This window comes from Oceanospirillum sediminis (assembly GCF_014164585.1).
Taxonomy (GTDB): domain Bacteria; phylum Pseudomonadota; class Gammaproteobacteria; order Pseudomonadales; family Halomonadaceae; genus Oceanospirillum; species Oceanospirillum sediminis.
The window spans coordinates 1-57,671 of record NZ_JACJFM010000016.1 but is presented as its reverse complement, the minus strand read 5'-3'; the positions used below and the strand labels follow the sequence as shown (position 1 = coordinate 57,671).

50 protein-coding genes (1 of these 50 running past the window's edge) are annotated in these 57,671 nt (G+C 47.3%); 29 read left to right on the top strand and 21 right to left on the bottom strand.

Annotation, left to right across the window (positions count from 1 at the left end):
- The 8 genes from H4O21_RS13230 to H4O21_RS13195 all read left to right on the top strand — a co-directional run.
- A protein-coding gene (locus tag H4O21_RS13230; RefSeq protein WP_182809351.1) for a V-type ATP synthase subunit I crosses the window boundary here: on the top strand, positions 1–715 show its end. The gene continues 1,082 nt to the left of window position 1, outside the view; only the last 715 of its 1,797 coding nucleotides appear in the window; its start codon lies beyond the left edge, outside the window; the stop codon is at positions 713–715.
- Entirely contained in the window at positions 703–1,149 is a 447-nt protein-coding gene (locus H4O21_RS13225; RefSeq protein ID WP_182809350.1) for an ATP synthase subunit C, read from the top strand. The genes H4O21_RS13230 and H4O21_RS13225 overlap by 13 nt, the downstream gene beginning before the upstream one ends.
- Before the next feature lie 9 nt (positions 1,150–1,158).
- Entirely contained in the window at positions 1,159–1,842 is a 684-nt protein-coding gene (locus H4O21_RS13220) for an ATPase (RefSeq protein ID WP_182809349.1), read from the top strand.
- Positions 1,842–2,537, top strand: a complete 696-nt coding sequence (locus H4O21_RS13215; RefSeq protein WP_182809348.1) for a hypothetical protein — start codon at positions 1,842–1,844, stop codon at positions 2,535–2,537. Before H4O21_RS13220 ends, H4O21_RS13215 begins: the two co-directional genes overlap by 1 nt.
- A complete protein-coding gene (locus H4O21_RS13210) occupies positions 2,537–4,381 on the top strand; it encodes a V-type ATP synthase subunit A (RefSeq protein WP_182809347.1) in 1,845 nt (614 codons plus the stop codon). Before H4O21_RS13215 ends, H4O21_RS13210 begins: the two co-directional genes overlap by 1 nt.
- 314 nt (positions 4,382–4,695) lie before the next feature.
- On the top strand, positions 4,696–5,361 hold the full coding sequence (locus tag H4O21_RS13205; RefSeq protein WP_182809346.1) for a cupredoxin domain-containing protein: 666 nt from the start codon (positions 4,696–4,698) through the stop codon (positions 5,359–5,361).
- Positions 5,362–5,449: 88 nt separating this feature from the next.
- The gene (locus tag H4O21_RS13200) at positions 5,450–7,717 is read left to right on the top strand and encodes an EAL domain-containing protein (protein ID WP_182809345.1); all 2,268 of its coding nucleotides are present in this window, start codon (positions 5,450–5,452) and stop codon (positions 7,715–7,717) included.
- Positions 7,710–8,939, top strand: coding sequence for a hypothetical protein (locus tag H4O21_RS13195; protein WP_182809344.1), 1,230 nt, complete (start codon positions 7,710–7,712; stop codon positions 8,937–8,939). Before H4O21_RS13200 ends, H4O21_RS13195 begins: the two co-directional genes overlap by 8 nt.
- A gap of 124 nt (positions 8,940–9,063) precedes the next feature.
- Here H4O21_RS13195 and H4O21_RS13190 read toward each other — a convergent pair whose 3' ends face one another.
- From H4O21_RS13190 to H4O21_RS13180, 3 genes are all read right to left on the bottom strand, one after another.
- Complete coding sequence (locus H4O21_RS13190; protein WP_182809343.1) at positions 9,064–9,648, bottom strand: hypothetical protein; 585 nt, start codon at positions 9,646–9,648, stop codon at positions 9,064–9,066.
- 231 nt (positions 9,649–9,879) lie between these two features.
- Positions 9,880–12,531, bottom strand: coding sequence for an ATP-binding protein (locus H4O21_RS13185; protein WP_182809342.1), 2,652 nt, complete (start codon positions 12,529–12,531; stop codon positions 9,880–9,882).
- A gap of 6 nt (positions 12,532–12,537) precedes the next feature.
- A complete protein-coding gene (locus tag H4O21_RS13180; RefSeq protein WP_182809341.1) occupies positions 12,538–13,320 on the bottom strand; it encodes a substrate-binding domain-containing protein in 783 nt (260 codons plus the stop codon).
- 342 nt (positions 13,321–13,662) lie between these two features.
- Between H4O21_RS13180 and H4O21_RS13175 the strand changes: the two genes are divergently transcribed.
- Positions 13,663–13,833, top strand: a complete 171-nt coding sequence (locus H4O21_RS13175) for a hypothetical protein (protein WP_182809340.1) — start codon at positions 13,663–13,665, stop codon at positions 13,831–13,833.
- Between the two features lie 103 nt (positions 13,834–13,936).
- On the top strand, positions 13,937–15,193 hold the full coding sequence (locus H4O21_RS13170) for a DEAD/DEAH box helicase (protein WP_182809339.1): 1,257 nt from the start codon (positions 13,937–13,939) through the stop codon (positions 15,191–15,193).
- Positions 15,194–15,455: 262 nt separating this feature from the next.
- Here H4O21_RS13170 and H4O21_RS13165 read toward each other — a convergent pair whose 3' ends face one another.
- Both H4O21_RS13165 and H4O21_RS13160 read right to left on the bottom strand, forming a co-directional pair.
- Positions 15,456–16,823: a DUF1329 domain-containing protein gene (locus H4O21_RS13165; protein WP_255487302.1), complete on the bottom strand. Its 1,368-nt coding sequence runs from the start codon at positions 16,821–16,823 to the stop codon at positions 15,456–15,458.
- Between the two features lie 22 nt (positions 16,824–16,845).
- Complete coding sequence (locus H4O21_RS13160; protein WP_182809338.1) at positions 16,846–18,660, bottom strand: DUF1302 domain-containing protein; 1,815 nt, start codon at positions 18,658–18,660, stop codon at positions 16,846–16,848.
- A 423-nt stretch (positions 18,661–19,083) separates the two neighbouring features.
- On the opposite strand from H4O21_RS13160, the gene H4O21_RS13155 reads away from it, so the two are divergent.
- From H4O21_RS13155 to H4O21_RS13140, 4 genes are all read left to right on the top strand, one after another.
- Positions 19,084–20,439, top strand: a complete 1,356-nt coding sequence (locus H4O21_RS13155) for a WD40/YVTN/BNR-like repeat-containing protein (RefSeq protein ID WP_182809337.1) — start codon at positions 19,084–19,086, stop codon at positions 20,437–20,439.
- A 15-nt stretch (positions 20,440–20,454) separates the two neighbouring features.
- Positions 20,455–22,857 (top strand): efflux RND transporter permease subunit, encoded by a 2,403-nt coding sequence (locus H4O21_RS13150; protein WP_182809336.1) that lies wholly within the window; start codon positions 20,455–20,457, stop codon positions 22,855–22,857.
- A 308-nt stretch (positions 22,858–23,165) separates the two neighbouring features.
- Complete coding sequence (locus tag H4O21_RS13145; protein ID WP_182809335.1) at positions 23,166–24,251, top strand: AraC family transcriptional regulator; 1,086 nt, start codon at positions 23,166–23,168, stop codon at positions 24,249–24,251.
- 363 nt (positions 24,252–24,614) lie between these two features.
- Positions 24,615–25,136 carry a hypothetical protein gene (locus H4O21_RS13140; RefSeq protein ID WP_182809334.1) on the top strand — a complete coding sequence of 174 codons (522 nt, stop codon included), beginning with the start codon at positions 24,615–24,617 and terminating at the stop codon, positions 25,134–25,136.
- Between the two features lie 117 nt (positions 25,137–25,253).
- On the opposite strand, the gene H4O21_RS13135 is transcribed toward H4O21_RS13140, so the two are convergent.
- From H4O21_RS13135 to H4O21_RS13105, 7 genes are all read right to left on the bottom strand, one after another.
- Positions 25,254–25,610, bottom strand: coding sequence for a hypothetical protein (locus H4O21_RS13135; RefSeq protein ID WP_182809333.1), 357 nt, complete (start codon positions 25,608–25,610; stop codon positions 25,254–25,256).
- 201 nt (positions 25,611–25,811) lie between these two features.
- Positions 25,812–26,555, bottom strand: coding sequence for an S-methyl-5'-thioinosine phosphorylase (locus H4O21_RS13130; RefSeq protein ID WP_182809332.1), 744 nt, complete (start codon positions 26,553–26,555; stop codon positions 25,812–25,814).
- 111 nt (positions 26,556–26,666) lie between these two features.
- On the bottom strand, positions 26,667–27,230 hold the full coding sequence (locus tag H4O21_RS13125) for a hypoxanthine-guanine phosphoribosyltransferase (RefSeq protein WP_182809331.1): 564 nt from the start codon (positions 27,228–27,230) through the stop codon (positions 26,667–26,669).
- 118 nt (positions 27,231–27,348) lie between these two features.
- Positions 27,349–28,365 carry a beta-N-acetylhexosaminidase gene (gene nagZ / locus H4O21_RS13120; RefSeq protein ID WP_255487301.1) on the bottom strand — a complete coding sequence of 339 codons (1,017 nt, stop codon included), beginning with the start codon at positions 28,363–28,365 and terminating at the stop codon, positions 27,349–27,351.
- Between the two features lie 327 nt (positions 28,366–28,692).
- Positions 28,693–29,217: a L,D-transpeptidase family protein gene (locus tag H4O21_RS13115; RefSeq protein ID WP_182809330.1), complete on the bottom strand. Its 525-nt coding sequence runs from the start codon at positions 29,215–29,217 to the stop codon at positions 28,693–28,695.
- A gap of 84 nt (positions 29,218–29,301) precedes the next feature.
- Positions 29,302–29,970 carry a TetR/AcrR family transcriptional regulator gene (locus H4O21_RS13110; RefSeq protein ID WP_182809329.1) on the bottom strand — a complete coding sequence of 223 codons (669 nt, stop codon included), beginning with the start codon at positions 29,968–29,970 and terminating at the stop codon, positions 29,302–29,304.
- A 250-nt stretch (positions 29,971–30,220) separates the two neighbouring features.
- Complete coding sequence (locus tag H4O21_RS13105; RefSeq protein ID WP_182809328.1) at positions 30,221–31,450, bottom strand: MFS transporter; 1,230 nt, start codon at positions 31,448–31,450, stop codon at positions 30,221–30,223.
- Positions 31,451–31,580: 130 nt separating this feature from the next.
- Between H4O21_RS13105 and soxR the strand changes: the two genes are divergently transcribed.
- Positions 31,581–32,063 (top strand): redox-sensitive transcriptional activator SoxR, encoded by a 483-nt coding sequence (gene soxR / locus H4O21_RS13100; protein WP_182809327.1) that lies wholly within the window; start codon positions 31,581–31,583, stop codon positions 32,061–32,063.
- Here the strand turns inward: soxR and H4O21_RS13095 are convergent.
- The 4 genes from H4O21_RS13095 to H4O21_RS13080 form a co-directional block, all read right to left on the bottom strand.
- Positions 32,006–32,848, bottom strand: a complete 843-nt coding sequence (locus tag H4O21_RS13095) for a class I SAM-dependent methyltransferase (RefSeq protein WP_182809379.1) — start codon at positions 32,846–32,848, stop codon at positions 32,006–32,008. The genes soxR and H4O21_RS13095 overlap by 58 nt on opposite strands.
- Before the next feature lie 39 nt (positions 32,849–32,887).
- The gene (locus H4O21_RS13090) at positions 32,888–33,244 is read right to left on the bottom strand and encodes a hypothetical protein (protein WP_182809326.1); all 357 of its coding nucleotides are present in this window, start codon (positions 33,242–33,244) and stop codon (positions 32,888–32,890) included.
- A gap of 98 nt (positions 33,245–33,342) precedes the next feature.
- On the bottom strand, positions 33,343–35,622 hold the full coding sequence (locus H4O21_RS13085) for a calcium-binding protein (RefSeq protein WP_182809325.1): 2,280 nt from the start codon (positions 35,620–35,622) through the stop codon (positions 33,343–33,345).
- A gap of 38 nt (positions 35,623–35,660) precedes the next feature.
- Complete coding sequence (locus tag H4O21_RS13080; protein WP_182809324.1) at positions 35,661–36,497, bottom strand: substrate-binding periplasmic protein; 837 nt, start codon at positions 36,495–36,497, stop codon at positions 35,661–35,663.
- Between the two features lie 357 nt (positions 36,498–36,854).
- On the opposite strand from H4O21_RS13080, the gene H4O21_RS13075 reads away from it, so the two are divergent.
- The 12 genes from H4O21_RS13075 (at position 36,855) to H4O21_RS13020 (ending at position 50,049) form a co-directional block, all read left to right on the top strand.
- Complete coding sequence (locus H4O21_RS13075) at positions 36,855–37,148, top strand: hypothetical protein (protein ID WP_182809323.1); 294 nt, start codon at positions 36,855–36,857, stop codon at positions 37,146–37,148.
- 757 nt (positions 37,149–37,905) lie between these two features.
- On the top strand, positions 37,906–38,679 hold the full coding sequence (locus H4O21_RS13070; RefSeq protein ID WP_182809322.1) for a hypothetical protein: 774 nt from the start codon (positions 37,906–37,908) through the stop codon (positions 38,677–38,679).
- On the top strand, positions 38,679–39,389 hold the full coding sequence (locus H4O21_RS13065; RefSeq protein WP_182809321.1) for a hypothetical protein: 711 nt from the start codon (positions 38,679–38,681) through the stop codon (positions 39,387–39,389). Before H4O21_RS13070 ends, H4O21_RS13065 begins: the two co-directional genes overlap by 1 nt.
- Positions 39,389–40,078 (top strand): hypothetical protein, encoded by a 690-nt coding sequence (locus tag H4O21_RS13060; protein WP_182809320.1) that lies wholly within the window; start codon positions 39,389–39,391, stop codon positions 40,076–40,078. The genes H4O21_RS13065 and H4O21_RS13060 overlap by 1 nt, the downstream gene beginning before the upstream one ends.
- Positions 40,079–40,963: 885 nt before the next feature.
- Positions 40,964–41,941 (top strand): dipeptidase, encoded by a 978-nt coding sequence (locus H4O21_RS13055; RefSeq protein WP_182809319.1) that lies wholly within the window; start codon positions 40,964–40,966, stop codon positions 41,939–41,941.
- 186 nt (positions 41,942–42,127) lie between these two features.
- Entirely contained in the window at positions 42,128–42,658 is a 531-nt protein-coding gene (locus H4O21_RS13050; RefSeq protein WP_182809318.1) for a DUF5943 domain-containing protein, read from the top strand.
- A gap of 207 nt (positions 42,659–42,865) precedes the next feature.
- Complete coding sequence (gene dgcA, locus H4O21_RS13045; protein WP_182809317.1) at positions 42,866–44,929, top strand: dimethylglycine demethylation protein DgcA; 2,064 nt, start codon at positions 42,866–42,868, stop codon at positions 44,927–44,929.
- 151 nt (positions 44,930–45,080) lie between these two features.
- Positions 45,081–47,036 carry a (Fe-S)-binding protein gene (locus tag H4O21_RS13040; protein WP_182809316.1) on the top strand — a complete coding sequence of 652 codons (1,956 nt, stop codon included), beginning with the start codon at positions 45,081–45,083 and terminating at the stop codon, positions 47,034–47,036.
- Positions 47,036–48,319 carry an electron transfer flavoprotein subunit alpha gene (etfA, locus tag H4O21_RS13035; RefSeq protein ID WP_182809315.1) on the top strand — a complete coding sequence of 428 codons (1,284 nt, stop codon included), beginning with the start codon at positions 47,036–47,038 and terminating at the stop codon, positions 48,317–48,319. Before H4O21_RS13040 ends, etfA begins: the two co-directional genes overlap by 1 nt.
- Entirely contained in the window at positions 48,309–49,088 is a 780-nt protein-coding gene (etfB, locus tag H4O21_RS13030) for an electron transfer flavoprotein subunit beta (RefSeq protein WP_182809314.1), read from the top strand. Before etfA ends, etfB begins: the two co-directional genes overlap by 11 nt.
- 120 nt (positions 49,089–49,208) lie before the next feature.
- Complete coding sequence (locus H4O21_RS13025; protein ID WP_182809313.1) at positions 49,209–49,451, top strand: hypothetical protein; 243 nt, start codon at positions 49,209–49,211, stop codon at positions 49,449–49,451.
- Positions 49,452–49,587: 136 nt separating this feature from the next.
- Complete coding sequence (locus H4O21_RS13020; protein WP_182809312.1) at positions 49,588–50,049, top strand: GNAT family N-acetyltransferase; 462 nt, start codon at positions 49,588–49,590, stop codon at positions 50,047–50,049.
- A gap of 78 nt (positions 50,050–50,127) precedes the next feature.
- Here the strand turns inward: H4O21_RS13020 and H4O21_RS13015 are convergent, their stop codons facing one another.
- Both H4O21_RS13015 and H4O21_RS13010 read right to left on the bottom strand, forming a co-directional pair.
- Positions 50,128–51,273: an amidohydrolase gene (locus tag H4O21_RS13015; RefSeq protein ID WP_182809311.1), complete on the bottom strand. Its 1,146-nt coding sequence runs from the start codon at positions 51,271–51,273 to the stop codon at positions 50,128–50,130.
- 41 nt (positions 51,274–51,314) lie between these two features.
- Positions 51,315–51,815: a hypothetical protein gene (locus tag H4O21_RS13010; RefSeq protein WP_182809310.1), complete on the bottom strand. Its 501-nt coding sequence runs from the start codon at positions 51,813–51,815 to the stop codon at positions 51,315–51,317.
- A gap of 358 nt (positions 51,816–52,173) precedes the next feature.
- Between H4O21_RS13010 and H4O21_RS13005 the strand changes: the two genes are divergently transcribed.
- Positions 52,174–52,662, top strand: coding sequence for a nuclear transport factor 2 family protein (locus H4O21_RS13005; RefSeq protein WP_182809309.1), 489 nt, complete (start codon positions 52,174–52,176; stop codon positions 52,660–52,662).
- 181 nt (positions 52,663–52,843) lie between these two features.
- On the opposite strand, the gene H4O21_RS13000 is transcribed toward H4O21_RS13005, so the two are convergent.
- Genes H4O21_RS13000 through H4O21_RS12990 form a run of 3 tightly spaced genes read right to left on the bottom strand, consistent with a single transcriptional unit; the run spans position 52,844 to position 55,450 of the window.
- Positions 52,844–53,875, bottom strand: a complete 1,032-nt coding sequence (locus H4O21_RS13000; protein WP_182809308.1) for a DUF2955 domain-containing protein — start codon at positions 53,873–53,875, stop codon at positions 52,844–52,846.
- Positions 53,876–53,918: 43 nt separating this feature from the next.
- Positions 53,919–54,989, bottom strand: coding sequence for an HlyD family secretion protein (locus tag H4O21_RS12995; RefSeq protein ID WP_182809307.1), 1,071 nt, complete (start codon positions 54,987–54,989; stop codon positions 53,919–53,921).
- A complete protein-coding gene (locus tag H4O21_RS12990; RefSeq protein WP_182809306.1) occupies positions 54,989–55,450 on the bottom strand; it encodes a MarR family winged helix-turn-helix transcriptional regulator in 462 nt (153 codons plus the stop codon). The genes H4O21_RS12995 and H4O21_RS12990 overlap by 1 nt, the downstream gene beginning before the upstream one ends.
- 365 nt (positions 55,451–55,815) lie before the next feature.
- Between H4O21_RS12990 and radD the strand changes: the two genes are divergently transcribed.
- On the top strand, positions 55,816–57,579 hold the full coding sequence (radD, locus tag H4O21_RS12985) for a DNA repair helicase RadD (protein WP_182809305.1): 1,764 nt from the start codon (positions 55,816–55,818) through the stop codon (positions 57,577–57,579).
- The last annotated feature ends 92 nt before the right edge of the window (positions 57,580–57,671 follow it).

Here is a 57,671-nt window from a genome sequence, read left to right as displayed (position 1 = left end):
ACGGGCCATGGGGGCAGCACTGACCGGTGCAGGCGTCTTCTGGGGCATTTTAGTAGGTAGTTACTTTGGCGCTACGGCTCCCATATCCTTATTAGGGGATATGAAGCTGCTCGATCTGAATGACTTTGACACCATGATGGCTCTCTCTATCACCATAGGGGCTTTGCATCTGGTGCTGGCTAATCTTTTAATGGCCTGGGTACGGCGAGACAGTCAGCAGCGGCTCTCCTCTATTGGCTGGGCGGTGGCGGTCACTTCGGCCTTATCAGGCTGGTTGCTGGGCTTTACCTTCCTGCACTGGATAATTTTTGCGGTAGGTCTGGTGATGGTACTGCTGTTTTCCACTGCTGAAAAAGAACTCAATATCAGCCGTATTATTTCGGGTTTGTTAGCACTGACCAACGTCACCAAGATCTTTGGTGATGTATTGAGCTATCTGCGTCTTTTTGCCCTGGGTCTGGCCAGTGCATCCCTGGCGATCACCTTTAACCAACTAGCGGCAGATGTGGGTAATGCTCTACCGGGTATCGGCCTGTTACTGCATCTTCTGATTTTACTGGCAGGCCATCTGCTGAACTTTGTACTCACCGTGGTAAGCGGTGTGATTCATGGCTTACGTCTTAATCTGATCGAATTTTATAACTGGAGTCTGGCTGATGAAGGCTATCCCTTCCAGCCGTTTGCAAAACAGGAGGTAACACCTTGGACAACCTGATCTTAGCTCTTGGATGGGCAGGTTTATATGGACCTATGGCACTGGGTGCAATCGGTAGCATGATCGGCTGTTCTCTGGCCGGACAAGCTGCAGCGGGTGCGTTGTTAGAAACGGAAACCGGTCATGGTCGTTATATTGGTATTTCGGCGATGCCCTCCTCTCAGTCCATCTATGGCATCGTGGTGATGTTTGCTCTGAACCGTGATCTGACTGTAGATAATGCACCGGGTCTGGCGGCTATTGGTCTGTTGTGTGGTTTAGCACTGATGTTTAGTGCGATTTATCAGGGCCGTAGCTGTGCTTCTGCGATCAATGTCTCCAAGATCCGTCCAGAGATTTTTGGTATGTCGCTGGCACCGGCGGCCATCGTAGAAGGTTTTGCGGTATTTGCCTTTATCTTCGCTCTGGTGATCAGCGCCGGTGTACCGGCTTAGGAGCAGACGATGAGTGATATTGAAAAGAATCACGTCTCCTCTGGCATCGAAGCCCTGATCGATAAACTACGTCAGGAAGGGGTGGATAAGGGCCGTTCAGAAGCGGAACAGATCCTGCTGGATGCGGAAAAAGAAGCGGATCTGCTGCTAAAACAAGCCCGCGAAGAAGCGGATGCCATGATTAAAAAGGCAAAGCGCGACGTGGCTCAGAAGCAGCAAGCTGGTGAAGATGCATTAAAAATGGCCGCCCGTGATCTACTACTGGATGTGAAAGAAAATCTGGCGCGGAGCTTTACCGACCAGGTGGAACGTCTGATCGAACAGCAGATGGATAATCCCGAGTTTGTACAACGGATGATTCTTGAACTGGTCGGCCGTACCCGCGCAGCAGCCAATCTGGATGACAGTGAGCAAGTTGAGATACTGCTGCCGGAAAATGTGATCGGTCTGGATGAGCTACGCCGCAATGCCGATGAATATAAAACGGGTCGCCTGAGTCAGTTTGTACAATCCCTGTCGGTGGAACTGTTGCGAGATGGCATTAGCTTTAACAGCCATAGCGGTTCTGGTATTCGTGTACGCCTGGTGGGTAAAGATGTTGAGGTGGATCTGACCGATAGCGCGGTTTCGCAGCTGCTATTGCGTCACCTGCAACCCCGCTTCCGTGCCCTGCTCGAAGGAGTGATCCGATAGTGAGCTACTACACCCTGGTGACCGCTTTGCCAGACCTGCCACCTCTGGCGAAATGCAAGCAGATGCCGATCTCCCGCATTGCGCTGGATCGTCGTTTGACCATGCTCAGTGAAGAAGATCAGAAGCAGCTGAAGCTGGCTGAAAGTCTCTATCACTTTGGTGCTGAGCAGCCAGCATCTCTGCCTGATCAGAAACTGGTATATCAATGGCAATCTCAGCTGAGTCAGATCCAATCTGAGCCGGTTCGTCAGTGCATAGCAAACCGCCTGGAGTGGCAAAGCTTCCTGGCAGCCATGCGCCAGCGTCAACAGGGTGATAAAGGCCCAGAGCAATTTTTTGGCTTTGGTCGCTGGACCACACGTATTCGTCAGCATTGGCACGAACCCACGTTTGGTCTGGAAACTGCTCTGCCTCTGCTGACAGAACTGCATCCCCTGCTGCAAAAGGGCGCAGCCGGTGAGGTTGAGTATCAGATCAATCATCATCTCTGGCAGCAGCTGTTACAGATTGAACGCAGTCATCACTTCACCATTGAAACCGTGATCTGCTTTGTGCTGCGCTGGGAGCTGGCAGAGAAACAGATTCGCAATAATGCTGATCAGGCGCTTGCTGCCTTTGACACTATGGCTGAGGGATTGATAGCCACCCCAGCCATCCGGCAACATATCGCATCAGCCTTTGAGGAACTTTCCTAATGAAGGATGTAAAGATTACCGCTCGGGTTATCGGTGTGCGCGACGATATCGTAACCCTGCGTCAGGAAAAGGATGAGCAGGGTGAGTTTTACCCGCTGATTAAAAATGAGGTGGTGTATATCTGCCCCTCCCGTGTGCCGTCCGATGATCGCCAGGAGTATCTGCAAGCAGAAGTACTGCGTGTACGCCACGGTGAAGCGGATGTACAGGTGTTTGAGAATACCCGCGGTGTTGCCGTGGGTGATCCGGTGCGTCAATCCGGTCAGATGCTGTCTGTGACCTTAGGCCCCGGCCTATTGGGACAGGTGTATGATGGCCTGCAAAACCCGCTGGAGATTATTGCCGGTCAGCACGGTTTTTTCCTACCCCGAGGTTTACAGGTTGACGGCATCGATAGCCAGAAACAGTGGGCTTTTCAACCCTCCGTCAAAGTCGGTGCTCGTTTAAAAGCCGGTGACCCTGTTGGTCATGTGCAGGAAGGGCGTTTTAAGCACAAAATCATGGTGCCCTTTAATCAGGTGGGTGAGGTAGAGATCACCTGGATTCAGGAAGGTACTTTTACCACCACGACACCCATTGCTCGTATTAAAGATCATCTGGGTAAAGAGCATGAGCTGACCATGCAGCAGAAGTGGCCCGTGCGTATCCCGGTATGTCAGCCGTTGCTGGCGCAACGCTTCAGTGAACGGGAATACCCAGAACAACCACTGCTGACTTCTATCCGTCTGATCGATACCTTTTTCCCGATTGCCAAAGGTGGTACCGCTTGTATTCCAGGGCCTTTTGGTGCCGGTAAAACCGTATTGCAGGGCCTGATCTCACGTTTCTCTGATGTGGATATCGTGATTATTGTCGCCTGTGGTGAGCGGGCCGGTGAGGTGGTGGAAACCATTACCGAATTCCCGGCATTGCCTGATCCTAAAGGCGGCACCCTGATGGATCGTACCATCATTATCTGTAATACCTCCTCAATGCCAGTGGCCGCCCGTGAAGCCTCTATCTATACCGGTATCACCCTGAGTGAGTACTACCGTCAGATGGGTTATAACGCCCTGCTGATTGCCGACTCCACCTCACGCTGGGCCCAGGCGATGCGGGAAACCTCGGGTCGTCTGGAAGAGATCCCAGGTGAAGAAGCCTTCCCGGCTTATCTGGATTCCTCGGTGAAAAGCCTGTACGAACGCGCCGGTTTAATTCGTAATAACGAAGGCGAACAAGGCAGTCTGACCCTGATCGGCACCGTATCTCCTGCCGGTGGTAACTTTGAAGAACCAGTGACACAATCGACTCTGCGTACTGTGAAGACCTTCCTGGGCTTAAGTGCTGACCGCGCCTACAAACGGGCCTATCCGGCGGTTGATCCGCTAATCTCCTGGTCCCGTTATCTGGAACAACTCAGCGCCTGGTACGGTGAAAACCTGGATAGTGAATGGGTTGATGATGTGAAGCAGATGCAGAAACTGCTGACTCAGGGTGAAGATATCCAGCAGATGATGCAGGTGACCGGCGAAGAAGGTGTTACCCTGCAGGATTTCCTCACCTTTAACCGCGCCCAGTGTCTGGATCAGGTTTATCTGCAACAGGATGCCTTTGATGACGTTGATGCTTCAACACCGATGCAACGCCAGATGCGCGTCTTCAGGCTGTTAAAGCGCTGCCTGTTTGAACATCCTGAGATGGATGATAAAGACAGTATCCGTGAGCACTTTACCAAACTGGCTGGTTTGTTCAGAAACATGAACTATAGCCACGAAGATGGCCCTGACTTTAAGCGCTACTGGCAGGAGATTCATAACCTGAATCACTTCACTGTGAATGAAGGCTTTGCTTCTGAACAGCAATAAGAGCTCTGCTGAATAGAGATCGATAATATGGATCTGAAGTCTGCAGTCTATACTCTCAGGCTTCAGGTTCTGACTTTATTAGCAATAAAGATACAAAATAATATCTGATACCAATATGATGGTATTTCTGAACTAAGAAGAATTAAACTGAATCCGTGACATCCTAAGTATTGCTTCAGGAGAACCAATACCCTACCAGCAAAACAATCATTCCTGCAGTATATGTTTGATATTTGAATAAAATATCAGAGTTAAGGAACCTATTTACTTATTAATTGTCAGGTGTTAATGACTCAAATACAGGATTATTTGACGTGTTCAAAAATATCATTCATTTATCTCTTCTCAGCAGCTTAGCCTTCTCATTACATGTTCACGCTGCAGAACTATCGGTTTCAATACGGAATCAGGATGGTACAACTGTTGATCCAGTGATCCTTTTTGCTGAGCCGTTAGATCACAAAGCCCCTGATCGCGTGGTGCAAAAAGTAGAAATTGCTCAGGAAGGTAAAGCTTTTGCTCCTTTTATGACGGTGATGCAGCACGAAAACAGTGTGATGTTTACTAACCGGGATGACTTTACACACCACATCTACTCCATTTCTGACGATAACCGCTTCTCTTTCAAGCTGAAGTCTGATGAATCACATGAAATGACCCCGAATATTACCGATAGTGGACATGCCCAGATCTCTATGGGATGTAATATTCATGACTGGATGAGTGGTCATCTGCTGGTGGTGAATACACCATATTTTACCAGGACGAATACCGACGGCCAGGCTCAGCTACAACTGGAACAAGCTGGTCAATACAAAATAACCCTCTGGCATCCACAATTCAGATCTGATAATCAGATTTACACAAGGACCATAGAATTCAAGGGTGATACTATAATTGAGTGGTCACTACCTGAGACACTGGTAGTCAGGCTTCCTGAAGCCAGCACGGAAGAATTTGATTTTATTGAGCAATACTAGCCCCCGGGAATTTACAGCAATGGGTAGTTTAAGAACCCAGGTTTTTATATTTTTTGTCTTTCTGATACTGCTTGTCCAGGCGGTTTCTTTGGTTATTATTTATAAAGCCAATAGCAAACAGGAACAGCAGCAGATCGATTTGCGGCTGGAGTCCGCAACTTCCGCCTTCCAGAATCAGTATCAGCAGCGTAGTTATTACTTACAAGCATTTGCCGAAACGGCTGCTAAGGACTTTGGCTTAAAAGAAGTCTTTGACGCTGATGCACGTAGTTTTCTTATTGCTCTGAATAACCATCGCAAACGAATTGATGCAGACCTGGCCTTTGCCGTAAACAGAAAAAATCTGATTATTGGTCAGTTATTTCGCACATCAGCAGAGAGCAAAGTAAAACTGGGTCCAGAACAGAATAATCAATTCCGTTTCCCCCAATGGTTTGATGCAGAAAAAGCCACCTCACAGCTTTACCTGTTAGAAGGACAGGTTTATCAGCTTAGTTTCGCACCTTTAAAAAGTGGTCAGCAAGTTGTTGGCTGGATTGGATATGGTTATCAGGTCAATGGATCTCTGGCGCAGAATCTGGCTAATGTCACTGGCTTAAACGTTGAATTTCTGCTGAGCAAAGCCGGTGACCGCTGGCTGAACCTCGCTGCGGCTTCCCCTTATACTACTGGCAGCCCGGCAAACCCTATGGGGCAGCTGATCGTTTCTGGAAATCCTGACCCGACAACATTTCATACCAGTATCTCTCTGGGTGAGGTTGATCAGCAGGACCTGAAAGCTGCCATCTATGGTTCGCGTTCCAGCCTTCTGGAAACACTCCGTCAGAACCTGTGGCAACTGATGGTAGTTGAGGGCGTAACGATCCTGCTCGCTCTGGTTATTGCTTACAATCTGTCAGGCACTATCAGTAAACCGGTAAAAGAACTGGTGCGTCAGGCACAGTATATTGCGCGTGGTAACTATGATTCATCGGTTAATATCACAGGGAAAAATGAGTTGGGCCAGCTGGCACAGGAGTTTAATCTGATGCAGCAGGCGGTTCTGGTACGTGAGCAAAAAATTAACCATCAACTGCGCTATAACAGTTTAACGAATCTGCCGAACCGTTATTCTCTGCTGGAAACTCTGGAGGAGCTGTGTGCAAGCGGCAGTCCCGGTTGTACCTTGCTACATCTGGATATCCGCCGAACCAAAACCGTCAATGATACCCTGGGTTATGATACCGGCAACCTGATGATTAAAGAGGTCGGTAAACGTCTTAGCGAGCTGAATAAAGAGAAGATGATATTTCATCTCGGAGCCGATGAGTTTGCTGTTATCCTGATGACTACAGACCAGATGCAGGTGGTAACCTGGTGCAATAATGTTGAGAAATTTCTTGATCCACCGCTGTGTGGTGACGGTGTTATGTTGCATCTGCAGGTACACGCAGGTTTCGCCAAAGCACCGATGGATGCAGGCAATGCACAACTGCTGTTGCAGAAGGCTGATACAGCACTGAGTCATAGCAAGCGGGAGATGAAAGCCTTCCTGCCTTATAAAGCGGAGATGGATGCCGACGCCGGGCGTACACTCAGCCTGGTAAATGATCTGAGAATCGCGATTGAAAGCGACCAGTTACAACTCTTTTACCAGCCTAAGCTGGACATTAATGCCGGAGTAGTGCGTGATCTTGAAGCTCTGATCCGCTGGAGACATCCGGAACAGGGTATGATTCCTCCCGATGCCTTTATCGGTATTGCCGAGCAAACCGGACAAATTGATGCACTGACCCGTTGGGTGATTCGCGAAGCTGCCCGCCAGTACAATGCCTGGGTAGAAGAGGAGCTTTTACTGTCTATTGCCGTCAATATTTCTGCTGAGAACCTCAAGAACCAGAATTTCACTGCAGAGCTGGAGGAGATCTGGCAAGAGTTCTCATTGCCAATGGATGCACTGACACTGGAAATTACCGAAAGCGCCGTGGTATCAGATCCGGTGTCTGCTATCGGTATGCTGTGTGATATTCAGGATCAGGGGATTAAACTCTCTATTGATGACTATGGTACTGGCTATTCCTCTCTGGCTCAGCTGAAGCAACTCCCGGTCAATGAATTAAAAATTGATCGTTCCTTTGTCGATAAAGTTTATTCAGACCCGGATGACCAGATTATCGTGCGCTCAACCATCCGCATGGCTCACGATATGGGATTAAGTGTTGTGGCCGAAGGCATTGAAGATGCTGAAACACTGGAGTGGCTAGGAGAGCAGGGCTGCGATAAAGCTCAGGGATATTTCATCAGCCGTCCCGCTCCTGCTGCAGAAATCGGTCAATGGCTGAAAGAAAAGGATAAGGCGATATCAGCAAATGCGTAAGTCTTCAGTATTGCTAACTCTGAGCATGGTGTCTTTCAACAGTCAGGCGCTGGAAGCTGATTTAAACGGCCTGATCGATTTGCGATTGGGTCACAGTCATGGTCTGGACAGCTATGTCAGTGGCGGGCAAGGCAAACTACAACACTCGCCGGGTACAAAGTTTTCATTAGGCCAGGCCGCTCTGATCTCCGATCTGTCATTAACCGATCAGGTCAATCTGATTGGCGTTCTGAATGGCTTTAGCGATGAAGATAAAAGCCAATTGGGTCTGACGGAACTTTATTTCAGATACCGTGGACTTCCCGATGACACAGGTTTTCGTCAGGGGCTGAAAGTCGGGCTTTTTTATCCAGCGATATCTCTGGAGAACCGTGCACGGGCCTGGTCAACCGCTAATACTTTGACGCCGTCCACAATGAACAGCTGGATTGGTGAGGAATTGCGAGCCACAGGTCTGGAATATACTGCCGAGTGGCTGGGTAAGTTCCGGGACAAAAGCTACGATCTGAAATTAAATGGCACCGTGTTTTTCAATAATGACACGGCAGGTGCCATATTATCCTGGCATGGCTGGACGCAAAGCAGCCGACAAACCGTATTAGGTGAGAAGTTAGAGATTCCCCATTTCCCGGCTCTGGATAACGCCCTGATTGACCAGGCCAGAGACTCTGATCCATTCCATGAAGAAGATGGAAAGCCAGGTTATATGGTCAGCCTTGAACTCAGCCTGGAACGTCGTAAGCAGATACAGCTGGGCTACTATGACAGTAATACTGATCCTTACAGCTTAACGAATGGGCAGTATGGCTGGCATACCAGGTTTTTATTTGCCGGGATTAACTGGCCAGTAGACCGGAACTGGAGCCTGCAGGGACAAATAATGTCCGGTGATACTCTGATGCAATCGCCACAGCGAGTTGACGTGGTTAATAACCGTTTTCAAAGTGCCTATCTTTCTTTAGGCTGGAAATCTGGCAAACAACGCCTGAATGCCCGGCTGGAAGAGTTTTCTGTTACAGACCGGGATAACACCCCTCAGGATAACAACAACGAATACGGTAAAGCACTGACCTTGTCCTACCGATATCAGCTGGCACGGCAATGGTTTATGCTGGGTGAGTTCAGCTGGCTGGACAGCCATCGCCCTGCCCGATGGTATCAGGGCATAACAAAAGATCAGGTGGAAAGATTAAGTCAGATAGGAGTTCGGTATTATTTCTGACAATTCAGATAAAAGATCGCTTAAATGGTTAAACAGCCCGCATGATGAAAGCATAACGTAACAATCTGAATACCGGGGGAAATGGCTGTTGCCAGAATCACATTCCACCCGGTTGAATATATTGTTAGTCCAGCAGTGACTTTTCATCCAGATCATCAACAGGAAAACTAAAGAAAGGCGTCGCAAAACGATCAGTTCTTGTTCTGTTGAGAATACGGGAATAAGGCGTCACTATTCCGGTCTTTTTATCTTTAGAGTAGTAATACATCTCACTTACACCGTGGTACATACGCACAGCAAGAATATCCAGTGATGGCTGCTCACCGCCAACCCAGAAGACAGGAATGGTCAAGCCAAAAACGTCATTATCGGTTCCCAGAGAAGTAAAGAAAAAATCCAGCTCGTAACGGGCTTTTTCCGGAGAATCAACTAAATTCAAGTGCAAACGACTGGTCAGCTCCAGGTATAAACGCTGTGTTGTGTAATTAAGTGTTTGTGAAGCTTCAATGAAATGACTTCTCACGTAAACTGGCTGCCCCGCGAAAGGTTTAAAATCTTCTTCGGGCAACTGAGCCATCAGATTATTAATACTGTAGGTCAGCAAGCGTTGACTGGTAGAACCACGAAATTGCTCGGTGGCTTCGCGAGTTGAACAGGCGTTAATCGTTGCACATAGCAGGATCACAGACAAGATACGAATAAATGGCATAGCCAGCCTCTTGCAAAAATAATGACTAAAGCAGGTATTTTGCGAATGCAAAAAGAAAACCTGCATTATTTTAGAAAACAACCATTAAAGCAATGACTGACAGGACTTAACTCTTGTCCCTGGATACCATATTGAATTGATATTCATACTCTGAAACAAATACTACGACCCATCTCTGTGTAGTTAGCGCCTGATACATCAATAAGACTTCACTGATACCCGGATCTGCAATCAGGTTTCGCTTACAAGCCGGGTTATCACATCAGAAAGTTCCTGCTTGCGGAATGGTTTAGCCAGGTATTCATTCATTCCTGATTCAAAACACGCATCAATATCCTTTTGCTGAGTATTTGCTGTCAGTGCAATAATCGGAAGATCCGGAGCACGCTGACGAATCCTTCTGGTTGCATCCAGTCCGTCCATGACAGGCATCTGCATATCCATCAGAATTAAATCATACTGATAGTTTTCAGCCGCATCCACAGCTTCCTGCCCATCAGAGACAGTATCCACATGATGTCCAAGTGTTTTTATAATGTGAATAGCCACCTGCTGATTTATCTGGTTATCTTCTGCCAGCAGAATTCTGAGCTTTCCTGTTTCTTTCACAGACCTCTGGTGATCTGACACCTGGAACTGTTCATGTTTATCTGATGTCTCTGGTATCAACCCTGGAGCATCCTTCAAGGCATGACAAGAAATTGCAGAGTCCACCGGTTCTGATAGTGTCAGGGAAACATCTGACTGCTCAAGTGTCTGTATCCCGGATGAGCGCCCCGGACTTTCTATCGGCTGCTCTGACACCGGGAGAGGCAGAATCACAGTAAAGGTTGATCCCTTTCCAGGAGTACTCTCAACAGATATCTCACCGCCCATTGCCTCCGCTAAACGCCGACTGATCGCTAAACCAAGACCCGTGCCACCATAACGCCGCGATATAGAAGAATCTGCCTGTGAAAAGCTCTGGAACAGAGTATCAATCACATCTGGCTCCATACCTATGCCAGTATCCATGATACTGATCTTCAAAGCGTCTTTTTCAGACAGAAGACAACGCCCTACAATAACTCTCACACCACCCTTATCCGTGAACTTGATCGCGTTTCCGATAAGGTTTACCAGAATCTGACGCACACGCCCTGAATCTCCGATATAGGCCTGGTGAGAATTCAGGGAAAGAATCAGGCCTAATTCAATACCTTTTTCACGTGCCTTAGGCGCAAGAATTTCAAGAACGCTGTCAATCAGCTGTTTCAGATCAAAAGGATGTTCTTCCAGTGTCAGGTGACTCGCCTCAATCTTGGAGAAATCAAGAATATCATTGATGATGGTAAGCAGAGCTTCCCCGGAATAGCGTATGGTCTCTGTAAAATAACGCTGCTGATCATTTAACGGAGTATCTATCAATAACCCTGTCATTCCAATCACCCCATTCATCGGAGTTCGAATTTCATGGCTCATGGTCGATAAAAACTCTGATTTTGCCTGATTTGCTTCCTCAGCTTTTTGAGTCGCCAGAAGTAACTTCTCTTCAGCTCTTTTATGATCAATTATGCTGGCCAGAGTGTTACAGACAAGCTGTAAAAACTCTTCATTAATCTGATCACGGTCACATCCATCTACAATATACAGATTTAATACGCCCAACAGATTGTCACCCGTGCGAATCGGCATGCAGACATGGCCATGCGGTGCAATACCCTGGAACGTGATGTCATGTCTGTGGTCCATATGAGGAGCAAATACGGTCTCACCGCTGGCCGCTACTCGTCCACACAGGCATTTACCATAAGGGACATTTTTACATAAAACCTGTAACTCTGAAGCCAGATTGTATTCAGCAGTTAAGATCAGGTTTTTATTTTCAACATCTGCCAGGAAAATACTGCCTTGAGCCTCTACGCTTAACCAGGGAACAGAGATAATTTGTTCCAACGCCTGATTCATAATCTGGGGTAGCGTCAGCTCTTCAACCGAAAGCTCCAGAATAGATTTAATAACCGCATTCCGTCTTTCAGCTTCCTGAGCGACATCCTTGAGTAATTCGGCATGTTCAAGGGCATTTTCCAGCTGAATATTTGTTTTCAAGATCCTGCGTGCAATAACAAAACCAATGACAGCAACCAGCAGAATAGTCACAATAGCAATGACAGCTTCTAAGATATCGTATCTGTGTTTGCGTTGTTCAATATCACGCTCGATTTCCTGAAATTGAATCAGGCTTTTTGCATAGATACGATTAATATTTTCCTGCATTCTCCGGAACAAAGGAGGGGCTTTTTTCAGAAAGCGTTTAACTTCTGTCAAACTGGATAAATACTCATCCTGAAGGCCATTTTTCTGCGCCGTATCTCTCTTGATTAAGAGGGCTTTCAGAACCTGTATCTTCTCTTCGATCTCTGCCAGTTTAGGCGTTAGGTCAATAATCTCTAATACATACGGCGAGCTTTCACCAGTACGCGTGTAGTGAATGGAGTTGACTATTTTGTCCGAGCTTTCAAGATTTACGTCAATTTGCCTGGAATACGTGCCGCCGCCATTAAGGACTTTCAGAATGTCCCGCACTTCCTGAATGTATGTTTCTGAAGCCGCTGAGATCCGGCTGATATTCTTTTCTCTTTGGGTTACCGCCATTTCATAAAGATTGGACTCCAGAAGAGCCAGATTCTGATTAATCTGTTCTGCCAGCATAATCCTTGATTGCTCATTGGAATAAGTATCCTCAAGCGCTGACAGTTTATAAAGAACAAACAGATGAATACCGATCAGCCAGATAAACCCAACCAAAAATAATACGATCTGTACACTCATCAGAACAAAAGTTCGATTACGCCTCATCAGGCCTAAACTTAACTTATTCTGGTTCAGGTGATCTTTTTGCATTTATCACTATTTCTCAGCGTTGCCTTTGGCATCAAGGAAACCATATTTACGGAAAATAGCCTGACCTTCACCAGATGCGGCAAACTCCATCACTTTTTTCGCGGCTTCCGGATTATCAGAAAAAGTCAGCAGATTAAGTTGCAGTTTTTTAGGTTTAGCCATTGTTACAGGTAGATCAAGAATTTCTGTATTTGGGCGATTCTCCGGGAAAAACGCAGTAGCGCGCCAGTTCAGAATGACATCAGCATCGCCTACACGGAGTGCTTTATTCAGGTTGCGTGAGTCTGTCGTCAAATACTGAGATTTTTCGAAAACCTGATCATAGATTCCAACGGATGAAAGAATTTTCTTACTTTCTTTACCAATACTGCCACTATCAGGGTTACACACCACAATATCCAGATCTGAACGTAGCAGCTCGTTGACATCAGCCCGGACATTTTTGGGATTTCCTTTAACCACCATCAGCGATGCCTGGTTAAACCCGATATCTTCGTATGCACCGAGTAACCCATCTTTCTTATGACGTTCCCGGTATGAAGCAGAACCGGGCATATAAAGATCGCCCAACCTGGATGACTTCAGGCTTTGATAAAGATCCTCAGATCCTCCTTGTGTCATAGTGACTTTAATATCATAACGGGACTCCATGATATCGAAAATTTCAGCCATCGGTTTCGCCATAGTGATGCCGATATATGCAAGCAGTTCCGTTTTAATGTTTGATGTTTGCTCTGACGCACTATCTGAAGATTGTTCGCATCCTGCTAACAAAGTTACCAGTCCCATAAGCATTGTAATCCGGAGTTTTTGTACCATTCTTGCTATCACTCGAATATCTGCTGACAAATTGAGTTATATGATTAATCTATTTGCTCTAATGTTAATTTATTGCATTTAATCACATAAAGTTACAAAAAAAAATGATATTGATCTAATGACTATTGCTTATGACAAATTCTGTTAAGCCACACATACAATATAATGCTCCCCTTTAAACAGAGCAGAACCTGACAAGGGCCCCATCTCTGCCACTATATTGAAAACGGCCAACGATCAACCCGATTGACTTAGCTTTTGCCAGACAAATATGACAAGGTAGATATCATTAACCATTCAGGAGTATTTTTTATGCGGATATCCAGCCCATCTCAATTGTTTAAATCCAGTCAATACAAAGCAGTAAACTCAACGGGTACAAAAATGGAAACTCCCGAAGCAACACCACGTATGCCAGGCAACACAGCAGAAACGGTAGCCATCAGCCAGGAAGCCTATAAAAAAGCCAAAGAGCATAAATAGGAAGAAATGGCTGCAGGGTTTACCCCTGTTTTCAGGGACTCAATCAGACTTTTAAGCGTTCAGTGTTACAATCCACTATCTTAATTTTTTCAGGTGTCTGGTTATGAGTTTTGCATCTCTTAGTTTGCATTCAGATTTATTGGCAGTATTAGAATCCCTTGGCTATCAGACACCTACACCGATTCAGCTGAAAGCTATACCAGAGGTGCTGGCAGGCCATGATGTTTTAGCCGGGGCACAAACTGGCACCGGTAAAACAGCGGCCTTTGCATTACCTTTGATTCATCGAGATCTGACACGACTCAATCAGAATAGCGAAAAAGCCATACGTGTATTAGTGCTTACACCAACACGCGAGCTGGCACAGCAAGTATATAAAAGCTTCCTGAAATACAGCCAGGATTCAGAGCTTAACATCGTAGTTGCCTATGGCGGTGCAAGCATTAACCCTCAGATTGAAGCACTCAACAAGGGTTGTGATGTACTGGTAGCAACCCCGGGGCGATTACTTGAACTGGTCATCAAAGAACTGATCGATTTAAGCCACATTGAAACCCTGGTACTCGACGAAGCCGATAGGATGCTGGACATGGGTTTTATCACGGATATTAATCGCATCCTGAAGCGCCTTCCTGACACTCACCAGACTTTATTTTTCTCTGCCACCTTTAATGATGATGTATTTGCCCTGAGTAAAACCATCTTAAATGCACCCAAACTGATTGAGGTCGCCGAACGTAACGCCACGGCAGAAAAAATTGAACAACGCTTTTATGAAGTGGATACTCAGCGAAAGGCTGCGATGCTTGCCTACCTGATTGGCTCAAATAATTGGCAACAGGTACTGATTTTTACCCGCACCAAACAAGCGGTGGATGAACTGGTAAAAGAATTAGCCAAAGATGGCATCAAAGCTGTCGCGGTTCACGGTGATAAGTCCCAGGGAGCCCGTGATAGGGGATTAGAGGAGTTTAAAAACGGTAAAGTGCGGGCGCTTGTGGCCACCGACGTTGCAGCCCGTGGCCTGGATATTAAAGAGCTGCAATACGTCATTAATTTTGAACTGCCATACAATGCCGAAGACTATATACATCGTATTGGCCGTACTGGCCGTGCCGGGCAAACCGGCGTTGCTGTATCTTTGGTCTCTCATAAAGAAAAATACCTGTTTGAAGAGGTAAAAACACTCACCGGCGAAGAATTCCTTATGCAATGGTTCGCAGGCTTTGAGCCTGACTTCATGGCACAGGAAGAAGCTGACAGAGGAAAACGCAAACCTTCAAAAAAATCACTGCGTGCCAGGGCACTGGGGCAGAATAAAGGCAGCAAAGTAAGAGCTGATAAACGGCGTCAGCGGTAGACCCGGCAAAGGGTTGAACGTTTTTCGGCATATGCTCACAAAAATCACTATCAAGATAGCTCTCAATGCTGAGTCAGATGATCATCGGGCTACGAGAGACACAGCAGAAGAGCATCCTTAAGACCAACCATTGAGTAATGACGCCCTTGCGCCATTCGTATTAACCTTCTTTCAGACAGGATTGAGGCTTTACCAGATAGACAAAAAACCCCGGCTAAAAACCGGGGTCAAGGCAGAGCAGAGAGGGGAAATCAGTTAAGCATTAACGCTTACCCTCACGGCGAATTGCAGCAGGGGTAAAGTCTGAGTGCTTAGCTTTGATGCCAAAATCCAGTCCTACGGATTCCTCGTTGGTCATACCTGTGGTCAGGTAACGGCCAGACTGCAGATCATGCAGAGTCTCCATAGCATACCAGGGTGCGTCACCTGACTTATACTGTACTTTATGTGCTTCAGCCACACGCCATAGTTCACCACGACCATCGTAGTGGTCAACGACTGCAGCCTGCCAGGAATCTTCGTCGATATACATACGACGTTTAGCGTAGATATGACGCTCGCCGTCTTTCAGATCCGCTTCGATAACCCAGACCCTGTGCAGCTCATAACGGGTGTTTTCAGGATTCAGGTGACCTGGCATCAGGATATCTTTGTACGTCAGGTCCTTAGATGCCAGCTTAAAGGCATTGTATGGAATATACATTTCCTGTTTGCCAATCAGCTTCCAGTCATACTTATCCGGAGCACCATTAAACATATCAAAATTATCCGAGGTACGCTGACCGTCTGCCGCAAAGCCCGGACCATCATAAGAAACCTGAGGGGCACGGCGTACACGACGCTGACCTGCGTTGTACACCCAGGACTTACGGGCTTCTTTTACCTGGTTCAGGGTTTCATGCACTAACAGTACGTTACCGGTCAGACGAGCTGGTGCCAGAACTTTCATGGTGAAGTAGAACAGCATATTGCTGTCTTTATCTTCTTTATAGCCGTCGGTCAGATAGTGAGGCCATACCAGCTTGTCCTGAATCCGGTAGGTCGTAAAATCACCATTCTGGTGCACGGGTGCAACAGCCATCGTTCTTTCAACCGAACCACCGCGATAACGGGTAATATGATTCCAGATCACTTCCAGACCGTTCTGAGGAATAGCAAAAGGAATCGTTTCATCAAAATTTACTAAGCCATTACCGCCTTCAGCCAGCTCAGTCTGAATGGCGTTTTTCTTCGCCAGATCATAGACCTTCTGTGGGAAGTATGCCGTACGGTGGCTCTGATAGACCGGCATTTTATAAGTATCAGGGTACTTTTCGAACAGGGCGATCTGACCCGCCGACAGCTTGTCTTTATACTGAGCCATATTCTGTGCCGTAATCGTGAACAGAGGCTGTTCACCGGCAAAAGGATCTGTTCCCTCTGTCAGATTTTTAATGCCACCATCCCAGGCAGGGATAGAACCATCTGCATTGGCTGCTTTCTCAGCACCTACCCAGGTCAGTTCCTGCCCCAGCTTAGCCGCTTCTGATTCGCTGACGGCTGCCAGAGCTGTGCCTGCTATGGAGCCTGCAGTCAAAAGACCTGACATAAAAAGTGCTTTTACAATTTTATTCTTTTTAAACATTGTCATATAAACCTCTGCAAAACCTGCCTCAGAAAGATACGCCCAGATTCAGTGCCATAAAGTCACGATCTTTCAGCTCATTAAAGTCACCACCAAAGTAGCTGGTGTAAGAGATACTGGCAGTATAAGTATCCATGTAGTCTGCTTTCAGCCCCAGGCTGACAGCTCTGCGTCCTTCGTTAAACTGCTGAGCAGGTGCAGGAGAATAACCTTTAACATCATGAGACCAGGCAATAGAAGGTGTCAGGTTCACACCGGCAAATACATCACTGTATCTCAGGTTGGCGCGCATACGGTAACCCCAGGAGAAATCAGTTACGAAACCATCGCCAACACCCGGTGCCGCCGTACCGAATACAGAGTTACGGCCGTAACGGTGACCACCTTTTTCTGCATTATCAAAGTCATTGATGAAGATGAAACCTACTTCACTGACCAGGCTCAGACGACTGGCACCCAGCACCTGATCAAAAAATTTCACACCGGTACTTTGCAGCTGAACCACATCATATTTGTCATAGCCTTTAACAGCAGACCCTGGCGCCGTAGTCGGCAGCAGGTCATCAGCAGCCCCCATACCCGTCATACCGTCAGACAACAGACTGAACAGCAGGTCATTACCATTAATCTGAATCGGCATATCAGGACGGTAGCTGATTTCACCGGATACAGCCCATGAACCAACATTAGTTGCGGCACTCAGACCAAAGACCTGAATATCTTCCGGGAATGCAATCTGGTATGAACCATCGAAGTCCAGATCTGGTGTCTGGGCCAGAGCCAGAGAGTTAGGACCTGTGCTGGAACGGAAACCATTAATATAAGGCGAGCGACTGTGGTAGTTCAGATAGTAAGCGCCAAACTCGGTATCAACCTGTTCAGCGTAATAGCGGAATGCCAGACCAAACTGACCATCATCCTGTGCTTCATCATCCGCTTTACGGGACAGTTTCGCACCTGGCACCAGCAGGTTCATTTCATCCGGCATACTAGAGGCAAAGGTCACACCATTACAGCCGTCTGCAGCGAAGTCAGCGGTTGAGAAATAAGTACCACAACCATCAATTTCGGTTTTAGCCCAGTCAAGCTGATAAAAACCTTCCATACTCAGGTTATCGGTTACGCCCAAATTTCCGTACAGCATATTAACCGGTAACAGGCCTTCTTTAACTTCAGCGCCCGGACGACGGAAAGCGGATACATCAACCGGGTTAATAGAGTTAACACCACCCTGAATAAAGGTACTTTCACCCCAGCTTACAACCTGCTTACCTAAACGCAGATCCAGAGGTTTGTCACCCAGTTCAAAGGAACCATAGACAAAGGCATCCATTAATTCGAAGCCAGAAAATTTGGCATAGTCACTGAAACCAGAATCGTTCAGCTTAGCCCCTGACTGGTAGTTATTGCCCAGATGACCATGCTCGCGGCGGCCATCATTCAGCTCAGCGTCATACCAGTACTTAGCACGAACAAAAGCCCCAAAGTTCTGATAATTCAGCTCCAGATCATGAGATCCTTTAAAGATCTGTGAAAATGTCTCTCCCTTCTTAAAGTTCTGAGTGGCATCATCGGAGGTGTTACTTCTGCCTGCATTGCCACCATTACCTGGCGCATACAGATCTTTAGAAGGGTCTTCCATCCTCCAGCTGGCACCCAGTGACAGCTGAGAAGTGAAGTTCCCTTCCACTTCCCCCAAAGTGAAATTCGCAGCATGCGCTGCATTGGCGAGAAAAGAACCACTGATAATCGCCGCAACAACGGCTGCACTGACAGGTGTTCTTCTGATTCCGGCGGTTCGGAAGCCTGGCTCCCGGATGTTGTTGTTATTATTCTGGCTCATAGAGATTCCAACCTGGTTAAGGTGTTCAGCTAAATTAGATTTATTGGGTACCAGTCAACTGATTGCCTATTGATCATAGCAGTCAGAAACGCTGCCGTTGTCTTCAGAAAGCAGACCTGACTGGTTGCTGTCCTTCGCATGTTATGTCAGCCCTTGCGGGATACTGGAATCCCTGAGCGCCAAACTTATATCTGCAAATTCCATTATTATTATCTCCTGCGACCTTTTTCAAACATTCGTTTGCCTTAAAGATAACAAACTGGCGTGTAAAGAGTCCGCTATTCTTTCTTACTACACCTATGCTAAGCACTCTCGCCTGGGCTGCCCCATGTCTGTTATCTGGCTGCTGACCACAGATCACTTCAGATAACAGAGATGTAAGGTGGCCTCAAAAAAATAATGATAATAATCAGGTTTACATATATGACTGATCTTCTCCGTGTAGCACGCTCGCGGCCTGATTCTGACTCCGGTCAGCCGTTCCGGATACCAGAAAGCAGATATCATACTCAGAATACTGACAGTGTACTTTGTCGCCCTGTCTGTCGAAAAACTCCGGGCCATGTTGCTTCACCGGTCCGGTTTATCTCTCATGCTTTACGCAAAACAGGCTCTGCGGCCCGTATTCTGGGAATCACGGCAGCGCTGATGGCAATGATTACTCCCCCGGTTACTCACGCCAGTACCGATAGAGTTCAACAAGCTTCTGGTATATCCACAAAGGCCAGTAAAGCCTTAATGCTGGATATCACCCGAGCAGGCCCCGCTCTGCTGGCAGCAGGTGACAGGGGGTATATTCTTCGTTCAATAGATCAGGGTATGAGCTGGCAGCAGATTGCTACACCAGTCAGCACAGCCCTGACAGACCTATGGTTTGTTGATGAACAGCATGGCTGGGCAACAGGTCATGGCGGTGTTGTACTCCATACCAGTGATGGCGGTTCAAGCTGGAAGCTGCAACTGGATGGCCATCAGATTAATCACATGACCCTTCGTTTCTATGAACAGGAAAAACAGTCTCTGGAAAACAGCCTGGATCAACTGGACGATATCGCCCGAGAAGATGCCGAACTGGTGCTGGAGGAACTGGAATTCAAACTGGAAGATGCTCAGGTTGCAACAGAAGAGGGAGCCGGTAAACCTCTGCTCAGCGTCTGGTTTAAAGATCGCAACCAGGGCTGGGTTGTTGGTGCTTATGGCATGATCTTCCATACCACCGATGGCGGACAAAGCTGGCAACCTGCGATGTCCAGAGTCCCGAACCCGGATGGCTTCCACTTTAACAGTATTGGTCAGTTATCCGGAGATACCCTGTTTATGGCGGGCGAAGCAGGCACTCTGTACCGTTCGGATAACGCAGGTGCAGACTGGCTCCGGCTGGATTCGCCTTATGAAGGGTCTTTTTTCGGCTTTCAGTGGCTGGCACAACATAATGCCGTGATCGCTTATGGCCTGCGAGGCAATGCTTTTATCTCCTATGATCAGGGGGACAGCTGGCACGCACTGGATGTTCCGGGTAAAGAATCAGTCATGAACGCTATTGCCACTGCAGACCAGTTAATTCTGCTGGGTGGTTCAGGCTCTGTCTGGCAAGCGGATCTGAAACAGAGCAACCATCAGACAAAACCAGAACTACAACGTATCCGTCTGCCTCGCTCTTTGCCTATCAGCTCAGGCCTGAAAGTCAGTGACAACTTACTGGCTCTGACCGGACTGGGTGGTATTCGTCTGATTAACTGGCCTGTGGATCAAACCGCCCGCCAGCATCAGAAACAATAATTCGGAGGAGATCCCATGAGTCGTCGTGACGATATCATCGACCATCATATTATGCATCCTCTGGAAGATTCAGAGGCAGCAGTAGAGAAAGCACTGTTCAGTATGCGTTTGCCGGTTATCCTGCTTTGTCTGCTGGCTACTGTTTTTCTGGGCTGGAAGGCCACTCAGATGGACGTCGATGCCAGTTTTGAAAAAATGATTCCGGCCAATCACCCCTATATCGCCAATTTCCTGGAACACAGAAAAGATCTGACAGGCCTGGGCAATAGCCTGAGAATTGCAGTAGAAACTACGGAAGGGGATATTTTTACGGCAGAGTTCCAGGAAAAACTAAAACAGATCAGCGATGAAGTTTTTTTCATTAACGGCATTGACCGTTCTGGACTTAAGTCGATCTGGAGCCCGAATGTGCGCTGGACTGAAGTCACCGAAGAAGGCTTTGTCGGAGGCACGGTGATTCCCAAAACATGGGATGGTTCAGAGAGCAGCCTGCAACAATTGAGAACCAATGTACTCAAGTCCGGTACTATCGGTTCTCTGGTCGCAAACGACATGAAGTCGGCTATGATTCTGGCCCCACTGTACAGCGTTGACCCGCAGACAGGGCTGCCCATTGACTATCAGAAGCTATCCAGAAATATTGAACACCTGGTACGCGATAAATATCAGACAGACACCATTAAGATCCATGTTACGGGTTTTGCCAAAGTCGTTGGTGATCTGATTGAAGGTGCTGTTCAGGTTGCAATCTTCTTTATCGTGGCCTTGGGCATTACCCTGGTCTTGCTTTATCTGTATTCACGCTGCTGGCGCAGCACGCTGATTCCTCTGCTGTGTTCCGTCGTGGCGGTTATCTGGCAACAGGGTTTACTACAGAGCCTGGGCTTTGGCCTTGACCCTTACTCTATGCTGGTACCTTTCCTGGTATTCGCTATTGCTGTCAGTCACGGTGTTCAGGTTGTTAACCGTATTGCACAGGAAACCGGTGCAGGTCAAGATAAAGTAACGGCTGCTCGCCTGGCCTTCAGAGCCCTTTATATTCCGGGTTTTATTGCCCTGTTCAGTGATGGCCTGGGTTTCGTTACCCTGATGATTATTGATATCGCCGTTATTCAGGATCTGGCGATCTCTGCCAGTGTCGGTGTCGCGACCATCGTGCTGACCAATCTTGTGCTGTTGCCGGTACTGCTGTCCTATAGCGGAGTGAATGGCAAAACAGAACCAGAAGAGAAACCAGGTCAGCAAAATGACAAAGCCTGGTCTTTACTGGCTCGTTTTACCGAGCCGAAAGCAGCCTCCATTGCTATTTTACTGGCCGTCGGCGCTTTTGCTCTGGGCAGCTATTACAGCCAGAATCTGAAAATTGGTGATCTGGATGCCGGTGCTCCGGAGCTCCGGGCAGATTCCCGTTACAACAAAGATAATGCTTTCATTACCGAGAATTACTCGACCAGTACTGATGTCTTTGTGGTTATGGCGAAAACAGCCGACGCCCAGTGTGTCAGTTACGAGACTCTGGCCAGCATTGAACGCTTCCAGTGGCATATGGAAAGCGCTCCGGGCGTACAATCTGTTGTTTCCATGGTCGATGTTGCCAAACGGGGTATTGTTGGCATGAACGAGGGCAGTCTTAAGTGGGCTACACTGCTACCCAATCAGTATGTGCTGAATGCTGCAACCAGTGGAAAGCATGTGCCACCAGGCATGATTAACAGTGCCTGTAACCTGGTCCCCGTCGTTATCTTCCTGGATGACCATAAAGCAGAGACACTGACGGGCGTAGTGGCATTTGCCAAAGACTATATTCAGCAAAACCCGGACACCGCGGTTGAATTCAAACTGGCCGCCGGTAATGCTGGTGTTGAAGCCGCCACCAATATGGTGATCGAAAGCGCTCAGTATGAAATGCTGGCCTGGGTATACGGTGTTGTCAGCCTGTTGTGCTTTGTCACCTTCCGCTCATGGCGCACAGTGGTCTGCATTATTGCTCCTCTGGCTCTGACGTCGGTGCTGTGTCAGGCACTGATGACAATGCTGGGTATTGGCGTAAAAGTGGCCACTCTGCCTGTAATTGCTCTGGGAGTGGGTATTGGTGTTGATTACGGTATTTACATCTATAGCCGTCTGGAGAGCTTCCTGAAACAGGGCTTCAACTTGAATCAGGCCTATTATCTGACGTTGAAAAGCACAGGTAAAGCCGTTGCCTTTACCGGCCTGACGCTAGGCATCGGCGTCGCAACCTGGGCCTGGTCGCCCATTAAGTTCCAGGCTGACATGGGGATTCTGCTGACCTTTATGTTTGTCTGGAACATGCTGGGGGCACTGATCCTGTTACCTGCTCTGGCACGCTTACTGCTGAAAAAGCAGTCGCGCACCCGAAACGATAAAACCAGTCACAACACCAGAGCGCTGGTGTAGATCAAACGCCATAGGTTCAGGCTAAACAAACAGTGATCCTGTGAGTGTGGCCGAACGATCTGTCTTACCTTTTGGCGAGCTTTGGGCGGTACTTTTACCGCTCTTTTTTATCTGTGTTGCCTTCTTAGCTAATGGCCTGACGACTTGTCATCTGATGCTTTTTACCCTGTGATACAAGCAATTAAATTTTGATACTTGCGCCGGTTATCATTATCCGCCACCATTCAAACATATGAATGAATCCTTCAGCTAAGCGTCCATACCCTTGCTCAACAATAATAATTACCTGTAAAAGGCGGAGAATCACTATGATGCGAACGGCAACTACCTTATGTGGGTGGGTGATTGCGATATCCAGAGCCCTGGAAGAATATGACGTTAAAAGTGAACCTCTGTTTGAACAGGCCGGTATTGATCTGGAAACCGCCAGGGACCCGAACAGTCGCTTTGAAGTCACGCGCACATCCCGCCTGTTCCAGCTGGCACAGGAAGCCAGCGGTGATCCGGCATTCGGGCTTATGGTAGGGCGGATGATGCGACCAACATCATGGCATGCTCTGGGGTTTTCTATCTGGGCGGGCAATAATATTCGTGAAGGCCTGTATCGAGTCGTCAAGTACAGCAAAGTATTCACAAATTGTGCTTATGGCGGCTGTGAAGAGTTTGAAGATCGTATCCGCATCTGGGGTAAAGCCTACCCTACTTATGAACCCATTCTGAGTGACGCACAATATGAAGCTTTTATCGCGACGGTTGTACTGACCTGCCGCCATATTTTCCCGGGACGTTTCAGACCTCTGCGTATTGGCTTGCCCAGAAAAATGCCACTCATGGATATGGGCAGTTTTGATCGTATGTTCAAATGTCCGATTGAATTCGACCAGGACACTGTCTGGCTGGAAATTGATAGTCAGATAGCAGATACCCCACTGCCAACAGCAAACTCAGAACTGGCTCAGAAAAATGATCAGATCTGCGCAGAATACATCGCTCGTTTTGACCGTACTGATATCGTGAATCAGGTTTACTATCGACTACTCGAGGTTCTGCCGGAAGGGGAGCCGGATATGGAAACTATGGCGCAAACCATGAATCTGAGCACACGCACCTTGCAGAGGAAGCTGAAAGAACGAGGCAGTAGTTATAAACAGTTGCTGGACAATGTAAGAAAAGAACTGGCTCTGCTTTATATTCGCCAGTCTCACGTCCCTATTGCTGAAATCAGCTACCGTTTAGGCTTTTCCCATGTCAGTAATTTTTCCAGAGCATTCAAACGCTGGACGGGTAAAGCTCCGGCAGAATGCAGGAATCAACTGGAACAGGGACAGGGTGAACAGGAAGTTATTCAGGATCTGACACATGATTTATCACGCAACCTGACTGCAGCGCCTTAATTTTCATCTGAAGCCAGAACAGCGACCCCGAGCGGCACAAAATATGCGTTTTCTGGCATATTATAAATATTCAAACAAAATCAGCCCGTTAAAGCTCGTTTTTTATGCTATAAAAAGCATATAATCTGACAGATGCTCAAATTCCGACTCACGGATCGAGAAAATAAGCAATAATTAATAACAAAAGCGAATACAACCAGAAAGCTGACGGTTGTATTTTCATGTTAGTTATTAGCTTAACGTTACGTGTTGTAAGCAGCATTTACGGAAGCTCAGCACTCTTCGTGAAGCCGTATGATCAGAACAGACTGATCGTAAGAATTTCAGCAAGCGACTATCGAGAAACGAAAACAGGATAAATCCATGAGCCGCCAATATATGACGCTGGGCTTTTACACCGGCTTTAACGATATGTTCCGTCCAACGTTTGACATAAAGGATTATGAAGGCAATGCGGTTTTTGGCGATACCAAAGCCATTAAGCAGCTAGCGAAAGATAAAGTGATTGCGGCAGAAAATGACCGGGAGGGTCTGGAAGAACATCTGAAAAAGGAAGGTGTGCTTCATCCTGATGGTCAATTGATTAGTGGCGTACAAATGGATCGGGCTCTGAGTGATCTGGTAACCATTGATCTGGAACCGTTGGAAGATGAGAAACGTTTCTTTCTGGCCTGGAACACTATTAATAAGATTAAGATCCGTCGAGGCAAACTGATCAAAGATGTAAAGCTGCCTATTGGCACTTTCCAGGAAGGTACGGATATTGTCGATATCAGAAAGAAACTGGCACCTGCTTTCCCTAAATTTGACGTTGCGCAAGCTATTGAAGAGGGTGTCAACAAAATGCTGCTGATTCGCAGGGAAAAACTTCTGAACAACAGCTGAAGATTATCAGAGCAACAGCTCTGATAACACAAATCCGTTGTGATCTGATATAAAAAAGCAGAGTAAGCCTGACTCACTCTGCTTATAATTACTGTGTTTTGTCAGATACTAATCAAATCAGGCACCAGCAATGCCATCTCTGCCTGCCACACCTTTCGCTCCACTGTTGATGCCGGATGCCTGGTAAGGCACACTCTGAACCAGACGCTGAACCTCTCCCTTCATAGCCAGGCAGGAAGCTGTCAGCATATCAGTGCGCTCAAGACGAGCACAGGCGACAAAATGCTCCAGAGTATTGATAAAAAACTGTTCACGAGCATCCTGCCCTGTGACAATTTTTTTCATCGTATCATCCAGTTTCTTTGCTTCATGCAATAAGCTGGCGCGTAATGATAGTGAAACAGGCTGGCTAAGCGCCTGATCAAGATACATAGAAAACTCTGTTATGGCCGCTTTGATTTGTTGTTCTTTCACTTAACTTCTCCCTCTGAAGTCCTGTCGGGCTCATGCCTTATCTATTGACAGAATAAAACTCGGGAGTGACAAGTCAGTGACGACTTTCTGGCTTTTTTATGACGGAGAACAGTCTCTTTAATAACACGGGCTATTAAAGAGACTGGAAGACGATGGGAAAGCAGTTATACGGGAGTAAAATCCGTGTTTTCAGCCCCCGGATCAGACTTCGTCATAAGACTTAATACTGGCCTGTAATAAATCCAGTACTTTACCCATACCATCATGCAATGCCTTTTCAATATCAGCCATCGTGATAATTTCATCCGTCAGGCCTGCAGCCATATTGACCACCAGAGCAACACAGGCATAAGGCAGATCCAGCTCACGGGCCAGCGCCGCCTCAGGCATCCCCGTCATGCCGACAATATCGCAGCCATCGTTAGCCAGACGTCGTATTTCACCGGCAGTTTCCAGCCGAGGACCCTGGGTAGCGGCATAAGTACCTTGCTCCAATGCGGCCAGATCCAGACTCCGGGCATTACCAATCAGAATCTGACGCAGCTTTTCATCGTAGGGCCAGCTGAAATCAATATGTACGACCTCATCCAGATCTTCTGCAAAAAAAGTATGCTCGCGGCCATAAGTGTAATCAACGATCTGATCTGGAATCATAAGCCCTGCCGGTTCACAATCCGGATGTATTCCCCCTACCGCATTCACAGCAATAATCGCACTGGCACCAGCATCTTTCAGAGCCTGAATATTGGCCCGGTAATTCACTTTATGAGGAGGAATAGTATGAGGGTGGCCATGACGGGCCAGAAATAATACTTCCTGCCCGGCCAGCTGCCCTTTAAGAATCTCCCCTGAAGCCTCACCCCAACGGGTATCCGCCTTATTACTGCTGATCACATTCAGCCCTTGCATCCGGGTCAACCCGGTTCCACCAATAATTGCCAGCATAAAATAATCTCCATTTCCTGCCCGGGAAGCAGGACAAATAAAACAGCAGAATAAAAAAAGCCGCAGAACTCAGCTCAGGAGTCTGCGGCTTTTTATGTACATCAGGGAAAATTACATCCCTTTTGGCGCATAGATACCAGGTGCATTACGCAGGAAACCCTGATAATCCATGCCATAGCCAAACAGATAACGGTCTTCAACTTCCAGACCTGTAAAGCTGGCTCTCATACCAGGCTGAGCCTTACGGTCATGCTGCTTATCAACCAGAACAGCACTGTATACCTCTTTGGCACCCTGCTCTTTGCAGTAGTCCAGAATTGCAGCCAGTGTATGACCTTCGTCCAGAATGTCGTCCACAATAATGACTGAACGACCTTCCATGTTCACTTCTGGTGGTACTCTCCAGTACAGCTCGCCACCCGTGGTTTCACCACGGTAACGGGTTGCGTGAATGTAGTCCACTTCCAGAGGAAACTCCAGACGCGTCAGCAGGTGGCCCGTGGTAATCAGACCACCGTTCATTACACAGTATACTACCGGCAGTTTATCACCCAGTTGTTCTGTGATTTCCGCTGCCATTTTGTCCAGAGCAGCGTCAACCTGCTCTTTGGTGCACAGGCAGTCTGCTTCGGCAAACACTTTATTAATTTGTTCCAGGTTACTTTCTACCGGCATTGTTCGTTTTCCAATGTCTGTTGTTTGTTCAGATAATAAAATACACCTGACTGATACAGAATTACTGATCAGTCAGAAAAATTATAAAAGGGATAGCTGTAAGTATAAGAAATAAAAATCAGTTAAGCGCTTCTAACTGGTCGGCGACCCGATTGTATCTTGGATCAGAATCAAGCGAATCCAGACCAGGACGGGACATAACCTGAAGTTCTGCAAGGCGTTGCTGTGAACGTGGGGAAAAATCATAATCTTTAAGGCCATCCAGAACCTGTAAAGCACCTTCCCGGTCGTTACATACCAGTACCATATCACACCCTGCTTCCAGCGCAGCAACGGCTCTGGCACGAAAATCTCCGGCGACATGCGCTCCGGCCATCCCCAGATCATCACTGAAAATAACACCTTTAAAGCCCAGTTTGCGTCTCAAGACATCTTTCAGCCAGAAAGGTGAAAAACCGGCAGGCCTGGCATCAACCTGTTCATACACCACATGGGCAGGCATAACACCATCTAACTGAGCAGACAGTGCCGTAAACGGTTTCAGACAGCTCTGATCAATCTCTTCCAGAGTACGACTATCAACCGGAAGGTCGGTATGAGAATCCGCCACAACATAGCCATGACCAGGGAAATGCTTACCTATCGCAGGCATTCCTGCTTCATGCATACCTTCAATCAGCGCATCCGCCAGCCGGGTAACAATTTCCGGCCGACGGGAAAAAGCTCTGTCACCGATCACTTCACTGACACCGTAGTCCAGATCCAGCACAGGTGCAAAAGTGAAATCAATCCCATAGGCCAGCAACTCTGACGCCATTAACCATCCGGTATCCCACGCCAGCTCCAGCGCAGCTTCCGGATCATCATGAAACAGAGTGCCAATCCGGGCCATTGCCGGAATACGGGTAAAACCATCCCGAAAGCGCTGAACTCTGCCCCCCTCATGATCCACAGCAATCAGAATTTCAGGTCTGATTTCACGCACAGCATGAATCAGAGCCTGTAGTTGCCAGGGGTCACGGTAATTACGGGTAAACAGAATCAGGCCACCCACCAGAGGGTCTGCAAGCAAACGGCGTTCCTGCTCTGTCAGCTCATAACCGTCCAGATCAAGCATTAGAGGACCATGGGCCATAATCGGGATATTCCTGTGTCTTAAGCAACCGAACAAACGTTTTCCTGCAAAACCTTGCCGTATTTTCCAGCCACCGGACTGGAAAATAACGAAATACGCTTGTTCAGATACATATAAATGATTAAACGCGCAAATTTATCAAATAACGGCCAGAAAAAAAATAGCCGGATTAGCAAAAAAGCCATCAACGAATAAATATCTGGCCGGTTTAAGGCAAAATCAGCAACAATATAAAGAAGGCGTTTTATGGCAAATACAACAAAAATCGGATAAACCCGACCAGGTTGCCCGGAACATGAATCTGAGTAGAATCACGATATAACAGGATCAGTCGATATATACCGAAGCCCTGATGGGTATAAGATCAAATAAATTAGTAATATCGCTCATTGTCATACGGATACATCCATGAGACAGAGGAATACCCATCGGCTCTGACGGAGGAGTAGCATGAAAATAAACATAGCGACGCATCGTATCAACTTGTCCTGAACGGTTAAATCCGGGTTCCAGACCACTCAGCCATAGAATACGACCAAGAATCCAGTCCCGTTCAGGGTATCGGGCTGCCAGCGCCTCAGAATAACACTCCTGAGTCCAGCGCCGTCCTACGAACACGGCATCCTGCGGACATCCATCACCAATTTTCGCCCGAATGGTGTGCCAGCCTCTGGGTGTACAGCCACTGCCCTCCTGCTCTCCAGGGCCATTCAGAGCCGTTGAAATACTCCAGTGATCCAGTACCGTATCTTTCTCCAGCAGATACAGAGTCTGTGTCTGAATCTGTACCCGTAACCAGCGATTATTGGCAGCATAAGCGGGCCAGTTATCAGGCAGCTTCGGATTTAACATGATTTAATCCACTTATCTGAAGGCAGAAAAAACAGCCACTGACAAACCAATCCGATCTGTCAGCAGGTCAATAGAGAGATAAAGTCAGGATACTTCGTCCTGCGCACCGGCCAGTTCAGGCAAAGGGGCAGACATACCCGCAGTCACGAAAGGAATTAAACGCTGAATAACATCTCTGACACGAGTGTGTTCACCGTAATCCTGCTCGGCAATATCCTTCAGAGCTTCCAGACTCGACATAGAAAAAATAGCGGCCCCCAGCATAAAGTGCAGACGCCAGAAACGCTCAACGTCAGGCAAATCACTGGAGGCATTTTTTACCATATCGGTAAAGCGGAAGAAGACCGGGCCATACTGATCCTGCAGATAACGACGCATATGTCCCTGAGCCTGCGTGTAGGCCAGGCCCAGCAAACGCATAAAAACAGACAAACCATTTTTAGTCGGGCTCGGCATAGTAATAATGGCGCTGGTAAAGGTCGACAGCACGACATCCAGAGGTATTGGTTGCCCCTGATACTCAGCCTCCAGACGATCCATCTCTTCGTCTATACGAACGGAGAACGGATCCAGATAGCGAGCAAATACAGCCTGGATTAAAGCCTTTTTCGAGCCAAAGTGATAGTTCACTGCTGCCAGATTAACTTTTGCTTTTCCGGTTATGGTTCTTAACGATGTTTCCGAAAAACCTTTCTCAGCAAACAGCGTCTCAGCAGTATCCAGAATACGACTTACAGTATCAGACTGAGCCATGCCCACCTCTCTATCAAACGAATGTTTGAAACATAAAGTGATTCAGACTTAATGTCAAGATCATCCTGTATCCCTTATCTCATACACGGTAAAAAGCCTGTTAATCAGATTATTACGACACCCGTTTTCTGCTACTAAGAACAGATACGGCATAACGGTTACATAGATCTGGCTATCGCCATTACCAGCGCCCACGGCACTGCCAATCCCCCCTTAGCCAACCTATTATCATGACCCTATGGCAGATTACTCAGCTATTTTCAGCAATCAGCTTTATTTGTCTCTGTGTTTTCGCCTGAAACCGGTACATATAGCCTCCAGCCAGCAACATAACCACCGCCGCCACCGCAAAACCATAGTGGGTCAGTTGCCAGGATGACAGCAGCGCAATCAGCATATAACTCAGGCTTTGCATCAGAATAGAAAACATCTTTAAGCCGCCATCAATTCTGCCCCTTTCCTGAATATCTGTTGTCAGATTCATACGATTGATCCGGCTGATTCTGTTGGTGGCATTAAAAAAGCCGATTCCCAGAGTCATCACAATAATAACGACCGGCTCAGTAACAACAGCCATCACACTTAAAGACAGCGCAATCAGTAATACAGATACCACCATCAGGAGGTCAGAGCGAAATTTAACCAGCAGTACAGTAATCACTAACCCGCAAACCATCGCCCCCAGACCATAGCTGGATTTCCAGATGGCAAACCATTCACCGCTGTAGCCCTGCTCGGCCAGAAAAACCGGCACCAGCTTCACCAGATAAGTCAGAACAGGATAAGACAAGCATGACATCGCCAGGAAAATCATTAACTGAGGGTCTCGGAGAAAAATCTTCCGGGTCTCGACTAACTGGCCATGAAAGCTCTGTTCAATATGCTCTCTGAGTTTTCGCAGATAAGGCATGGTGCTGTAGCACAGCGCCGATAAGGTTGAGGCACATAATGCAAATAACGCGAACTGGCTAAGGCTCCATGACTCAAGCAACAGGATTCCGAAGCCGCCGGAGGTCAGCATAACCCCCTGCATCATCACTTCCTGGTATGCACTGATTCTGGGATATTCATCTGGCTGAAAGTTTTCCTGAATAAACGCCCCGGTTGTATTCCAGGCCAGATCAGCCGACACCCAGAATACCAGCTGAACAGCAGCAATACTCAGTATGCGGGCCAGATCACTGACCTCTGCAGGCAGGGTGAACACAATCAATAAAAACAGCGCCGCGATGGCCTGAGCAAGCTGTACTATCACCATGATCATTTTTCTTGAATAACGATCAACGGCGGTGGAAAAGAACGGGGTCAGCAAGAACGAACACAGGGTACAGATCAGTGCAATAATAGCCACGACAGAACCATTATTACCATCTTTAAGCAATATCCAGGGCAGAGCCATCATTAAAAGCCCTGCCGAGATACCTTCAAAAAAGCGTCCGGCTAATAGCCGGGCGACTCTGGGTTGCAGTAAAAAAATCATTATTGGCTTCCTGTTTATTTCTGATCCATGTATGGTGGGAGCCAACTCTAAAACCTCAGGTTAACCTGAGGTCAAGGGATAATTTAATCCTGCACTCCCATCGGTTATTCAGCGACAGGAAACCAGTACGATGTCAGTAAAAAAACGTCCGGAAAAAGCGATGTCCGTCGGGGCAGTAGCCTCCAGAGCAGGAGTTACCATTGCAACACTGCATTTTTATGAAGAGAAAGGGCTGATCCGAAGCTGGCGCAATAATGGCAATCAACGGCGTTTTGACCGGGAGGTGCTTCGTCGCATCGCCATTATAAAATCAGCCCAGCAATTAGGGTTTACTCTGGAACAGATCCGGCAGGCCCTGGCTAATTTGCCTGTTGAGAAAGCGCCGGACAAATCAGACTGGCAGAAGCTTTCAAAAATCTGGCGTGCGGAGCTGGACCGGAAAATAATGGAAATGACCCGGCTCAGAGATGAACTGGATCAGTGCATTGGCTGTGGCTGCCTGTCATTAGCGTATTGCCCGATCAGAAACCCGGACGACCAGTTAGCAGAATACGGTCAGGGCGCTGTCAGCTGGCTGGATTTGCCGGAATCCGATTCAGACGCGCAGTCCTGACGCCAGTCATCCTCATATTGCTGCAGTACCTTATGCCTGCGGGATAAAAGGTGTTCTCGGGCATCTCTGTCACTGGCAAAAGGCCCTGTGCGACACAAAGCACAGTAGTCTCCAGACTGAAGACCATGCTGCAGCCAGGCAGGATAATTTAACGACGCTTTCAGCTGACGGGATTGATCCAGGCTCCAGTAATAGCTCAGCCCTTTGGTGTCTTTCACATGTTTATCCCGGTCAACATTGCGCACTTTATAACCGGGAAATTCATCAGACTGAAAGGGTAAATAGCCGAGATAGTGCATGTCGGTATTTATCGCCAGTGAATACTCAAGATTCCACTCACGATACGGCTTAACATCTTTTGACGTAATGATCGCCAGTCCGGCTCCTTGCGGGTCAAGAAAGAAACGCTCGCAGTGAACCAGATACTGTCGAAGCAGACGCCGATTCAGCAGGTTTGTACTGGCTCCTGCAGCTTTTTCCATGAACTCTTCTTTTGAGCGAAATCCAGGCATCAGAGGAAACTGGAAAATCACTGCATCAAACTGATTAAGCGACAGCCCCTGCCAGCTATCCGGGCAGGTTACATCAAACCCGGTCAGCACGTCGCACTGCAGAGCACGTAAATCCTGATAATGCTGATCGCCGTATTTCTCTGTAATTTCAGCCAGAGAATCATAAGCGGTCGCGGTCAGATGCCGGGGTTTAACCGTCTGCATTAATGCCAGAGAAAAAGAAAAGTCACCGTCACCGATGGTCAGGATTCGCCAGTCAGAATTCAGATACATGCAGGCCAGTACTCGCAAAAAGCGTGCATTATGCAGCAATCACCGGGTTAACGGAATAATGGCACTGGATCTTTCATCACCTTTCAGAGCACAGAATTCCTGGCTGATTCCATCGACCCAGGTCACCACAACATTAAAGCCCATACCCGGTTCATGGTTGAGTAATAACGCTCTGTCTTCTCCTCCCGCTATTCTGAAAGTCTGGATAGAAGACTGCCCGTTACTATGACCGAAATCCAGCCGGATGCTTTGTATCAGCTGATCACTGCCATTATGGAAAACCACCTGCATACCATCGGATTGATTAAAAGAGGGAAATAGCACGGAGTGTACAATCAGGGCGGATACAGCACCCAGAATAAAGATAGTCAGCGGATGTCGCCATTTGTCAGACATAAAAAAGGGCTCCGTAGAAACTCAGAGCCCGGCATTAAATCAGAAAGCCCAAATATAATCCAGGGGCTCTTCAGATATATTAGCTCAGATGTATTCGTTCAGATCTGTATCTGAATATCCTCCATGGATATTTCATTCGGCGTAATACCGATCAGCTCTACGGCGTGGAATGTCATATTACCGGCCTGATCATTCAGTCCCAGGAACAGATAGCCTGATTCCTGATCCCATTCAAAACGATAGTAGTAATTTCTGTCCTGAACAGAGAGAAAGAACTGTTCTGCGGATTGCAGTGCCGACTGATAATCTGCCGACATGCTGTCGCTCTCGCTATAATTCATTCCGGTTGCCTGCAAAGGCAAAGAGAAATGCAGTTTATCAGTCCCTGATTTAAAATCGGCAATCCGGCTATGGCTTTCAGCCTGCTCTCCCAGAACAGGAAGTACAAACAGATCAGCCCCATTGCCACCGTGCATCAGATCCGTTCCGGAACCGGCATATAAGGTGTCATCACCATCACCACCTAACAGGGTGTTGTTACCAGAATAGGCGTATAGAATGTCCTGGCCGCTACCGCCAATAAGTACATCATTGCCGGAAAAGCCCGTCAGGGTATCATCACCTTCACGACCATCCAGCTGATCAGCCCCGTTACCGCCGTTAATGATATTATCCTGATTACTGCCCAGCACTACATCATCACCGTCACCGGTTGTAATATTGACCTCTCCTGATCGCCAGGCGTCAACAACGACACCGTTATCAGCAGAAATCAGAATATTGCCGTTGTGATCATCAAGTTCCAGAAAAACTTTCTGATCAGCATTGATGGTCAGATATTCGGTGTTTGCCAGAGCATCACCCGCATATATTTCAATAAGTCGCTGATCCTGCTTTTCCAGCAACACAGACACGGTTTTCAGGCTGTTATTATCTTTTAATACAGCCAGCGTATTAACAAAACCCTCTGCATCAACATGACTGATATTCAGATTTTCAAAGCCCTGAACGGCAGAGTAATCTGCAGGGACCAAGGGCGTATCGTCGGTAATCTCTGCATTGTCTGTATCTGTCCCACCGGGTACAAATTCAATATCCCCAGACAACAGGATAAGCGTATCGTCACCTGCTCCTGCCTGAATACTCTGAGAGGACGATAACCGTTCGAGAATCACGCTATCCTTATCCTGACCACCATTAAACGTGGTAACCTCATGGCCCAGTGAAACAGACAGCTCACCCTGATAATCATCAGCCAGTACGGCACTGAAACCGTTCAGCTGCTGTAATACAACATTTCCGGCACCAGACAAGGATAACACCGCCGGGACCTGGTTTATGTTCGTCAGGAAAATATCTGAAAATGAGGCCAGAGCGTTCTGATCGATACTCAGATTAACCTGAGCAAGATTATCCCCTGCCAGCTGAAGATTAATACTATTGTTGCCTGCTCCGGCAACAATATCTGCCGACTCAGCGATAGCCTGATAATTTGCCTCAAGCTCAACAAATCGCAACGTCTCTTCTCCCAGGGTATCCAGACCATTCAGTTGCAAGCCCTGTTCTGATGCCAGCTCTGTCAAAGACAGTTTGCCTGTTCCCGGTGTCACCAGAATACGATCAACAGCAGAAACCAGTGCAGCATTTACGTCTACAGCCTGCCCTGACAGATTGCTCAGGCCCAGTGTTTCAGTATTGTTAAATATCAGCTCTGGTAACGCCTCGGACGTTCTGATCTCCAGGCGGAAAATATCATCACCTTCCCCGGCATCGGTCTTCAGGCCTGACAGTGTATAGCCATCATTCAGGATCAGAGTAAAATCATCATGCTGATCGGAAGGCTGAAAATCAGATACATCAGAAGAGGTAATATTCAGAGCGGAATTAACCGAATCAATCTGACTTCCGACACCAGCCAGCGCCTCCTTCAATGACTGGTAACTCTGTTGTTCAGGGTTATTCAGTGAGTAATTCAGCGCCACATCGGTTTTATTTCTGAGGGCCTGAGCCGACTCGCCAAATAGCTCATTATCGGCAGGCGTATGCCATAGCGCCTCAATCGCAATATGGGTCAGCTCACCAATACTGCTGAATTCAAACAGGTGCTCCTGCATCCATGCTCGAGCTGCAGCATGAACCTGAGAAGGGGCAGAAGGCAAAATCAGTGTATCCAGCAGATAATCGGCATAAGCTGACAGCGTCACATCACCATGCACAGCATAGAAAAGATCTGTACCTACCAGGCTCTGAGCCAGAGCACTGGCTCCGCGATAATCAGGTAAATCAGCATTAAGTGTATTCAGTACATCTGCTCCGGGAGCAGCATTAAACATGACCACACTCAGGCGGGCAATCAGGATATTGTTAGCAAGGGACATAGAGAGATTGAAATCCGGAATCAAAAATCATTAAGCAGCTAAGGTAGTATCCGAGCATAATACGTACGGGTATCAAGCAACCGCAAAAACCCCTGATAGTCAGCCATTCCTTCTGCGCTGTTCAAATACTGATCCAGTTTTTCTGGTAAATATTTCGCGTGATCTGATGATTTATTTACCAGTAAGTGGAAAGCCACTTCCCTGAGGACACTGGGGTGGGCCGTAATAGTATCAGCTATACCGTCAGATTGCAGTTGCTGGTTCATGATTGCCCTGGCATGTACAAACAGATCAGCTCTGCCCATTTGCAGCATTTTTACTGCATTACTCAGATTTTTTACAGTAAGGCACTTCTGCCTGTATTTGGTGTAAATACGCTCACTGGTCAGATCACCCAGTAACATAATGCAACGGGCCGGAACAGACAACGGATTATCCATCGTCAGTAACTGCTCATAATTCGGAGTCAGAGCGCTGATATAAGCGCGCCACTGTAATTTATACAGTACAGATTCTGAACTGAAAGAGTACATTTTCCGGTCAGCTGTTGGAGCGGTGATCAATGCATCATATTTTCCTGAACGAACCATAGATTGCGCCCGCTTCCAGGGCAAAGCAATATGCTGAACAGGAATATCCAGTTGATGGCCTAAAAGGTAATCTGCGATATCAACCAGTATTCCCTTAGCCTGCCCCTCTTTATCTACAAAAGAATAAGGGCTCCAGTGGTTTGCATAAACAAGCGTAAAGGGCTTTGATCCGCCCTGAGAAAAGGCTGAAAACAAAAAAGTTATAATAAAAATGCTTAACCGGCAAATAGCCATTCTACCTCCGACAGCCTTGTCGACCAGAATAATAAACAGGTAATACTTCATACAATCGGGCTATTATCCAGCCCTTTGTTTATTGTAAGCGGAGCAAGATATCAGAGTATTGTGCGACATCAAGCTCTGTTTTGAGAACAAACTTCCTTAAGGCCAGTATTCTACTTTTTATCCGGGATTGAAGTAAGCAATGAGTCATATCAATAATTCAAAAAGCTCCTGAACAACCACTTTTCTGTAAAAAATTACCGTACTATCCAGTCAATACCAGCAGAGTATCGAAATACTTTTGTCAAGGTATGTAGCCACTGTTTTACCAGAACACTTAAAAGGGCTCCTCGACGTTAGGTGTGGATTCCAGTTTGAGAGTTGTAGCAAAATAAGCACTTTTTTCAGAGAGGATGAATCATGGACGGCAATCAGATTTTTGCACTGGGCCTGGGATTAGCGGCGCCCTGGAAACTGGTTGATTGGACAGGCCGGTGTTGTAGGGAAGACAAACAAGGGCATATTTCAAGGCATCTACCGCCAATACTGCAAAGACTCAATATCGACCAGAATGCCTGGCTCAAAGCAATGCAGCCAGAAGGTTTGCAAACCAGCCGAGCTATAGGCCATATCAAGCGACTAAAACAGTTTGCGCGGGATAAGGGGCTGGCTTGGATCTCTTCAGGGAATCAATTTAGAACTTTGTTTGTATAAGGTTGCTCAAAGAGGTGAGCTACGCCTTCCATCATTAATCTATGGCTTTTCTTCCTTACTGAAGCATGGAAGTGGTACTTCGGTGTTGTTTTATTATCTCGAAATATCTTAATCGTTGGTTGTCTGAGTTTATTGGCGACATATATTGTCGATATTGGTTGATTGTTTTTATAAATAATGGCTGTCCCTGTTTGCTTTTCTGGCGAAAAAAGAAAACTACCAGCCCGTTTAAGCTGTAAAGATAGAGTTTCGTAGAAATAAGGAGACCCGCCTATCTGATAGTGCACAGCACTGATGAAAAGAATGGTTTAGCGTTGCTTGGAACCTGAGTCGGGACATAGGCCTTAGAGGCCAGGTGGGTGCCAAGGTCAAGCAACGCGTCTTAGACCTCATCAAGGCTCGGACAGGTATGTTTATGAAAGAAGCCGGATATATGTACAAGTGCCATCTATTCTTCAGGACGTCATATCAGATAGACCAAATGGTAATTAATAACGTCAAACGGCTGGACATTGGCGAGGTGTCCATATATGTCCCCGTTTTATTTTATTATGAGTTGAGCCGGTCCCCATCGTTTGAGGGGCACCAAATCATGGCTGTCCCCTTTTGTTTTCTTTTGTTTTTTTAGAAAGTAAATGGTGGCTGTCCCCGTTTGCTGCCGATGGTTGTTTTTCAATCTGAAAACTTGCATTTTCTGAGTGTTTAAATCATTCTTGTCCTGTGTCCTAGGACACGGGACGAATGAGGGTGCTGAACCATGAAAAGTCAAGACATAATTCTACTATTTAAATTGATTTCATTAGAAAAAAGAGAGAAACAGCCACATAAAATGCACAAGTTATATTCTAGATATAAAGATGATATTTATTGTGATTTGTTGGCATTTAAGTGTGAAATGAATATAGAAAAAGCCAAGATCTATGATTGCAAAAAGGAGGTCCTAAACACGATATCATCAAGCCAAAATATAACGGATGGATCGGCTGGCAGGTGTTCTTATTGTATAGATGATAAACTTTCTAGTTTTATTAGTGATTCTATTGAGAGAGAACAATCTCGGGAAGAACTATATAGTACTAGGGCCCTGGAACAGGAAACTGGAATAAGCAAGTCACAGATCAGTCTGTCGATTAATCGATGTATAGAAATTGGATTGGCAATACGTGAACGAAAAAATGGGTTTCTAAGAGCTAATCGAAAAGAGTTATTAAGCTTTATATATTATGGTATAAAGTATGTCTTTCCTGTTAAACCTGGCCAGTTGACTCGTGGAATATCAACCTCTTTTGATGCTCCTATATTAAAAGGCAAGTTAATGAGCGCAGGTGAGAATAAATTGGTCTGGCCGGATGCAAAAGGAAAAACTAAAGGGTTGAGCGTTGAGCCTTTACATAAATCATGTACGTATGCAGCAACGCGGGATCCTGAAATGCACGCGCTTTTAGCTCTTACAGACGCAATCCGCCTTGGAGCACCTAGAGAGAGAGAACTGGCCTACAAAATGTTAGAAAAAGAATTGAGAATCGATTGATGGATAATTATGCACTCCACCAACAGATGTTGATACAGGTAGCAAAGGCCCTTGGGGCTGATTTACTCGACCAAGTGACTTTCGTCGGAGGCTGTACCACAGGGCTTTTGATCACTGATGAACTTATTCTGGAGCAGGTTAGACACACTGATGATGTTGATCTGATTGTACATGTGATTGGTTATACTGATTACCAACGATTGCAAAAGAAGCTGAGGCAATCGGGGTTTAGCGATGCATCAATAGAAGATGATGACATGCCTATCTGCGCAATGAAGCTGGGAGAGCTTAGGGTTGACTTTATGCCAGATCAAGATGTACTGGGATTTAGCAATATTTGGTACAAGTCTGCTATGGAAACAGCAGAAACGCATGTATTGCCTGATGGTACTCAAATCAAAGTGGTAAACCCTGTTTATTTTATAGCAACCAAAATTGAGGCATACAAGAATCGGGGAAATAACGATCCTATGAGTAGCCGCGATATAGAAGATCTGTTGAACGTTGTTGATGGACGTGACATGCTTCTAGAGGAAATTGCATGTGCATCTAATGATGTAAAAAACTATATACAGACTGAGCTAAGTACACTCCTTAATCATCAGGACTTTGTGTATGCCGTTCAAAGTCAGGTTCATGGTGATACTGATCGTGAAGAAATAGTATTTCAGCGACTCGAAGCTATACAGAACTGGAGTGGCCACATCTAATGGAAGTTGATTGGTTTAGCCGACAGGGAAACGAGAGAAAAAGTAACAACGACGCCGCGGTAATTGCTATGAATGAAGGCTATTGTATCGCAGTGCTTACTGATGCATCTGAAAGAGGAAATGGTAGTAGCTTGGCCCGTTACTGGTCTGAAACTGTTGTATCAACACTTCATATGGCAGATGGGCCTATACAGGAGCTTGGCGTCATAGATATCTTAAAAGAACTACACAGAACACTTAAATATAGGTTTGTATTGGAATTAGCTAGCTATTGCCTGCTTATCATTGACCATAAATTAAAGTTGGCTACTAGTTATCATGTGGGGGACTGCATAGCAATACACCATTGCCACCATGACGGTTCTACTCAGTTAACTCCTCCTCATCGATTAAGCGAAGAAACTAGCCTGCAATCTGGCCAAAGTTTAGCTAATGGGCACACTCTTACACGAAGTTTAAAAGCCAAGCGTTTTTTAGCTCCCGATATAAAGCAATGTAGTTTTCAGTCCTCTGATCATGAAACGACAAAATTTACACTGTCATCAGATGGTTTTTGGTATGAACATCTTATGGAGCAGACGGAAATTGACAAATTAGCAGATGATGCAAGCCTGTTGTCAATTGTTCTAGCAAATGGAGAGACGAGTATTTCTCAGCAAGCAGATAATAACCCTTTGATAATTTTATAGCAGTTCGCTAGGTATTCGTTCAGAAAAGAAGTAAAGCCTCTCCCTTATAGTTTCTGTATAACCGGGCAAAGGACTAGTTCGGGCTGAAGATAAATCTTCTATAATCATATATCGGCGCATTGCCATTTTGACTCTCATAGCCTGTGAATTCACAAAGCAAATAATGGCCATCTTGTCTGGATGTAAACAAAAAGCGATAACATCCTTAACTTAAGTAAACTCGGTAAGCACCTTGACAGTGAGCTATTCATTATTACCTGGGTTATATGAGACTACCCATCATTGAATCACCAAAAGCTAAACTTGTGTGCCAACCTTCCTTACTACCTCCTAACGGGCCACTTTTCTTGGTTCAAAGATCGGCTAGAGAAAAGCTGGTAAGAATGCTAGATCCACCTCTATTTCTTTCACTGGCAACATATATATAATCAAGTTTGTCCCGTGTCCTAGGACGCAGGACAAATGCGTTTTAACCTTTTCCCTCTCTAGATCCGTTGTAGATGGTGGTTTCTCTCTCCACTTGTTCAGCAACATTATCCGCCTGTAATATCATAAACTCTCAACTCAGGGGGGATCATGTCTACTTTATATAAGGCTTGCCTTTATTAGCGTTGTTTGTTCACCTTTCTGAGAAAGGCAAAACAGTGGATTAATCTAAGCTAATAGAAGGCAGTCATCTCCCCAGTAGGCCCAGCTGTGCTCTCTTCCACCCCCCCCAGCTTGCCCATTTGCGACACGTGACGTTTTTGGTTGCGAATGGGTCGTTTATAGCACCCTCCCTGTGTTCCCGAAAAATTACACTGACCGAAAACCGAGGGCCTGATAGTTGATATTCAGCATCATCAGGCAGTGACTTGATTGGGGACTATAAGAAGGATAATAACCATGAATGCAGCTGATTTACATAAAGATGCCATCGTCATTGATGGTCTGATCTGCGCTAAGTGGGAACGCGCTCTGTTTGAAGACATGGCTAAAGGTGGCCTGACGGCAGCAAACTGCACGGTTTCATTCTGGGAAAACTTTGAAGGTACGGTTCGCAACATCGTTGAGATGAATGATCTGATCGAAGAAAGCAGTGATCTGCTGATCAAAGTCCGCACCACAGAAGACATCCACCGTGCGAAGCAGCAGGGGAAAACCGGTGTCATGATGGGTTTCCAGAATGCGCACGCTTTTGAAGATCAGATCGGTTATGTACAGGTCTTCAAGGATCTGGGCGTGGGTATTGTTCAGATGTGCTACAACACGCAGAACCTGGTGGGAACCGGTTGTTACGAGCGTGATGGCGGTCTGTCTGGTTTTGGTCGTGAGATCGTAGCCGAGATGAACAAAGTCGGTATGTTATGTGATCTGTCTCACGTTGGCCCTAACACAGCTAAAGAAGTGATCGATGAGTCGAAAAAGCCGGTCGCTTATTCTCACTGCCTGCCTTCAGGTCTGAAAGAGCATCCACGTAACCGTTCCGATGAAGAGCTGAAATATATCGCAGATAAAGGCGGTTTTGTGGGTGTAACCATGTTTACCCCATTCCTGCGTGCTGGCGTTAACGCCACCATCGAAGATTACGTCGAAGCGATTCGTTATGTGTACAACATCGTCGGTGAAGATGCCATTGGTATTGGTACAGACTTCACTCAGGGCCAGGATCAGAACTTCTTTGAATACCTGACTCACGATAAAGGCTACGCACGTCGCCTGACCCGCTTTGGCGAGATTATCAACCCTAAAGGTATCCGTACTGTGGGTGAGTTCCCGAATCTGACTGAAGCGCTGCTGAAAGACGGTTTCACCGAGACTCAGGTGCGCAAAATCATGGGAGACAACTGGGTTAACCTGCTGCGTGAAGTCTGGGGCGAGTAATTCGGCTACCCGGTGCTGATCAGTCTGACTGGCATCGGTTTAACGATAAAACGATATCCGTAACGTAAAACAGGGCTTCTGAACAGGTTAGTTATTTTCCTGATTCTGCTCAATGATCAAACCGCACCGGTTTCAGAAGCCCGATTTTTCATTGTGAAAAAAGAAGACATTTTGAGGTAGAGAGCTATGGGTGTACACGCGCCAGAAATGCCAATCAACGTTGATGACGAAACCGGTGTATGGACTACGGACGCATTACCAATGCTGTACGTTCCTCGCCACTTCTTTGTTAACAACCATATGGCAATCGAAGAAGAGATTGGTGCAGAGAAATACGCTGAGATTCTGTACAAGGCTGGCTACAAGTCTGCTCACTACTGGTGTGAAAAAGAAGCTGCAGAACATGGTATCAGCGGTGCGGATGTGTGGGAACACTACATGAAGCGTCTGTCTCAGCGTGGCTGGGGTTTCTTTATCACTGAAGAGCTGGATATCGAAAAAGGGACGGCCAAAGTACGTCTGGAAAACTCTGCCTTTGTTTACCAGTACGGTCAGGTTAATCGCAAAGTTGATTACATGTTCACAGGCTGGTTCGCTGGTGCATTGGATCAGATCGCAGAAAGTCTGGGTTATGACGTTCGCACTAAAGCAGAACAGACTCAGTGTGCAGCAGAAGAAGGCTGTGATGTGGGCTACTTCGAAGTTTCTCCACTGTAAGTTTTAGCGGTAATAAGTCAGTCAGAGATGTTCATGCCGAATCTGTATTAAGTCGTCAACAGGTAACGTATGAACATCTCTGTCTTAAAAGATAAAACACTGGGCCTCTCGGCCTGTAAAGAATAATTAAAACCTGGCACCACGACGGTTTGGATCATTAGAAAACCGTTAAGACCGGATAAGCAAGAAAGAGATGGGGTTCCGATTATGTCCCAGTTTGATGTGCTGTTTGAGCCACTCAAAATTAATAAACTGACCATCCGTAACCGTATTGTCAGTACCGCTCACGCCGAAGTGTATGCCACTGACGGCGGTATGACCACAGACCGTTATGTGAAGTATTACGAAGAAAAAGCTAAGGGTGGTTGTGGTCTTTGTATTTGTGGTGGTTCCAGTGTGGTGTCCATCGACAGCCCGCAAAGCTGGTGGAGTTCGGTGAACCTGTCTACCGACCGTATTATTCCTCATTTCCAGAATCTTGCCGACGCAGTGCATAAGCACGGCGGTAAGATCATGATTCAGATTACCCATATGGGTCGTCGTTCCCGTTGGGACGGTGAGAACTGGCCAAACCTGATGTCGCCATCCGGTATCCGTGAGCCTGTTCACCGCGCCACCTGTAAGACCATTGAAGAAGAAGAGATCTGGCGTGTGATTGGTGACTTCGCTCAGGCAGCGCGCCGTGCGAAAGAAGGTGGTCTGGACGGTGTTGAACTGTCTGCCGTACACCAGCATATGATCGATCAGTTCTGGTCGCCACGTGTCAACAAGCGTACCGACAAATGGGGCGGCACGTTTGAAAACCGTATGCGTTTCGGTATGGAAGTACTGAAAGCGGTACGTGAAGAAGTGGGGCCTGACTTTGTGGTGGGTCTGCGTATCACGGGTGATGAGTTCCACCCAGACGGTCTGAACCACGACGATATGAAAGAGATCGCCGCTTACTACAATGCTACCGGTCAGATCGACTATTTTGGCGTAGTAGGTTCCGGTTGTGATACTCACAACACTCTGGCGAACGTTATTCCTAACATGAGTTACCCACCTGAGCCGTTCCTGCACCTGGCAGCCGGTATCAAGGAAGTGGTGGATGTCCCGGTTATTCACGCACAGAACATCAAAGATCCAAACCAGGCCAAGCGTATTATCGAAGCCGGTTATGTTGATTTTGTCGGTATGACCCGTGCGCACATCGCTGATCCGCATCTGATCGCTAAGATCAAGATGGATCAGGTGGATCAGATCCGTCAGTGTGTGGGTGCTAACTACTGTATTGACCGTCAGTACATGGGCCTGGACGTGCTATGTATCCAGAACGCGGCGACCTCCCGTGAGTATATGGGCCTGCCTCATATCATCGAGAAAACCGATGGTCCGGTTCGTAAGGTTGTGGTTGTGGGCGGTGGTCCTGGTGGCCTGGAAGCGGCCCGTGTGGCGGCTGAGCGTGGCCATAATGTGACTCTGATCGAAAAAGCCGATGAGCTGGGTGGTCAGTTAACACTGGCGGCGAGAGCACCACAGCGTGATCAGATTGCCGGTATCACCCGTTGGTTGGTGATGGAGCTGGAGCGTCTGGGTGTGGATATCCGTCTGGGTACAGCAGCGGATGAAAATCTGGTACGTGAGCTGAAGCCTGACGTGTGTGTACTGGCGACCGGTGGTCGTCCGTTTGTTGAGCAGAATCCTGAGTGGGGCGCAGATGAAGGTCTGATCACTGCAAGCTGGGATATCCTGAGCGGCAAGGTAGAACCGGGCAAAAACATCCTGATCTACGACACCATCTGTGAGTTCTCCGGTATGTCGACTGCAGATTACGCGGCGGCGAAAGGTTCTCTGGTTGAGCTGGTGACTGACGATATCAAACCGGGTGTTGGTATTGGTGGTACGACCTTCCCGACTTACTACCGTTCTCTGTACGAGAAAGAAGTGATCATGACTTCTGACTTTATGCTGGAGAAGGTATACCGCGAAGGTGACAACCTGGTAGCGGTACTGGAAAACGAGTACACCGGTCAGCGCGAAGAGCGTGTGGTTGATCAGGTGGTGGTTGAAAACGGTATCCGTCCAAACGAAGAGCTGTACTACGCCCTGAAAGAGGAATCCCGTAACAAGGGTCAGATTGATAACGATGCGCTGTTCGACATCAAGCCTCAGCCGGTCCTGAGTGAATCAGGTGATGGCATGATCCTGTGGCGCCTGGGTGATTGTGTGTCTCAGCGTAATGTTCACGCTGCGATGTACGATGCTCTGCGTCTGTGCAAGGACCTCTGAGGATTCACCTTTGCGGCCCGTACTTCTGAGCGAGCCAGTGCGGGCCGCTTTTTTCTGATGTAAAAGGCGGCTAATCCCGCCTCTTCTGCTCTTTTCAATCATAACCGGGCAGAAACAGCCTGCCCGGACTCCTGCTATAAGGGGAGATCTTATGTTTTTCGAATGGTTACACCCTGTACTGATTGCAACGGCGCTGGCGCTGGCTGTAATTGGTGCTGTGCGCAGAGCCAATCTCTGGCGCGCAGGTCAGCCGGATCAGGTGAACCTGATTGCCGGTCTGAAAGCCATGCCCAAACGCTACCTGCATGATCTGCATGATGTGGTTGAGCGTGACAAGTATATGTCCAAAACCCACGCGGCTACCGGTGGCGGCTTTGTACTGTCAGCCCTGCTGATTATTCTGGTACATATGCTGGATATCGACAGTAAGATTCTGGCCTGGGCTCTGTTAGCCTCATCTGCACTGATGTTTGTGGGCGCGATCTTTGTCTTTAAACGTCGCTTAAATCCACCGAGCCGTATCTCTAAAGGCCCGTGGATGCGTCTGCCAAAAAGTCTGCTGGCATTTGCGGGTTCCTTTTTTATCCTGACGCTGCCTGCCGCGGGCGTACTGCCAGAAGGCTTTTTATTACAAGCGGGCAATGTCCTGCTGACCGTGGTACTGACTGCGCTGATTATCTGGGGTATGGGCGAGATGTTCTTCGGCATGTCCTGGGGTGGTCCGATGAAGCACGCTTTTGCCGGTGCTCTGCATCTGGCCTTTCACCGTCGTCAGGAGCGTTTTGGTGGCGGTCGTTCTACGGGTCTTAAGCCTGTTGATCTGTCGGTCGTTCAGGAGTTCAATCCAGGCACAAGTGAACAACAGGTGCTGGGAGTATCCAAACCAAAAGACTTTAAGTGGAACCAGCTGCTGGGCTTTGATGCCTGCGTACAGTGTGGTCGCTGTGAAGCTATGTGTCCGGCGTTTGCTGCAGGTCAGCCCCTGAACCCGAAAAAACTGATTCAGGATATGGTGATTGGCCTGGCCGGTGGTGATGATTCCAAATATGCCGGTAGTCCTTATCCTGGTAAAGAAGTCGGTAACGCCAAAGGCGGTCCTGAGCAGGTGATCACTGAAGGTCTGGTATCTGCGGAAACTCTGTGGTCCTGCACCACCTGTCGCGCCTGTGTGGAAGAGTGCCCGATGATGATTGAGCATGTGGATGCTATCGTCGATATGCGTCGCTTCCTGACCATGGAAAAAGGTGATACGCCAAACAAAGGCGCTGAAATCTTAGACAATATTATCGCTACGGATAATCCGAATGGTTACTCGCCAGCCAGTCGTACTAACTGGGCGGCGGATCAGAACCTGCCGCTGATGCGTGATGTACAACAAGCGGAAGTACTGTTCTGGGTGTCTGACGGTGCCTTTGATATGCGTAGTCAGCGTATTCTGCGCTCTTTTGTCAAACTGCTGAAAGCGGCTAATGTCGACTTCGCCGTACTGGGTGATGAAGAGCTGGATAGCGGTGACGTTGCCCGTCGTCTGGGTGATGATGCGGCGTTCCAGAATCTGGCGAAGCGTAATCTGGAAACCCTGTCTAAGTACAAGTTCAGCAAGATTGTGACGACTGATCCTCACGCTTACCACTGTTTGCGTAATGAGTATCAGGATCTGGGCTCTGACGCTCTGAATGGTGTTGACGTGCTGCACCACACCACCTATCTGAATGAGCTGGTTAAGCAAGGCAAACTGAAACTGGACAGCTTTAATGGCGGTACAGTGACCTATCATGACCCTTGTTACCTGGGTCGTTATAACGGTGAATACGAAGCCCCTCGTGAGCTGCTGCGCTCTCTGGGTATTCAGGTAGCAGAAATGGAACGTTCCGGCTTCCGCTCTCGTTGCTGCGGTGGTGGCGGTGGTGCGCCGATCACGGATATTCCGGGTGAACGCCGTATTGCCGATATGCGTATGGAAGACGTCAACAGCACGGGTGCTGAATTGGTAGCGGTAGGCTGCCAGCAATGTACCGCTATGCTGGAAGGTGTGGTTGAGCCTCGCCCTGAGGTAAAAGATATCGCTGAGATTCTGGCTGGTCAGCTGATCGAGGAGGTGCACTAATGAGTGGCGAAACTAACTCCTATGAAATCGTAAGAAGAGACCCTCGTGCCGAGTGGATCGCCCGTAACCGTCTGCACCCGCTGCATGGCACTATTAGTGTCGGTGAAGAAGCCGAAGTACGCGGTCCATCTGGTCTGATTCGTAAGAATCCACATAAAGTGGGCTTTATCGGTCCCAATGGCATTAAGCGTATTGATCGCCTGAAAGGTAATGCGGCAGCGGCTGCAACCGGTCGTCGTAGCGGCGGTGCGGCTCAGGAAGTTCAGCTGCCACTGCATAAAGTAGAAAACCCTGATTTCAGCATCTTTGTGGTGCCGGATATGGTCGGTGGTCGTCTGACCAGTCAGGACAAGGATATTCTGGGCCAGGCCCATAAACTGGCACGTAGCGATGACGGTGAAAGTGCCGTTCAGGGTGTAGTGGTTGCCGTTGTCTTTGGTGAACTGAAAGATGATAGCCTGGATACAGCCGGGGTTGACCGTCTGATTCATCTGGATGGGGAAGAGTATCAGGGCTACTGTCCGGAGCAACAACTGACCGCTCTGGTGCATCTGGATGCCACGTATAATCCACAGAACTGGCTGTTCCCGGACAGCGTTCATGGTGGTACTGACCTGGGTTCTCGTCTGGCAGCACGTCTGGGCGAACGTCCAGCCGTTCAGGCATGGCAGGTCGACAAGAAGACTACTGTCTGTCGTGGTGCCAGTGGCAGTACTGATATCAGCCGTCCGACACCTCGTATTTTGCTACTGGCAGAAGAGTGTGCAGACCCGATTGATGAAACCCGCCATGAAGTACAGCCGATTGAGCTGGGTTCTGTACCACGTGTCATCAGCCGTATGCAGGATATGGGACAAGTCTCTGTTGATCCGAATGCAATTCCGCTGGCAGAAGCTGAGTTCATTCTATCTGCAGGTAACGGTATTCATAACTGGGATCAGTTCCATGAAGCCGCTGAAGCTCTGGGTGCGACCGAAGGGGCCAGCCGTGTGGCGGTGGATGATGGCTTTATGCCTCGCTTCCGTCAGGTGGGGGCTACCGGTACCTGGGTTACAGCCCGTGTGTACATTGCCGTGGGGATCTCCGGCGCTATTCAGCATATGCAGGGTATTGGCCAGTGTGACAAGGTGATCGCGATTAATACCGATGCCGGTTGCGACATGGTGAAACGTGCCGCATTAAGTGCCATTGGCGACAGTGAAGAGATTCTGGCTGAACTGCTGAAGCTGGCTCGTGAACATAAAGCCGGACAGTCTGAAGGAGGTGATCAGAATGCCGCTTAATATCGTTTCTCTGGTCTCTGTTGGTCGTCATCCTCAATCTGGCCGTGAACGTCGGGCAGAACAGGATGGCCGGGCCGTTGAGCTGGGTATGAATCTGGAAGCAAGTCAGAGCGCCAGTATGACCGTTCTTCACGCTGGACGTTCTGTCGAGCCGGTACTGCGTAACTACGCTGGTATGGGCCTGCCGTCTCTGGAAGTGCTGGAGCTATCAGAGCAGGATGATGCTGTGCCCTCTCTGGCACAGTATCTGAAAGCCTCTGATGCGGATATTGTACTGACCGGTGTCCGGGCAGAAAGTGGCGAGTCTTCCGGCATGGTTCCTTACCTGCTGGCAGAAGAACTGGGCTGGCCGCTGGTGCCTCGCATTGCTGATATTGTGTCGATCAATAATGGTGTTGCCGAAATTTTACTGGCTCTGCCACGGGGACAACGCCGGTCACTCAGCGTTCCTCTGCCCTTTGTCGCCAGTGTTGATAACGCTGCACCCGCACCACGCCAGAGTGCTTATGGTCCGGGTATGCGTGCCAGTATTGACGCCAGCCAGGTCACGGCAGTCACCGACTCGGCCCGAGAACAATGGCAGGAAGCTCCGGCAAAGCCTCGTCCTAAACGTCTGAAGGTTGTTAAAGCGAAAACGGCGGCGGATCGTTTTAAAGCGGCAACGGCGAAACCTCAGGGCAAAGCCGGTAAGGTGATGAAAAATGAATCGGCTCAGGAACAGGCACAAGAGATCTTTAACCTGTTACTGGAAGAAAAAGTGATTAAGTAAGACCTGCCTGACTCATGGCAAATCAGACTCGCTCGGACTCCTGGCAGCATTTTTTGCTGTCGGGAGTTTTCTGGTTCTGCCAGGGCAGATCACACCAATAACAATAACGGAGAGATAATAATGATGTACGCCGATCTGATTGATGAAGTGGATTTCAAAGAACTGTTAATCAGTTTTGGGGCACCGGTCAGCGCCAGTAACAACCTGAAAGAGTGTCAGCAGCTGGTGTCTGACTGGCTGAAGACATCACCGGATATGCGCAAATCAGTAGCTGATGGTTTTAACGCTCTGGAAGACAGCGGTAATACTCTGCTACCGGAAATCCATGATTTCATCCGTGATGTGCTGGCAGAATCCCACTGAAGATAAATGGTATAAGTACAGCCCTGTTTGTTTGCATCACAGCAGGGCTGTCCCTCCTCTCTGATCCTGCCTCTGTCAGAATGTGTTGACTGTGTTATCCTGCTTTGTTTCGTGAATTCAACAGGTTGTGACTCCCATGGAGATAAAAACGCTGAACCCCAGAGAGGCTGATGTACGGGCAATTATTCAGGATATTGATACCCTGATGAATAGCCTGTACCCGGCAGAAAGCAATCAGCTTTTGTCTATCGCTGAGCTTGAATCGGATCATGTCCACTTTATTGGTGGCATGCTGAACGATCAGATCGCATGCTGCGGCGCCATCGTGCATAAAAACAATGATGGGATCTATGGTGAGTTAAAACGTATTTATGTGCTGCCTGAGTTCAGAGGCCAGGGGTTGTCCCGTAAGATCATGACAGCTTTGCTGGATCATGCCTCAAGCCTGGGGCTATCCATGATTCGTCTGGAGACCGGAATCAGGCAACCTGAAGCTATTGGTTTATATGAGGCCCTGGGCTTTACCCGGCGAGGCCCCTATGGTGATTATCCGGATGATCCTTTCAGTATTTTTATGGAACTGGATACCCGCCGCTAGCTTGAACATCAACAGAAACGGGGCAGTCTCCTTAAGGTATAATTGACCGAAGTGGGTTCTTCATAAGTAAAAGACAGATTAACGCTTATCCTCAAACCCGTTGATGCCACGAATAATTTCCCGAAATACAGCAAAACCAGTGGGAATCAATTCATCCGGAAAATCATAATCAGGGTTATGCAGTTGAGGGCTATGTTCTCCTGAACCCAGAGCAAACATAGCCCCTTCACTGACTTCTGTGAATATCCCGAAGTCTTCCGACCAGCGAAAACCTTCTTCCATAGTAATGGCTTCGACGCCAACGGCCTGACAGGCACGCATAACATGCTGATAACCGGTATCAGTATTCACGCTGGCACCAAAGACGTCCTCCCACTCTATGCTGACTGATAGCTTTTCTGCCTTCGCCTGCTGCTCTGCCAGCTGACAGGCATGAGCAACCAGCATATTCATAGCCTCATTGGTGGTAGTACGCAACGTAGCCATCACAACGGCATCCGCGGGCGATGTACCAAAAGCGATCTCGCCTAAACTGGCATGCACTACTGTGACTAAGTTAAAGCCTGTCATGGTATCAGGCAGGCGGGTCAGTCCTTCAATCAGGTGACTCATCGCAATAGCAGGGCTGATGCCATCTTCCGGGTGAGCAGCATGGGATGTTTTACCCGTTAAACGAATAATCATCCCCCGTGAAGCGCAGTTAAATGTACCGGGTTTACATAGCACCTGCCCCATCGGTTTGCCTGGTAAGTTGTGAAGGGCAAAGCAAAAATCTGGCTTTAACTGACTGAATGTTTCATCTTCTACTACCCGAATAGCTCCGGCGCCGGTTTCTTCGGCAGGCTGAAACAGACAGATGACGGAACCATTTTCTGGCTTGTTGCCAGACAGGAAATTTCCCAACGCAGTAACAATGGCCATATGACCGTCATGGCCGCATTTATGGGAAACACCATCAATGCAGGATTTATAGGGCAGATCATTGATTTCCTGAATCGGCAGGGCATCCAGTTCGCAGCGTATCAGGGTGACAGGGCCAGGGTTAGCACCTTTAAACAGAAAAGCGAGGCCATGTCCTCCGAGATTTTCGAATATCTGGTCCGGTTTCATTTTTGTAAAATGCTGTTTAATGCGTTCAGCCGTTCTGGCTTCCTGATTGGAAAGTTCCGGGTGTTGATGTAGCTCCTGACGTACCAGGGCAAAAGGCGATGGAGTCTGACTCATGGTTTTCTCTGTCTTTTTATTTGTCAATGCTGTAGACGCTTTCACGCGGCAATAACCCCATAAAGGCTTAGCTGTTCATAAGTGTACATGACTTTTTTCTCCTTCAGGGATAAACCTAACCTGTCAAAAATTCTATTCATCAGGTGCTCATTAAACTTTCTTCGTTTCCAGGAGACCATTGAGATCACTGTCTGTTCCTCCGTGTTTTTTTTCCGCCTGTCTTCCAGTTTTAAGAGATTCAGGGCAGACAATGATGCATTGAGGTGAGTATTGATGACCTCTTTTTTACGAGACTGGCAATCCATTAACCCCGTATATTGCTTTGCGTCCCTGAACACAAATTCAATCTGGAATCGGGCTTTATAATACGAAATCGGGCGGCCCAGACCTTCAGTATGCTTACCGCTCTTACGCATAAAACTGGTATCAATAGCCGCAATGCATTGATGCGATCTTTTAAGCTCACCAAAAATCAGGCGAGTATTGAACTCATAAAAGTTAAAGGTGCGCCGATACCAGCGGCTGAAGCGTTTATCACTCATGACACTGTATCGGCTCATATTTCGAAAATTAGGTTTACCTTATGCGACAACTAAAGCCGTCAGCAAGAGTGTGATGAAATTTTTTTGTGGCTTGCTGATGGACATTGAGTCCAGGACAGTTTTTACCAGAGATTCCATGAGTAGATTTCTGTGAGATATGGTTTTGGAGAATGATATTTTCGCAGTTTCTACTCATGTGACCAGTCTCTTTTCTTCCTGAAACTGTCCGAACTATTGCTGCCAGGTTGCTTAATTAAAGTAAGGATATTTTGTTTTAATCAGCAAGAATCAGTCGTTTTAAGTCATTTATAAGTATTTTGAGCCATATAATATGGATTCATCGTAAAAGGAGATTGCTATGAAAAAGACGGCAAGAGTACTACTGGCTATAACCGCGTTGACACTTCCTATGATGGTACAGGCGCAAGTTCCTGTAACGGCAGCTTCCAGTCAACAGGCTTTGTTGATCAGTGATAACGCCCAGCTAAAAGCTAACAAGCAGTTAGTATACGATTTTTGGCGGGAAGTTTTTGAAGGCGGTCATCTGGAAAAAGCCGATCAATATCTGAGTGAAGACTATATTCAGCATAACCCGAATGTGCCTACTGGTCGTAAAGGTTTTGTTGATTTTTTTAAACAGTATAGCCAGCCAAAGCCTGTTCAGGATGAGATTTCTGCACCGCTTGTTTCCATTGTGGCAGAGCGCGATATGGTTATCCTGAGTTTTGCGAAGGAATATAAAGAACCAAACGATGCAGGCAAAACCTATACAACAACATGGTTTGATATGTTTCGTATCGAAGATGGCAAGATCGCAGAGCACTGGGACCCTGCTCAGAGGTGGTAAGGGATAACGCAGAACGGAAGTTGTATTCTCAGTGGTTAAAGAATTGGACATTCTCCATTAATGTATGAGATGACAACAAGTTTAAAAAACACCGTTATTAAAAAGTTTTAATCTTCCTCTCCGGCTATTACCCGGAGAGGAAGGTTTGTTTCGTTACGGATGTATTCTATGCTACATATCATTAATCAAAAGTATGATGTCGGGTGATGGTGAAATAATTTAAGCCATAGTGAATAAGATAAATCGCCGACAAGCTGACTATAATAGCAATGCATACAGAACTGAAACGGTACAGAGCACTGTAAACCAGATCCTGATTGGGCAGCAGTGATTGTCCGAATAAAATACCAAAAGTCGTGATGATACCAAAGCCCACACCGGGTATACCGTTATTCAGCATATGGTAACGGGCAAAAGCAAAGGTAAGTATCCAGAGAACAATGACCGGAAACAGCAATATATGACTGTAATCAAGCAGTATTAACTGAGCCATCAATGCAAGATTACAGCCAATTAGTGTGCCGATAATCCTTTGCCAGCCTGCCATCCCAGCCGCTTTCCAGCATAAAGGAAATAAAATTAACACCGATGCAGCCTGAGCCGATAGTGAGTCCTGCAGATCAAAGATCTGAAACACAATAAAAGACAGGGTGGATACACTGGCACAAAGCAGGACCTCGTGGCGCACGCTGGCACTGTCTTTAGGTGGACGAACCATACTCTGTCGGGGTTCCACATCAGCAAAAATCCAGTGCATCAGATACCCTAACAGCAAACTGACGACAGATGCCAGAATATTACTGAAAATCAACTGATAAATACTGACCCCAGAAGTACTATAACTGGCAAAGTGAAGCTGTATTGACAATCCTACCAGACTGATTGCACCAAACAGGAAGTTCACACCTTTGCTCATCTGGTAAAATAAGAAAGCGAACAGGGTAAATGTCAGCATCACCATCAGAGCAGGATGAAACCCAAACAATCCTTGTACGACCAGAACTGCGATGGCACAAAAGGCAGCGCTGGCTGCAAACTGACGTACAATATGAGCATTAAGCACGGGAACCAGCCCAAGTATCAGCATAGGGTATAACGTAAAAAATATGCCATTAGGCCAGTCAAGCAGCTTGCTCAGAGCAAACCCCAGGGTGCTGCCCGTGGCAACACGTAACATTTGTTTAATATCATTGGCACTTAAGGCGGTTTTCATCGGGCCTCCGCTTTAGCAGATACTTTTTTAGCTGCTAACGCTTTTAATAGATATAGTGCATCCAGCTGATCAGTCGAATCTGTCCTCTGGCCATCAGCGCACCAGGACCATTGTCTGGCAGAATCTGCACCGTGGCTCGGGCACCACTGGACAAAAGCTGCTCAGGTTCATCGTTCAGCCGTAAATAGACCCGCAGGCGTTGAGCGTCACGAACCCAGCGGCTTGAGTTTTCAACCTGCACCAGATTACCATTAGCGTTCAGCTGTCCCTCACTGATACCGGCGGAGAACTCTCGGATATGGGCACTGAAAATCTGACCGGGTAAGGCATCAAAAGTAACCAGTGCCTGGCTACCTACCTCTGCGTAATACAAGGATTTTTCACGAAAGTCAGCGGCCAGATCCAGCTCCTGACCGACCAGGCTGGTTAAAGCCGTACCCGCCTTTGCAAAGGTGCCTGGCATGATCTGTAAATTACTGACAATACCATCGTGGGGGGCTACGACCTGAGTGTAGCTCAGCTCCAGCTTGGCTTGTTCAAGCAGGTTTTTCGCTTGTTGCAGGGCAACATTATGTTCGTTGCCACTCCCTCGCTTTATTCTGGCAGCATGCAATTTCGCTTTCAGTGATTGAACCTGTGCATTGGCGGTGACAACACTGGCGTTGATCCGGTCGATTTCCTGTATGGAAATCGAGTTATCGCTGACCAGACGTTCGCTGCGCTGTTGTAGTTTAGTTTGCTCATTGAGCTGGGCATGTGCGGCCAGAAGATCGGCCTGAATAACCTCAATTTCTGCATCCAGCTGCAAGTTTTGCTGTTGTACCTGAGCCAGTGCCAATTCAGCATTCTGTACTGCCAGCTGATAAGGGCGGGGATCAATTTGCAGTAATAACTGTCCTTTACTTACTGTTTCATTATTGTGTACGGCGACCTCTATAATTTCACCGCTGATTCTTGGCGTGATTTGAGTAACCTTATGATAAACACGTGCTTGCGGTGTCAGCGGTACATAGATATCTGCCATGATAAAATAGCTGAAGCAACAGATAAACAGCACTATGGCCACTTTAACATAGTGAGCAAATTGCTGATCTGGCGTACGAACATTCGACATTATTTTACCTCTTGTTGGCAATAACGCTGGGCATTAGCTTCCATAATGCGCAGTGCTTCATCGACCGCCTTTAAATCATCGTCGGTTAATCCGGCATACAGGCTGTCTCTGACCTGAGAGATAACCTTTTTCAGGCACTCTATTTGCTCTGAACCAGCTGCCGTGAAGTACAAATTCCGGCTACGCTTATCCTGTTCATCAACCCGTCGCTCGATAAAGCGACTCTGTTCCAGCTGTTGCAGAGTTCTGGTCAGACTAGGCATCTCAATACCCAGGCTCTGCGCTAATTGTTGCTGAGAGCATCCCTCCCCTAAAAAGTCGATATGCATTATGGCTGTCCAGCGAGGCTGAGTGAATCCCATAGGTTCAACCGCTTTGGTTACAGCCTGTCTGCAAATACGGTGCACCCGCCCAAGTTTGGCGCATAGTGTCAGGTCCAGCGATTCGTAACATGTGGACATAGCATCTTCTCTCTGGGGAAAAAGTATTTAGCATGCTAAGTATATTAATTTACTTAGCAGGCTAAGTAAATAGCAGATTACGGCGAACAAACAACGACAACCATTATTCAAGAAATGTACAATCAAGCTGTATCGACAATATGTGCCGCATAAGAAAGGTGAGTAATATTGCGTGGCTGGTTTGCAGGCTCTCTGGCTGCATTGCTTTGAGCCATGCATTCAGCATTAGATGGGGGCAGTTCCTCTTTTCTCTGATGGCTTGTGCCAATTCTCTGTATTGTATTTGTACATCATGGCAGGCAATAGTATTCAGATACTGCTAGTATTACTGGCTTTATATCCAGCTTGTGATTAAATTCAATCCAATGAAACTCCCTTTTAAACTAAGACCTTATCAGCAAGAAGCCGTTGATGCGACTCTGAAACACTTTCGTAAATCAGATGCTGCTGCCGTTATTGTTCTGCCTACCGGAGCAGGTAAAAGCCTGGTGATTGCTGAACTGGCCCGTCTTGCCCGGCGTAAAATTCTGGTATTGACCCATGTGAAAGAGCTGGTTGAGCAGAACCATGCAAAATACCAGAGTTACGGATTAACCGGAGGTATCTTTTCTGCCGGGCTGAAACGAAAGGAGAGTCAGCATCAGGTGACATTTGCCAGTGTGCAGTCAGTTTCGGCCAACCTGGATCAGTTCAGACATGAATACTCCTTAATAATCATTGATGAGTGTCACCGGGTCAGTGGTGAGGAAAGCAGTCAGTATCAGCGTATCATTGAACTGTTACGACAACAGAACGCTTCCCTTAAAGTGCTGGGACTGACCGCTACACCTTATCGTTTAGGTATGGGCTGGATTTATCGCTACCATTATCGCGGCTTTGTGCGCAGTGAGCAGGATAAGCCCTTCCTGCACTGCATTTACGAGTTGCCCTTAAATTATATGATTAGCAAAGGCTATCTTACCCGACCTGAGCTGGTCGATGCGGCTATTGCTCAGTATGATTTTTCTGCATTATCTCAGAATCGTTTTGGTGAGTATGCGGAAAAAGAAGTGAATCAGTTGCTTGGTAAGCATCGGCGTGTGACCCGATCAATTATCGAACAAGTGATGGATATTGCTGCTGAGCGCAAGGCCGTGATGATCTTTGCTGCAACGGTTGATCATGCCAAAGAAATTACCGGTTATCTGCCTGTACAACAAACCGCTTTAATCACCGGGGCGACAGATCTTAATGAGCGGGATTCACTGATTCAGCGTTTTAAACAGCGGCAGTTAAAATATCTGGTCAATGTCTCTGTGCTGACCACTGGATTTGATGCCCCTCATGTGGACTTTATTGCCATTCTTCGTCCAACACAATCAGTGAGTCTGTATCAGCAAATCGTAGGACGAGGTCTGCGTCTGGATGAAGGGAAAAAAGACTGCCTGGTGATTGATTATGCCGGAAATAGTGTGAATCTGTATCATCCTGAAGTAGGTGAGAAGAAACCGAATTCTGATAGTGAACCGGTTCAGGTTTTTTGTCCGGGGTGCGGTTTTGCCAATATATTCTGGGGGAAGGCCGATAGTGATGGTCATGTTATTGAGCATTATGGGCGCCGCTGTCAGGGGCTGTTGGAACCTGCCGAAGAGGAGGATACAACTGAACAATCGAATCGTCCGGAACAGTGTGATTATCGTTTTCGCTTTAAAGAGTGTCCCCATTGTGGTGCAGAAAATGATATTGCTGCCCGTAACTGCCAGCAGTGTAAAAAAGCGATCATTGATCCTGATGATCAGCTCAGGGATGCTCTGAAACTAAAAGATGCTATGGTCATTCGCTGTGCTGGCATCACTTTGAATCCCCATGACAGCAAGCTGAGAGTCATCTACCACGGTGAAGATGGTGAAGAGCTGAGTGAATCATTTGATTTTGGTAAACCCGCGCAACGCAAAGTTTTTAATAAGCTGTTTGGTCGACGACTGGCTGATAGTCAGGCTCCGGGTGAGTTCAATAGCCTTGAAGAGGTGCTTCGGGTAAAGGCACTGTTGCCTGCGCCGGATTTTGTTATTGCCCGTAAGCAGAAACATTACTGGCAAGTTCAGGAACGAATTTTTGACTATCAGGGCAGCTATCGTAAAGCCTTTTAAGGGCTCTTCGACGTTTCATGTGGATTTACCTGATTGAACCTGTACCTCTATTGGGCTGCCAATCAGGTAAATCATATTGATAAAGTTCTTTG

Excerpts from the sequence above, each read along its gene's own strand:
- H4O21_RS13220 (WP_182809349.1), top strand. The coding sequence starts at position 1,159 with ATGAGTGATATTGAAAAGAATCACGTCTCCTCTGGCATCGAAGCCCTG.
- H4O21_RS13210 (WP_182809347.1), top strand. The coding sequence starts at position 2,537 with ATGAAGGATGTAAAGATTACCGCTCGGGTTATCGGTGTGCGCGACGAT.
- H4O21_RS13195 (WP_182809344.1), top strand. The coding sequence starts at position 7,710 with ATGCGTAAGTCTTCAGTATTGCTAACTCTGAGCATGGTGTCTTTCAAC.
- H4O21_RS13190 (WP_182809343.1), bottom strand. The coding sequence starts at position 9,648 with ATGCCATTTATTCGTATCTTGTCTGTGATCCTGCTATGTGCAACGATT.
- H4O21_RS13185 (WP_182809342.1), bottom strand. The coding sequence starts at position 12,531 with ATGCAAAAAGATCACCTGAACCAGAATAAGTTAAGTTTAGGCCTGATG.
- H4O21_RS13180 (WP_182809341.1), bottom strand. The coding sequence starts at position 13,320 with ATGGGACTGGTAACTTTGTTAGCAGGATGCGAACAATCTTCAGATAGT.
- H4O21_RS13175 (WP_182809340.1), top strand. The coding sequence starts at position 13,663 with ATGCGGATATCCAGCCCATCTCAATTGTTTAAATCCAGTCAATACAAA.
- H4O21_RS13170 (WP_182809339.1), top strand. The coding sequence starts at position 13,937 with ATGAGTTTTGCATCTCTTAGTTTGCATTCAGATTTATTGGCAGTATTA.
- H4O21_RS13165 (WP_255487302.1), bottom strand. The coding sequence starts at position 16,823 with ATGACAATGTTTAAAAAGAATAAAATTGTAAAAGCACTTTTTATGTCA.
- H4O21_RS13160 (WP_182809338.1), bottom strand. The coding sequence starts at position 18,660 with ATGAGCCAGAATAATAACAACAACATCCGGGAGCCAGGCTTCCGAACC.
- H4O21_RS13155 (WP_182809337.1), top strand. The coding sequence starts at position 19,084 with ATGACTGATCTTCTCCGTGTAGCACGCTCGCGGCCTGATTCTGACTCC.
- H4O21_RS13150 (WP_182809336.1), top strand. The coding sequence starts at position 20,455 with ATGAGTCGTCGTGACGATATCATCGACCATCATATTATGCATCCTCTG.
- H4O21_RS13145 (WP_182809335.1), top strand. The coding sequence starts at position 23,166 with ATGATGCGAACGGCAACTACCTTATGTGGGTGGGTGATTGCGATATCC.
- H4O21_RS13140 (WP_182809334.1), top strand. The coding sequence starts at position 24,615 with ATGAGCCGCCAATATATGACGCTGGGCTTTTACACCGGCTTTAACGAT.
- H4O21_RS13130 (WP_182809332.1), bottom strand. The coding sequence starts at position 26,555 with ATGCTGGCAATTATTGGTGGAACCGGGTTGACCCGGATGCAAGGGCTG.
- H4O21_RS13125 (WP_182809331.1), bottom strand. The coding sequence starts at position 27,230 with ATGCCGGTAGAAAGTAACCTGGAACAAATTAATAAAGTGTTTGCCGAA.
- nagZ (WP_255487301.1), bottom strand. The coding sequence starts at position 28,365 with ATGGCCCATGGTCCTCTAATGCTTGATCTGGACGGTTATGAGCTGACA.
- H4O21_RS13115 (WP_182809330.1), bottom strand. The coding sequence starts at position 29,217 with ATGTTAAATCCGAAGCTGCCTGATAACTGGCCCGCTTATGCTGCCAAT.
- H4O21_RS13110 (WP_182809329.1), bottom strand. The coding sequence starts at position 29,970 with ATGGCTCAGTCTGATACTGTAAGTCGTATTCTGGATACTGCTGAGACG.
- H4O21_RS13105 (WP_182809328.1), bottom strand. The coding sequence starts at position 31,450 with ATGATTTTTTTACTGCAACCCAGAGTCGCCCGGCTATTAGCCGGACGC.
- soxR (WP_182809327.1), top strand. The coding sequence starts at position 31,581 with ATGTCAGTAAAAAAACGTCCGGAAAAAGCGATGTCCGTCGGGGCAGTA.
- H4O21_RS13095 (WP_182809379.1), bottom strand. The coding sequence starts at position 32,848 with ATGTATCTGAATTCTGACTGGCGAATCCTGACCATCGGTGACGGTGAC.
- H4O21_RS13090 (WP_182809326.1), bottom strand. The coding sequence starts at position 33,244 with ATGTCTGACAAATGGCGACATCCGCTGACTATCTTTATTCTGGGTGCT.
- H4O21_RS13085 (WP_182809325.1), bottom strand. The coding sequence starts at position 35,622 with ATGTCCCTTGCTAACAATATCCTGATTGCCCGCCTGAGTGTGGTCATG.
- H4O21_RS13080 (WP_182809324.1), bottom strand. The coding sequence starts at position 36,497 with ATGAAGTATTACCTGTTTATTATTCTGGTCGACAAGGCTGTCGGAGGT.
- H4O21_RS13075 (WP_182809323.1), top strand. The coding sequence starts at position 36,855 with ATGGACGGCAATCAGATTTTTGCACTGGGCCTGGGATTAGCGGCGCCC.
- H4O21_RS13070 (WP_182809322.1), top strand. The coding sequence starts at position 37,906 with ATGAAAAGTCAAGACATAATTCTACTATTTAAATTGATTTCATTAGAA.
- H4O21_RS13065 (WP_182809321.1), top strand. The coding sequence starts at position 38,679 with ATGGATAATTATGCACTCCACCAACAGATGTTGATACAGGTAGCAAAG.
- H4O21_RS13060 (WP_182809320.1), top strand. The coding sequence starts at position 39,389 with ATGGAAGTTGATTGGTTTAGCCGACAGGGAAACGAGAGAAAAAGTAAC.
- H4O21_RS13055 (WP_182809319.1), top strand. The coding sequence starts at position 40,964 with ATGAATGCAGCTGATTTACATAAAGATGCCATCGTCATTGATGGTCTG.
- H4O21_RS13050 (WP_182809318.1), top strand. The coding sequence starts at position 42,128 with ATGGGTGTACACGCGCCAGAAATGCCAATCAACGTTGATGACGAAACC.
- dgcA (WP_182809317.1), top strand. The coding sequence starts at position 42,866 with ATGTCCCAGTTTGATGTGCTGTTTGAGCCACTCAAAATTAATAAACTG.
- H4O21_RS13040 (WP_182809316.1), top strand. The coding sequence starts at position 45,081 with ATGTTTTTCGAATGGTTACACCCTGTACTGATTGCAACGGCGCTGGCG.
- etfA (WP_182809315.1), top strand. The coding sequence starts at position 47,036 with ATGAGTGGCGAAACTAACTCCTATGAAATCGTAAGAAGAGACCCTCGT.
- etfB (WP_182809314.1), top strand. The coding sequence starts at position 48,309 with ATGCCGCTTAATATCGTTTCTCTGGTCTCTGTTGGTCGTCATCCTCAA.
- H4O21_RS13025 (WP_182809313.1), top strand. The coding sequence starts at position 49,209 with ATGATGTACGCCGATCTGATTGATGAAGTGGATTTCAAAGAACTGTTA.
- H4O21_RS13020 (WP_182809312.1), top strand. The coding sequence starts at position 49,588 with ATGGAGATAAAAACGCTGAACCCCAGAGAGGCTGATGTACGGGCAATT.
- H4O21_RS13015 (WP_182809311.1), bottom strand. The coding sequence starts at position 51,273 with ATGAGTCAGACTCCATCGCCTTTTGCCCTGGTACGTCAGGAGCTACAT.
- H4O21_RS13010 (WP_182809310.1), bottom strand. The coding sequence starts at position 51,815 with ATGAGTGATAAACGCTTCAGCCGCTGGTATCGGCGCACCTTTAACTTT.
- H4O21_RS13005 (WP_182809309.1), top strand. The coding sequence starts at position 52,174 with ATGAAAAAGACGGCAAGAGTACTACTGGCTATAACCGCGTTGACACTT.
- H4O21_RS13000 (WP_182809308.1), bottom strand. The coding sequence starts at position 53,875 with ATGAAAACCGCCTTAAGTGCCAATGATATTAAACAAATGTTACGTGTT.
- H4O21_RS12995 (WP_182809307.1), bottom strand. The coding sequence starts at position 54,989 with ATGTCGAATGTTCGTACGCCAGATCAGCAATTTGCTCACTATGTTAAA.
- H4O21_RS12990 (WP_182809306.1), bottom strand. The coding sequence starts at position 55,450 with ATGTCCACATGTTACGAATCGCTGGACCTGACACTATGCGCCAAACTT.
- radD (WP_182809305.1), top strand. The coding sequence starts at position 55,816 with ATGAAACTCCCTTTTAAACTAAGACCTTATCAGCAAGAAGCCGTTGAT.